Annotated in this window: 52 protein-coding genes, 1 tRNA gene, 1 pseudogene and 1 riboswitch (1 of these 55 cut by a window edge); of the genes and pseudogenes, 27 read left to right on the top strand and 27 right to left on the bottom strand. The window is 73.6% G+C overall.

The window, feature by feature from the left end; all coding sequences use genetic code 11:
• Positions 1 to 369, top strand: the 3' end of a protein-coding gene (locus OGL89_RS08560; RefSeq protein ID WP_263119516.1) for an NADP-dependent isocitrate dehydrogenase. It extends 849 nt beyond the left edge of the window; 369 of the gene's 1218 nt are visible here — the last part of the coding sequence; its start codon lies off the left edge, out of view; it ends in the stop codon at positions 367 to 369.
• A 54-nt stretch (positions 370 to 423) separates the two neighbouring features.
• On the opposite strand, the gene OGL89_RS08555 is transcribed toward OGL89_RS08560, so the two are convergent.
• Positions 424 to 801 (bottom strand): type II toxin-antitoxin system death-on-curing family toxin, encoded by a 378-nt coding sequence (locus OGL89_RS08555; protein ID WP_263119515.1) that lies wholly within the window; start codon positions 799 to 801, stop codon positions 424 to 426.
• On the bottom strand, positions 798 to 992 hold the full coding sequence (locus OGL89_RS08550) for a CopG family transcriptional regulator (RefSeq protein ID WP_263119514.1): 195 nt from the start codon (positions 990 to 992) through the stop codon (positions 798 to 800). Before OGL89_RS08550 ends, OGL89_RS08555 begins: the two co-directional genes overlap by 4 nt.
• 182 nt (positions 993 to 1174) lie before the next feature.
• On the opposite strand from OGL89_RS08550, the gene OGL89_RS08545 reads away from it, so the two are divergent.
• Positions 1175 to 2293 (top strand): ROK family transcriptional regulator, encoded by a 1119-nt coding sequence (locus tag OGL89_RS08545; RefSeq protein ID WP_263119513.1) that lies wholly within the window; start codon positions 1175 to 1177, stop codon positions 2291 to 2293.
• A 26-nt stretch (positions 2294 to 2319) separates the two neighbouring features.
• Positions 2320 to 3096 carry an ATP-binding cassette domain-containing protein gene (locus tag OGL89_RS08540; protein WP_263119512.1) on the top strand — a complete coding sequence of 259 codons (777 nt, stop codon included), beginning with the start codon at positions 2320 to 2322 and terminating at the stop codon, positions 3094 to 3096.
• Positions 3097 to 3100: 4 nt separating this feature from the next.
• Here the strand turns inward: OGL89_RS08540 and purU are convergent, their stop codons facing one another.
• Positions 3101 to 3970, bottom strand: a complete 870-nt coding sequence (gene purU / locus OGL89_RS08535) for a formyltetrahydrofolate deformylase (protein WP_263119511.1) — start codon at positions 3968 to 3970, stop codon at positions 3101 to 3103.
• A gap of 99 nt (positions 3971 to 4069) precedes the next feature.
• Between purU and OGL89_RS08530 the strand changes: the two genes are divergently transcribed.
• From OGL89_RS08530 to OGL89_RS08520, 3 genes are all read left to right on the top strand, one after another.
• The gene (locus tag OGL89_RS08530; RefSeq protein ID WP_263119510.1) at positions 4070 to 4579 is read left to right on the top strand and encodes a GNAT family N-acetyltransferase; all 510 of its coding nucleotides are present in this window, start codon (positions 4070 to 4072) and stop codon (positions 4577 to 4579) included.
• Positions 4580 to 4595: 16 nt separating this feature from the next.
• A riboswitch (ZMP/ZTP riboswitch) is annotated at positions 4596 to 4682 on the top strand.
• A gap of 65 nt (positions 4683 to 4747) precedes the next feature.
• The gene (gene glyA, locus OGL89_RS08525) at positions 4748 to 6037 is read left to right on the top strand and encodes a serine hydroxymethyltransferase (RefSeq protein WP_263119509.1); all 1290 of its coding nucleotides are present in this window, start codon (positions 4748 to 4750) and stop codon (positions 6035 to 6037) included.
• A gap of 1 nt (position 6038) precedes the next feature.
• Positions 6039 to 6917: a bifunctional methylenetetrahydrofolate dehydrogenase/methenyltetrahydrofolate cyclohydrolase gene (locus OGL89_RS08520; RefSeq protein WP_263119508.1), complete on the top strand. Its 879-nt coding sequence runs from the start codon at positions 6039 to 6041 to the stop codon at positions 6915 to 6917.
• A gap of 508 nt (positions 6918 to 7425) precedes the next feature.
• Here OGL89_RS08520 and OGL89_RS08515 read toward each other — a convergent pair.
• Complete coding sequence (locus OGL89_RS08515; protein WP_263119507.1) at positions 7426 to 8577, bottom strand: aminotransferase class I/II-fold pyridoxal phosphate-dependent enzyme; 1152 nt, start codon at positions 8575 to 8577, stop codon at positions 7426 to 7428.
• Positions 8578 to 8674: 97 nt separating this feature from the next.
• Between OGL89_RS08515 and OGL89_RS08510 the strand changes: the two genes are divergently transcribed.
• Positions 8675 to 9478, top strand: a complete 804-nt coding sequence (locus tag OGL89_RS08510; protein WP_263119506.1) for an exodeoxyribonuclease III — start codon at positions 8675 to 8677, stop codon at positions 9476 to 9478.
• Between the two features lie 12 nt (positions 9479 to 9490).
• Here the strand turns inward: OGL89_RS08510 and OGL89_RS08505 are convergent, their stop codons facing one another.
• Together OGL89_RS08505 and OGL89_RS08500 are read right to left on the bottom strand one after the other, a co-directional pair.
• Positions 9491 to 10726 (bottom strand): hypothetical protein, encoded by a 1236-nt coding sequence (locus tag OGL89_RS08505; protein WP_263119505.1) that lies wholly within the window; start codon positions 10724 to 10726, stop codon positions 9491 to 9493.
• Between the two features lie 107 nt (positions 10727 to 10833).
• On the bottom strand, positions 10834 to 12093 hold the full coding sequence (locus tag OGL89_RS08500; protein ID WP_263119504.1) for an MFS transporter: 1260 nt from the start codon (positions 12091 to 12093) through the stop codon (positions 10834 to 10836).
• A gap of 53 nt (positions 12094 to 12146) precedes the next feature.
• Here OGL89_RS08500 and OGL89_RS08495 point away from each other — a divergent pair, with 53 nt between their 5' ends.
• Together OGL89_RS08495 and OGL89_RS08490 are read left to right on the top strand one after the other, a co-directional pair.
• Positions 12147 to 12656, top strand: a complete 510-nt coding sequence (locus tag OGL89_RS08495) for a winged helix-turn-helix domain-containing protein (protein WP_263119503.1) — start codon at positions 12147 to 12149, stop codon at positions 12654 to 12656.
• Positions 12653 to 13420 (top strand): glycoside hydrolase family 16 protein, encoded by a 768-nt coding sequence (locus tag OGL89_RS08490; RefSeq protein WP_263119502.1) that lies wholly within the window; start codon positions 12653 to 12655, stop codon positions 13418 to 13420. The genes OGL89_RS08495 and OGL89_RS08490 overlap by 4 nt, the downstream gene beginning before the upstream one ends.
• Here the strand turns inward: OGL89_RS08490 and galK are convergent.
• Genes galK through OGL89_RS08475 form a run of 3 tightly spaced genes read right to left on the bottom strand, consistent with a single transcriptional unit; the run spans position 13417 to position 16669 of the window.
• On the bottom strand, positions 13417 to 14640 hold the full coding sequence (galK, locus tag OGL89_RS08485) for a galactokinase (RefSeq protein WP_263119501.1): 1224 nt from the start codon (positions 14638 to 14640) through the stop codon (positions 13417 to 13419). The two genes, OGL89_RS08490 and galK, sit on opposite strands and share 4 nt — an antisense overlap.
• On the bottom strand, positions 14637 to 15788 hold the full coding sequence (gene galT / locus OGL89_RS08480) for a galactose-1-phosphate uridylyltransferase (RefSeq protein WP_263119524.1): 1152 nt from the start codon (positions 15786 to 15788) through the stop codon (positions 14637 to 14639). Before galT ends, galK begins: the two co-directional genes overlap by 4 nt.
• Positions 15789 to 15844: 56 nt before the next feature.
• On the bottom strand, positions 15845 to 16669 hold the full coding sequence (locus OGL89_RS08475) for a DeoR/GlpR family DNA-binding transcription regulator (RefSeq protein WP_263119500.1): 825 nt from the start codon (positions 16667 to 16669) through the stop codon (positions 15845 to 15847).
• A 218-nt stretch (positions 16670 to 16887) separates the two neighbouring features.
• On the opposite strand from OGL89_RS08475, the gene OGL89_RS08470 reads away from it, so the two are divergent.
• Both OGL89_RS08470 and OGL89_RS08465 read left to right on the top strand, forming a co-directional pair.
• Complete coding sequence (locus OGL89_RS08470) at positions 16888 to 17055, top strand: AAA family ATPase (protein WP_263119499.1); 168 nt, start codon at positions 16888 to 16890, stop codon at positions 17053 to 17055.
• The gene (locus tag OGL89_RS08465) at positions 17052 to 17372 is read left to right on the top strand and encodes a hypothetical protein (RefSeq protein ID WP_263119497.1); all 321 of its coding nucleotides are present in this window, start codon (positions 17052 to 17054) and stop codon (positions 17370 to 17372) included. The genes OGL89_RS08470 and OGL89_RS08465 overlap by 4 nt, the downstream gene beginning before the upstream one ends.
• 41 nt (positions 17373 to 17413) lie before the next feature.
• Here OGL89_RS08465 and OGL89_RS08460 read toward each other — a convergent pair whose 3' ends face one another.
• From OGL89_RS08460 to OGL89_RS08450, 3 genes are all read right to left on the bottom strand, one after another.
• Positions 17414 to 18580, bottom strand: coding sequence for an Mrp/NBP35 family ATP-binding protein (locus OGL89_RS08460; protein ID WP_263119496.1), 1167 nt, complete (start codon positions 18578 to 18580; stop codon positions 17414 to 17416).
• A 72-nt stretch (positions 18581 to 18652) separates the two neighbouring features.
• Entirely contained in the window at positions 18653 to 19153 is a 501-nt protein-coding gene (locus tag OGL89_RS08455) for a DUF1003 domain-containing protein (RefSeq protein WP_263119495.1), read from the bottom strand.
• Complete coding sequence (locus OGL89_RS08450; protein WP_263119494.1) at positions 19146 to 20441, bottom strand: CBS domain-containing protein; 1296 nt, start codon at positions 20439 to 20441, stop codon at positions 19146 to 19148. Before OGL89_RS08450 ends, OGL89_RS08455 begins: the two co-directional genes overlap by 8 nt.
• A 126-nt stretch (positions 20442 to 20567) precedes the next feature.
• Here OGL89_RS08450 and OGL89_RS08445 point away from each other — a divergent pair, with 126 nt between their 5' ends.
• On the top strand, positions 20568 to 21359 hold the full coding sequence (locus OGL89_RS08445) for a general stress protein (protein ID WP_263119493.1): 792 nt from the start codon (positions 20568 to 20570) through the stop codon (positions 21357 to 21359).
• 59 nt (positions 21360 to 21418) lie between these two features.
• On the opposite strand, the gene OGL89_RS08440 is transcribed toward OGL89_RS08445, so the two are convergent.
• On the bottom strand, positions 21419 to 22936 hold the full coding sequence (locus OGL89_RS08440) for an aminopeptidase P family protein (protein ID WP_263119492.1): 1518 nt from the start codon (positions 22934 to 22936) through the stop codon (positions 21419 to 21421).
• Positions 22937 to 22972: 36 nt separating this feature from the next.
• Here OGL89_RS08440 and OGL89_RS08435 point away from each other — a divergent pair, with 36 nt between their 5' ends.
• The 3 genes from OGL89_RS08435 to OGL89_RS08425 are packed head-to-tail and all read left to right on the top strand — an operon-like array spanning position 22973 to position 25344.
• The gene (locus OGL89_RS08435; protein ID WP_263119491.1) at positions 22973 to 23815 is read left to right on the top strand and encodes a PHP domain-containing protein; all 843 of its coding nucleotides are present in this window, start codon (positions 22973 to 22975) and stop codon (positions 23813 to 23815) included.
• The gene (locus OGL89_RS08430; RefSeq protein ID WP_263119490.1) at positions 23812 to 24435 is read left to right on the top strand and encodes a MarC family protein; all 624 of its coding nucleotides are present in this window, start codon (positions 23812 to 23814) and stop codon (positions 24433 to 24435) included. Before OGL89_RS08435 ends, OGL89_RS08430 begins: the two co-directional genes overlap by 4 nt.
• Before the next feature lie 42 nt (positions 24436 to 24477).
• Entirely contained in the window at positions 24478 to 25344 is an 867-nt protein-coding gene (locus OGL89_RS08425) for an oxygenase MpaB family protein (RefSeq protein WP_263119489.1), read from the top strand.
• A 139-nt stretch (positions 25345 to 25483) separates the two neighbouring features.
• Here the strand turns inward: OGL89_RS08425 and OGL89_RS08420 are convergent, their stop codons facing one another.
• Entirely contained in the window at positions 25484 to 27097 is a 1614-nt protein-coding gene (locus OGL89_RS08420) for a DEAD/DEAH box helicase (RefSeq protein ID WP_263119522.1), read from the bottom strand.
• Positions 27098 to 27408: 311 nt separating this feature from the next.
• Positions 27409 to 28650 (bottom strand): MFS transporter, encoded by a 1242-nt coding sequence (locus OGL89_RS08415; protein WP_263119488.1) that lies wholly within the window; start codon positions 28648 to 28650, stop codon positions 27409 to 27411.
• 107 nt (positions 28651 to 28757) lie between these two features.
• Here OGL89_RS08415 and OGL89_RS08410 point away from each other — a divergent pair, with 107 nt between their 5' ends.
• Positions 28758 to 29474 (top strand): ferritin-like domain-containing protein, encoded by a 717-nt coding sequence (locus tag OGL89_RS08410; protein ID WP_263119487.1) that lies wholly within the window; start codon positions 28758 to 28760, stop codon positions 29472 to 29474.
• Between the two features lie 113 nt (positions 29475 to 29587).
• Here the strand turns inward: OGL89_RS08410 and OGL89_RS08405 are convergent, their stop codons facing one another.
• Together OGL89_RS08405 and OGL89_RS08400 are read right to left on the bottom strand one after the other, a co-directional pair.
• Complete coding sequence (locus OGL89_RS08405) at positions 29588 to 29812, bottom strand: DUF3107 domain-containing protein (RefSeq protein WP_263119486.1); 225 nt, start codon at positions 29810 to 29812, stop codon at positions 29588 to 29590.
• 108 nt (positions 29813 to 29920) lie between these two features.
• Positions 29921 to 30556 (bottom strand): TetR/AcrR family transcriptional regulator, encoded by a 636-nt coding sequence (locus OGL89_RS08400; protein ID WP_263119485.1) that lies wholly within the window; start codon positions 30554 to 30556, stop codon positions 29921 to 29923.
• A gap of 80 nt (positions 30557 to 30636) precedes the next feature.
• Here OGL89_RS08400 and OGL89_RS08395 point away from each other — a divergent pair, with 80 nt between their 5' ends.
• Both OGL89_RS08395 and OGL89_RS08390 read left to right on the top strand, forming a co-directional pair.
• The gene (locus OGL89_RS08395; RefSeq protein ID WP_263119521.1) at positions 30637 to 33861 is read left to right on the top strand and encodes an ATP-dependent DNA helicase; all 3225 of its coding nucleotides are present in this window, start codon (positions 30637 to 30639) and stop codon (positions 33859 to 33861) included.
• Positions 33858 to 37139, top strand: a complete 3282-nt coding sequence (locus OGL89_RS08390) for an ATP-dependent DNA helicase (protein WP_263119484.1) — start codon at positions 33858 to 33860, stop codon at positions 37137 to 37139. The genes OGL89_RS08395 and OGL89_RS08390 overlap by 4 nt, the downstream gene beginning before the upstream one ends.
• A 19-nt stretch (positions 37140 to 37158) precedes the next feature.
• On the opposite strand, the gene OGL89_RS08385 is transcribed toward OGL89_RS08390, so the two are convergent.
• Positions 37159 to 38106 carry a phosphotransferase gene (locus OGL89_RS08385; RefSeq protein ID WP_263119483.1) on the bottom strand — a complete coding sequence of 316 codons (948 nt, stop codon included), beginning with the start codon at positions 38104 to 38106 and terminating at the stop codon, positions 37159 to 37161.
• 169 nt (positions 38107 to 38275) lie between these two features.
• Here OGL89_RS08385 and nudC point away from each other — a divergent pair, with 169 nt between their 5' ends.
• Positions 38276 to 39328 (top strand): NAD(+) diphosphatase, encoded by a 1053-nt coding sequence (gene nudC, locus OGL89_RS08380; protein WP_263119482.1) that lies wholly within the window; start codon positions 38276 to 38278, stop codon positions 39326 to 39328.
• Positions 39329 to 39331: 3 nt separating this feature from the next.
• On the opposite strand, the gene OGL89_RS08375 is transcribed toward nudC, so the two are convergent.
• A complete protein-coding gene (locus OGL89_RS08375) occupies positions 39332 to 39556 on the bottom strand; it encodes a mycoredoxin (protein WP_263119520.1) in 225 nt (74 codons plus the stop codon).
• Between the two features lie 139 nt (positions 39557 to 39695).
• On the opposite strand from OGL89_RS08375, the gene OGL89_RS08370 reads away from it, so the two are divergent.
• From OGL89_RS08370 to OGL89_RS08360, 3 genes are all read left to right on the top strand, one after another.
• Positions 39696 to 41711, top strand: coding sequence for an ATP-dependent DNA helicase UvrD2 (locus OGL89_RS08370; protein WP_263119481.1), 2016 nt, complete (start codon positions 39696 to 39698; stop codon positions 41709 to 41711).
• Positions 41712 to 41817: 106 nt separating this feature from the next.
• Positions 41818 to 42021, top strand: a complete 204-nt coding sequence (locus OGL89_RS08365; protein WP_263119480.1) for a hypothetical protein — start codon at positions 41818 to 41820, stop codon at positions 42019 to 42021.
• A 137-nt stretch (positions 42022 to 42158) separates the two neighbouring features.
• Positions 42159 to 42497: a WhiB family transcriptional regulator gene (locus tag OGL89_RS08360; RefSeq protein ID WP_346770691.1), complete on the top strand. Its 339-nt coding sequence runs from the start codon at positions 42159 to 42161 to the stop codon at positions 42495 to 42497.
• A 9-nt stretch (positions 42498 to 42506) separates the two neighbouring features.
• Here OGL89_RS08360 and OGL89_RS08355 read toward each other — a convergent pair whose 3' ends face one another.
• Positions 42507 to 43499 carry a ThiF family adenylyltransferase gene (locus OGL89_RS08355; protein WP_263119479.1) on the bottom strand — a complete coding sequence of 331 codons (993 nt, stop codon included), beginning with the start codon at positions 43497 to 43499 and terminating at the stop codon, positions 42507 to 42509.
• A 69-nt stretch (positions 43500 to 43568) separates the two neighbouring features.
• Complete coding sequence (locus OGL89_RS08350) at positions 43569 to 43727, bottom strand: DUF5679 domain-containing protein (RefSeq protein WP_263119478.1); 159 nt, start codon at positions 43725 to 43727, stop codon at positions 43569 to 43571.
• A 219-nt stretch (positions 43728 to 43946) separates the two neighbouring features.
• On the opposite strand from OGL89_RS08350, the gene OGL89_RS08345 reads away from it, so the two are divergent.
• Entirely contained in the window at positions 43947 to 44471 is a 525-nt protein-coding gene (locus OGL89_RS08345) for a YgjP-like metallopeptidase domain-containing protein (RefSeq protein WP_263119518.1), read from the top strand.
• A 3-nt stretch (positions 44472 to 44474) separates the two neighbouring features.
• Here the strand turns inward: OGL89_RS08345 and OGL89_RS08340 are convergent, their stop codons facing one another.
• A complete protein-coding gene (locus tag OGL89_RS08340) occupies positions 44475 to 45863 on the bottom strand; it encodes a zinc-dependent metalloprotease (RefSeq protein ID WP_263119477.1) in 1389 nt (462 codons plus the stop codon).
• 216 nt (positions 45864 to 46079) lie between these two features.
• Between OGL89_RS08340 and OGL89_RS08335 the strand changes: the two genes are divergently transcribed.
• Positions 46080 to 47123: a PDZ domain-containing protein gene (locus tag OGL89_RS08335; protein WP_263119476.1), complete on the top strand. Its 1044-nt coding sequence runs from the start codon at positions 46080 to 46082 to the stop codon at positions 47121 to 47123.
• Positions 47124 to 47136: 13 nt separating this feature from the next.
• Here the strand turns inward: OGL89_RS08335 and OGL89_RS08330 are convergent, their stop codons facing one another.
• Entirely contained in the window at positions 47137 to 47703 is a 567-nt protein-coding gene (locus OGL89_RS08330) for a PPA1309 family protein (RefSeq protein WP_263119475.1), read from the bottom strand.
• 199 nt (positions 47704 to 47902) lie between these two features.
• Here OGL89_RS08330 and OGL89_RS08325 point away from each other — a divergent pair, with 199 nt between their 5' ends.
• Positions 47903 to 50842 carry a UPF0182 family protein gene (locus OGL89_RS08325; protein WP_263119474.1) on the top strand — a complete coding sequence of 980 codons (2940 nt, stop codon included), beginning with the start codon at positions 47903 to 47905 and terminating at the stop codon, positions 50840 to 50842.
• A gap of 115 nt (positions 50843 to 50957) precedes the next feature.
• Positions 50958 to 51031 (top strand) — tRNA-Met (locus OGL89_RS08320).
• A gap of 163 nt (positions 51032 to 51194) precedes the next feature.
• On the opposite strand, the gene gap is transcribed toward OGL89_RS08320, so the two are convergent.
• Together gap and OGL89_RS08310 are read right to left on the bottom strand one after the other, a co-directional pair.
• Entirely contained in the window at positions 51195 to 52199 is a 1005-nt protein-coding gene (gap, locus tag OGL89_RS08315; protein WP_263119473.1) for a type I glyceraldehyde-3-phosphate dehydrogenase, read from the bottom strand.
• 102 nt (positions 52200 to 52301) lie between these two features.
• The gene (locus OGL89_RS08310) at positions 52302 to 53258 is read right to left on the bottom strand and encodes a helix-turn-helix domain-containing protein (RefSeq protein ID WP_263119472.1); all 957 of its coding nucleotides are present in this window, start codon (positions 53256 to 53258) and stop codon (positions 52302 to 52304) included.
• A 35-nt stretch (positions 53259 to 53293) separates the two neighbouring features.
• On the opposite strand from OGL89_RS08310, the gene OGL89_RS08305 reads away from it, so the two are divergent.
• Positions 53294 to 54280 carry a Gfo/Idh/MocA family oxidoreductase gene (locus tag OGL89_RS08305; protein WP_263119471.1) on the top strand — a complete coding sequence of 329 codons (987 nt, stop codon included), beginning with the start codon at positions 53294 to 53296 and terminating at the stop codon, positions 54278 to 54280.
• A 21-nt stretch (positions 54281 to 54301) separates the two neighbouring features.
• On the opposite strand, the gene OGL89_RS08300 is transcribed toward OGL89_RS08305, so the two are convergent.
• Both OGL89_RS08300 and OGL89_RS08295 read right to left on the bottom strand, forming a co-directional pair.
• Positions 54302 to 54706: a Rid family hydrolase gene (locus tag OGL89_RS08300; protein WP_263119517.1), complete on the bottom strand. Its 405-nt coding sequence runs from the start codon at positions 54704 to 54706 to the stop codon at positions 54302 to 54304.
• A 60-nt stretch (positions 54707 to 54766) separates the two neighbouring features.
• Positions 54767 to 55930, bottom strand: a pseudogene (locus OGL89_RS08295) (glycoside hydrolase family 125 protein); the annotation flags it as partial.
• Positions 55931 to 55963 lie beyond the last annotated feature (33 nt).

Genomic DNA, 55963 nt, shown 5'->3' with positions numbered 1-55963 from the left:
GGCTTCGGCTCGCTCGGCCTGATGACCTCGGTCCTGATGACGCCGGACGGGCAGACCGTCGAGGCCGAGGCCGCCCACGGCACGGTGACCCGGCACTACCGCCAGCACCAGCAGGGCAAGCCGACCTCGACCAACCCGATCGCGTCGATCTTCGCCTGGACCGGTGGCCTCAAGCACCGCGGCAAGCTGGACTCCACCCCCGAGGTCATCACCTTCGCGGAGACCCTGGAGGACGTGGTGGTCAAGACCGTCGAGTCCGGGAAGATGACCAAGGACCTCGCGCTCCTGGTCGGCCCGGACCAGGCGTGGCTGACCACCGAGGACTTCCTCGCGGCGCTGGACGAGAACCTGGCGGCGCGCCTGGGCTGACCGGCCCGACCGTCATCGGAGGCCCATCCCGGCTCGGTCCGGGGTGGGCCTCCGTCATGCCGCTGCGGCGGCGAGTCGTCGAGCGACCTGTGGCACGTCGCGCAGGCTGCCGTCGGCGATCGACAGCACGAAGGCGACCGCCTCGTCGGTCGGCATCGACAAGCGCCGGCCGTTGAGCGCGTAGAACAACCGCGTGCTCACCCAGCCGAGGCGCTTGTTGCCGTCCACCAGCGGATGATTGGCCACGATGCTGACGAGCAGGGCCGCGGCCTTGTCGTCCAGAGTCGGGTACAGCGGGACGCCCTCCCAGGTGGTGCCGGGTTGGACCGCGGCGGCGATCAGGGCCCCCGGATCGCGCAGCACCGGATCGGCGCCCAGGAACGCCTTCGCGGCAGCCAGCAGGTCGTCGGGGCCGAGGTGGACCGTGTTCATGCCAGGCGGTCGAGGATCTCCGCGTCCTCGGCGACGATCTCGGCCAGCAGCGCGTCGCGGACGGAGGTCCGCTTGGCGGCGTAGTCGAGGACGGCGCGGCTGATGAGTTCGTTCTGCGAGATGTTCTCGGCGGCGGCCAGGCTCGTGACGGCGTGTTCGGCCTCGTCGGACAGACGCAGCGTGCGGGCCATGAGGATCCTTCCTCCGGTGGGTGGTACCACGATGGTACCAACCGCGCTGACGTCACGACCTGAACCCAATCGCGCGCTGGTGCGGACCCGCGCAGCGGCGGCGCTATCCTCCTGGGGTGGGCACTGAGAGGGTGACCCCGGGTTCGCAGTCTTCGCTCCGTGAAGCCAACCGCGCCCGGATCGTGAGTGCCGTCCAGCAGCGTGGTTCCCTCACGCAGGTCGAGCTGGCCGGTGTCACCGGGCTGTCACCCGCCACCGTGTCGAACATCGTCAAGGAGCTCACCTCCGCCGGTGTCCTGCACACCTCCTCCAGCATCCGCAGCGGCCGTCGCGCCCAGCAGGTGACCCTGGCGCGGAACCTCGGTCTGGTCGCCGGGGTGCACTTCGGCTCCCGGTCGTTGCGGGTCGCGATCGCCGACGCCGGGCAGCAGATCCTGGCCGAGCAGCGGATGCCGTTGCCGCCGGAGCACCGCGCGGACGCCGGATTGGAGCGGGCGGCCCTGCTGATCGCCGAACTGGTGGAGAGCCTGGACACCGGGCTGTCCGAACTGCTCGCGATCGGGGTCGGTGTCCCGGCACCGGTCGACCCGGCCACCGGGCGGATCGTGTCCGCCGGGGTGCTGCGCGGCTGGGACGGCGTCTCGGTCACCGAGGTGCTGGAGCGGCGGCTGGGCGCACCGGTGTTCGTGGACAACGACGCGAACCTGGGCGCGCTGGCCGAACTCCGGCAGGGCGCCGCAGCCGGCCGACGGCACGTGGTCTACCTGAAGGTGTCGCACGGGGTGGGCGCGGGGCTGATCGTCAGCGGGCAGCTGGTGCACGGCCGGGCGGGCGCGGCGGGCGAGTTCGGCCATATCACGGTGGACGAGAACGGCCCGATCTGCCGGTGCGGCAATCGCGGCTGCCTGGACGCGGTGATCGGCGCCCCGGCCCTGCTGCGGATGCTGGAGGCGAGCCACGGGCACCTCACGCTGCCGGACGTGATCGCCCGGGCGCAGGACGGCGACCCGGGCTGCCGGCGGGTGATCTCCGACGCCGGACGCCTGCTCGCGGTCGCCGCCGCCGACACCTGCAATCTGCTCGACCCGGAGGTCGTGGTGGTCGGCGGACGGCTGGCCGAGGCCGGGGCGATCCTGCTCGACACCTTCCGCTCGGTCCTGGTCCAACGCACCCTGCCCAGCACGGTCGGACCGGTCGAGGTGGTCGCGACCGCACTGGGCACCGAGGCCGAGGTGCGGGGCGCGCTCGCGCTGGCGATGGACCATGCGGGCGTGGCGGAGTCCCTGGTGGTGGCAGGATGACCACCCACAGCAGTGGAGGAGGACCGGTGCCCTCACGGACGAGCACACCAGCCCTGTCGGTTCGCGGCGTGTCCTACCGGTACGGCGCGGTGCGGGCGCTGGTGGACGTCGACCTGGACGTCCACCCGCACGAGGTGGTCGCCGTGGTCGGCGACATCGGCGCGGGCAAGTCGACCCTGGCCCGGGTGATGTCCGGCGCGTTGCTGCCGCACTCCGGCTGGATCGAGGTCGGCGGGGAGCGGGTCGCCCTGACCAACACCCGCGAGGCGCGCGAGCGGGGGATCGCCGCGGTGTTCCAGGTCCCGGCGCTGGCCGAGAACCTGGACGTGGTGCAGAACCTGTTCCTCGGTCAGGAGCTGCGTCGCGGCGGGCTGCTGGACGAGCGGCTGATGGAGAAGCGCGCCTGGGAGGTCCTGAACCAGCTGGCCGCCCGGGTGCCCTCGGTGCGTGCCCCGCTGAGCTCGCTGTCCGGCGGGCAGCGGCAGGCGGTGGCCGTGGCGCGCGCGCTGGTCGGGCAGCCCAAGGTGGTCGTGCTGGACGAGCCGCTGGCGTCGCTCGGCATCTCCCAGACCGCCGAGGTGCTGAACATGGTCGAGCGGCTGCGCGAAGCCGGGCTCGGCGTGGTGATGATCAGCCACTCGATGGTCGACGTGCAGGCGGTCGCCGACCGGATCGTGGTGCTCCGGCTCGGCCGGGTGAACGGCGACTTCGACGCCGAGCACGCCTCCTACGAGGACCTGATCGCCGCGATCACCGGGATCACCCCGGACGGCCGGGCGATCCGGCCGTCGCACGTGCTCTAGGGGTCTACCGGAAGACGATGGTGCGGTGCCCGTCGAGGAGCACCCGGTGCTCCGCGTGCCAGCGCACCGCCCGGGCCAGCGCCCGTCGCTCGACGTCCTGACCCAGCGCCACCAGGTCGTTCACGCCCCGGGTGTGGTCCACCCGCTCCACGTCCTGCTCGATGATCGGGCCCTCGTCCAGGTCTCCGGTCACGTAGTGCGCGGTGGCTCCGATCAGCTTCACGCCGCGCTCGTGCGCCTGCGCGTACGGCCGGGCGCCCTTGAACGACGGCAGGAACGAGTGGTGGATGTTGATCACCCGACCGGACAGGGTGCGGCACAGGTCGTCGGACAGGATCTGCATGTAGCGGGCCAGGACGACCAGCTCGACGTCCAGCTCCTCGACCAGCTCCAGCAGCCGGGCCTCGGCGGCGGCCTTGGTCTCCCGGTTCACCGGCACGTGGTGGAAGTCGATCCCGTAGAACGCGGCCAGATCGGCGAGCGCGGTGTGGTTGGACACCAGGCCGACGATGTCGATCGGCAGGCTCTCCGACCGCTGGCGGAACGCCAGGTCGTTCACGCAGTGCGCCGCGGTCGACCCCAGGATCAGCGTGCGCATCGGCCGGCCGGCGACGTCCAGGGTCCAGGTCATCCCGAACCGGTCCGCCAGCGGTTCCAACCCCGCGGACAACGCGTCCCGGGAGGCGGCGGCCGCGACCTCGACCCGCATGAAGAACAGCCCCGACAGCGGGTCGCCGAACTGCTGCGACTCGGTGATGTTCCCGCCGTGCTCGGCCAGCAGACCGGCGACCGCGGCGACGATGCCGGGCTGGTCGGGGCAGGACAGCGAGAGCACCCAGGAGGTGCCGGAGGCGGAGGCGGGCGAGGTCGACACGACGGCGAGAGTACCCGCGCCCGGTTCACAGGGAACCGGGTGTCCAGACTCAGGACCTCCGGGTGGTCGGAACCCGGGCCTGGCTGAGACGATGGGGACATGAGCGAGACCGAGCTGACCATCCGGCCCGTCGACGACGCCGAGGCGGGCGAACTGCTCACGCTGCGCCGGGCCGCATTCGTCACGGAGGCCCAGCAGTACAACGACGCCCACATCCCGCCGCTGACCCAGACCCTCAGCGAGCTGCGTGCCGACCTGGCCGCGGACGGTGTCGTCACCCTGGGCGCCTGGGCCGGTCACCGGATGGTCGGATCCATCCGGGTGGTGTTCGAGGGCAAGAAGGCCACCCTCGGCCGATTCGCGGTCGCCCCGGACCAGCAGGGTCACGGCATCGGGACCCAGCTGCTGCTGTCGATCCTGCCGCACATGCCCGCGGACGTGGAGGAGGTCTGGGTGTTCACCGGACGTGACTCCGTGCAGAACCTGGCCATGTACGAGAAGCACGGCTACACCCACGAGCACGACCAGACCGTCGGCGACCTGACCTACGCCTACCTGCGCCGGATCATGGGGGACCCCGACGTCGCGGACGAGCCGGTCGCGCACTGACCCGGGGTTGCTATGGTGTCCGCGTCGTAACTGGCGCACAGGTGGGGCACCACCGGGGAGCGACACAGCTGGAGACTTCGGGTCGGACGCCTGGGCCCGTCGGTCGGATCAACGCCGCCTGAGGCTGCGGTCTTCCGCGACCGAGCCCGCTGAGTGCCGAGGAGACGCATGAGCGCCGAGCACACCCCGCTGTTGGACCAGGGCCTGGACCAGGTCGACCCCGAGATCGCCGCCGTCCTGGACGGTGAGCTGACCCGTCAGCAGAGCACGCTGGAGATGATCGCCAGCGAGAACTTCGTCCCCCGCGCCGTGTTGCAGGCCCAGGGGTCGGTCCTGACCAACAAGTACGCCGAGGGCTACCCCGGTCGCCGGTACTACGGCGGATGCGAGCAGGTCGACATCGCCGAGACGCTGGCGATCACCCGGGCCAAGGAGCTGTTCGGCGCCGAGCACGCCAACGTCCAGCCGCACTCCGGCGCCACCGCCAACGCCGCGGTGCTGCACGCGCTCGCCAACGCCGGCGACCGGATCCTGGGCCTGGAGCTGTCGCACGGCGGACACCTGACGCACGGCATGAAGATCAACTTCTCCGGCAAGCTCTACGACGTCGCCGCGTACGGCGTGAACCCGGACACCCACCTGATCGAGCCGGAGGCGATCCGCGAGGCCGCGCTCAAGCACCGCCCGTCGGTGATCATCGGCGGCTGGTCGGCCTACCCCCGGCACCTCGACTTCGCCGCCATGCGGGAGATCGCGGACGAGGTCGGCGCCAAGCTCTGGGTCGACATGGCGCACTTCGCCGGTCTGGTCGCCGCCGGGCTGCACCCGTCCCCGGTGCCCTACGCCGACGTGGTGTCCTCCACCGTGCACAAGACGATCGGCGGCCCGCGCTCGGGCTTCATCCTGAGCAAGGAGGAGTACGCCAAGAAGATCGACTCCGCGGTGTTCCCCGGCCAGCAGGGCGGCCCGTTGATGCACGTGATCGCCGCCAAGGCCGTGTCGTTCAAGATCGCCGGCTCCGAGGACTTCCGGGATCGTCAGCAGCGCACCATCGACGGCGCGCGGATCATCGCCGACCGGCTGACCGCCCCCGCGGTGCGCGAGGCGGGCGTCTCCGTGCTGACCGGCGGCACCGACGTGCACCTGGTGCTGGTCGACCTGCGGAACTCGGACCTGGACGGCCAGCAGGCCGAGGACCTGCTGCACGCGGTCGGCATCACCGTGAACCGCAACGCGGTGCCGTTCGACCCGCGTCCGCCGCGGGTGACCTCCGGTCTGCGGATCGGCACCCCGGCGCTGGCCACCCGGGGGTTCGGCGACGCGGAGTTCACCGAGGTCGCGGACGTGATCGCCACCGCGCTGACCCAGGGGCAGTCGGCGGACGTCGAGGCGCTGCGGGCCAGGGTGACCAAGCTCGCGGACTCCTTCCCGCTGTACCCCGGCCTGAAGCAGTACTGAGATGACCGCACGGATTCTCGACGGCAAGGCGACCGCGGCCGCCATCAAGGCCGAGCTCGCCCAGCGGGTGACCGCCCTGGCGGCGCGCGGCGTCCGGCCCGGACTCGGCACGCTGCTGGTCGGCGAGGACCCCGGGTCGCTCTCCTACGTCGCGGGCAAGCACCGGGACTGCGCCGAGGTCGGCATCGCGTCGATCCGGGAGGACCTGCCCGCCGACGCCGGTCAGGAGGAGATCGAGGCGGCCGTGGCCCGGCTGAACGCGGACCCGGAGTGCACCGGGTTCATCGTCCAGCTGCCGCTGCCGCGCGGGATCGACACCAACCGGGTACTGGAGCTGGTCGACCCCGCCAAGGACGCGGACGGCCTGCACCCGACCAACCTGGGCCGACTGGTGCTGCGGGTCAACGAGGAGATCGACTCCCCGCTGCCCTGCACGCCGCGCGGCATCATCGAGCTGCTGACCCGGCACGGTGTCGACCTGGCGGGGGCAGACGTGGTCGTGATCGGCCGCGGGACCACCGTCGGTCGCTCGATCGGCCTGCTGCTGACCCGCCGGGCGGTGAACGCCACCGTGACGCTCACCCACACCGGCACCGCCGACCTGGGTGAGCACACCCGGCACGCGGACGTGATCATCGCCGCCGCCGGTGTGCCCGGCATCCTCACCGCGGACCTGGTGAAGCCGGGCGCCGTGGTGATCGACGTCGGGGTGTCCCGGGTGACCGACCCGGAGACCGGCATGAGCCGGATTGCCGGGGACATCGATCCCGAGGTCGCGGAGATCGCCGCCTGGCGCTCGCCCAACCCCGGCGGCGTGGGCCCGATGACCCGCGCCATGCTGCTGGCCAACGTGGTGGAGGCCGCCGAGCGCGCCCTCTGAACCGCACGCGACGACGCCCGCTCCCGGTGTGGGGGCGGGCGTCGTCGCGTGCAGGGGTGGGGCGTCCCTGCCGGCTTCGGTGCATCGGCCGCGATTGCGGCACCCCGCCCCATGGTGTCGGTGCGCGGGTACCGAACTCGCCGGCACCGGATCGGGCCACGTGCGGCGCCGGACCGGGCCACGCGGGGCATCGGACCGGGCCACGCGCGGTGCCGGACCGGGCCAGGTGTGGCCGAACTCGGCAGTTGTGCCCGAGTTCGGCAGTCTGGCGGTGCCCTGGAGGGGTGTATTGCCGACCTCGGGCCGCGCTGGGACGCCGGGGCCGGGGCCGGGCCGCCGACTGCACCGGATCGGGCGACGTGCGGCCGAACTCGGCAGTTGTGCCCGAGTTCGGCAGTCTGCCGGTGCCCTGGAGGGGTGTACTGCCGACCTCGGGTCGCGCTGGAACGCTCGGGCCAGGCCAGGCCAGGACCGGGGCCGGGGGCGGGGCCGGGGTGAGGGGGGACAGTCAGGCGATCGTGGCGGCGAGGTGGTCGACGATGGCGCGGAGGACGGGGCGCGGGGTCGCCAGCGTGACCCGGGCGAAGCCGGCGCCCGCCGCGCCGCAGGCCAGGCCGTCGGTGAGGGCGACGCCGGGGATCGCGCGGGCGGGGCGGTCGCCGAGTCCGACGTCGCGCAGGTCGAGCCAGCCGAGGTAGGTGCCCTCCGGGGGCGTGAAACCGACGGTGGGCAACCGGTCCGCGACCAGCTCCGCGAACAGCCGGCGGTTGCCGTCCAGGTAGTGCACCGCCTCGGCGAGCCAGTCCCGGCCGTCGGTGTAGGCGGCGGCCGCGGCGATCAGCCCGAGGGTGGACGCGCCCTTCTCGTACTCCTCGCCGATCGTCGCCCAGCGCTCGGCGTCGGCGTCGTTGCTCAGGACCAGTTGCGCCGCCTTCAGCCCGGGGATGTTCCAGGCCTTGCTCGCCGAGGTCGCGGTGAACGCGTGCCCCGCGGTGACTGGGCTGAGCGCGGCGTAGGGCAGGTGGGCACGGCCGGGGTAGACCAACGGGGCGTGGATCTCGTCGGCGAACACCCGGCCGCCGTGCGCGTCGACCACGGCGGCGATCCCGGAGAGCTCGTCGGCGTCCAGCACCCGGCCGGTGGGGTTGTGCGGGTTGCAGAGCAGCAGCAGCTCCCCGCCGTCGTCCAATGCCCGGCCGATGCCAGCCAGGTCGTGCGTCATCCGGCCGTCGACCTCGACCAGCGGGACCTCGATCACCCGTCGGCCGAGCGACCCGGGCAGGGTCAGGAACGGCATGTACGCCGGGGTCGGCAGGATCACCGCGGCGCCGGGGGAGGTGAACTGCTCGATCGCGGCCCGGAACGCGGTGAACACGTCGGGCAGCGGACGGACCCGGTCCACCGGCACCGTCCAGCCGTGGTGGGCCTCCGCGAACCCGGCGAAGGCGTGGGCCATCCGGTCGACGTCGGCGGGCGACTGGTAGCCGAGCCGGCCGGCGTCGACCGCGGCGTGCAGCGCGGCGCTCACGGCCGGTGCCGTGCCGAAGTCGGCCTCGGCCACGAACGCCCCGATCCGGTCCGGGAACTGGGACCACTTCAGACTGCCGGCGGCGCGGAGCTGGTCGGCGGTGCGGGCGTCGGCGTCGTCGGTGAAGGTCATCCCGGCATCAGATCACCGTGCGCGGGGTCGGTGCCAGCGGGGGTGTGAGCGGTCGCACCGCCGGCCGGTGCGGGACGTGTGGGTGCCGTGGGGTTGGATGGACAGCGTGTTGGTAGCGACTGCGAATGTGAACGGGATCCGGGCCGCGTACAAGCGGGGGATGGGCGACTGGGTGGCGGCGCGCCGCCCGGACGTCATGCTGCTGCAGGAGGTCCGGGCTCCGGACGAGATCCTCAGCGACTTCCTGTCGACCGAGGAGTGGGACCTCGCGCACGAGGCCTGTGAGATCAAGGGCCGGGCCGGCGTCGCGATCGCGTCCCGGCTGCCGATGAGCGCGATCCGGATCGGGCTGGGCACCGGGGTGCCCGTCGACACCGGCCGCTGGGTGGAGGCGGACCTGGAGCTGCCGGACGGCGGCAGCCTCACCGTGGTGTCCGCGTACATCCACTCCGGCCAGGCCGGCACCCCCAAGATGGACGAGAAGTTCGCGTTCCTGGACGTGGTCACCAAGCGGCTCGCCGAGCTGGCCGGTTCCGGGCAGGACGTGGTCGTCGCCGGGGACCTCAACATCGCCCACCGCGAGGTCGACCTGAAGAACTGGCGCACCAACCGGAAGAACGCCGGCTTCCTGCCCGAGGAGCGGGTCTACCTGGACCGCTGGTTCGACGAGCTCGGCTGGCACGACCTGGGCCGGGAGCACGGCGGCGAGGGCCCGGGCCCGTACACCTGGTGGACCTGGCGCGGGCAGGCCTTCGACAACGACGCGGGCTGGCGGATCGACTACCAGCTGGCCACCCCGGGCCTGGCGGAGAAGGTCCGCTCGGTGGAGATCGACAAGGCGCCGACCTACGACGAGCGGTGGAGCGATCACTCGCCGGTGCTGGTGGACTACGCGGTCTGAGCCCGCCGGCCGTCAGCCGTTCGCGGCCTCCCACTGGGCGGCCGGCGAGTCGGGCGCCCCGCCGTCCATCTCGACGATCTGCCCGGTGGCGTCCGCGCTGATCCACGCGTCGTCGTAGTCGTCGTCCGTGCTGAGCGAGAACTCGACCGGGGTGGTCACCCGGGAGGACACCGCGCGCCGGACGTAGACCACCGGATCCGGGTCGTCGATGCCGGTCAGGGCGGGGAGCTGGGCGACCAGGCCCTCGATCAGCGACCAGTCCACGGTGGTGACGTCGAACAGCTCGTCGGGGAGATCCGCCGCGTCGGACTGGATGAGCTCGGGGCCCTGGTGCTGGGCGGTGCCGTCGCGCCAGAGCCAGCTGTCCGTGGTCACGGCGTCCGGGCTGGTCAGACCGTCGGCGGTGGCGTAGGTCGGCATGAACTGCACCGCGGTGAACTGGGTGACCCCGGAGGCGGCGACCAGATCGTCGATCACCTGCTGGGTCTGGGCCGCCTGGAACAGCATCGGCTCGACCGTCGGGGAGTCGTCGGCGGCCGGGTCGGTCGGCGGCGTGGTGGTGGTGCCGTCGACCCCACCCGTGGCCTCCTCGACGGACTGGCCCTGGACCACGGCGAGCGCGACGTCCCGCACCGGCCAGATCCGGATGCCGGCACCGACCACGAACGCCAGGACCAGCACGATCGCGGGTATCCGGAGCAGCCCGTCCCGGTTGCGGCCACGGGCGGGCGGCATGGTCCACTCCGGTGCCGCGTCCATCGCCTGCAGGCGGCTGTCGGTGTCGGCCAGGCGCTGCCAGTGCGCGGGCGGCTGCTCCAGCAGGGTCAGCTCGGGGCGATCGGCGTCCGGCTGGGCCACCACGACGATCGCGCCGCGCTGCAGGCCGGCCAGGCGGCCGAGGTTCACCAGGGTGCGGGTGCTGGTCTGGTACGCAGCGCGGGTGCGCGGCTGGGCCAGCAGCCGGATCTCGCACACCGGGTTGTCGTTGATCGAGCTGCCGGTGGCGCGGACGTCCAGGATCTTGGCCAGGAACACCCGCCCGTCCCGGTCGGCGGCCTCGATGTCCGGCACGCGGGCGGCGCTGCTGCCGGCGAACACCTTCACCACGCTGACCACGATCAGCAGCAGGGTCATCGCCGTGCCGGTGACCGGCAGCCAGACCCAGTGCCCGTCGTCGATCTCGGTCACCGTGAGGACCACGGAGGTGGCGAACATGCCGATGACAGCGGCGAGCAACACGCGGAGCATGACCCTCATCATGCCTGGTCACAGCGCCCGTAGGCGACATGTCGCCCGTGGAGCTCGACCGGGTCGGCGCGTGGTCGGGTGACCGCGAGCCGATCCCCGTGCGGCGGTCAGACCTCCACCGGCTGTGCGGGACCGGGCAGTTCGCGCATCCGGACCAGCGGGGAGAACAGCACGGGGAGCGTGGACAGCGCAGCGCCGGCCGCCGCCACCCAGAGCGTGGGCAGCGCGCCGTACACGTGCCCGAGCCAGCCGCCGACCAGTCCGCCGAGCGGCATCGCGCCCCAGACGATGAACCGCACCGACGCGTTCATCCGGCCGAGCAGGGTGGGCGGGCACAGTCGCTGCCGAAAGCTGACCTGCGCCACGTTGTAGACCACCACCGAGAACGAGAGGAAGAACCCGCCGACGATCAAGGTCAGCTGCGGCGGCACCGGCAGCGTCGCCGCCAGCGGGGTCAGCGCGGTGCCGGGGACGAAGGCCACCGCGGACAGCGGGATGATCCGGCCCTCGCCCACCCAGCGGGCCAGTCGGTCGGAGACCGCCGCGCCGAGCAGACCGCCCACCGCGCCCGCGGACAGCACGGTGCCGTAGGCGGCCTCGTCGAGCCCGAGTTCCCGGAGCGCGAAGATCACCACCACCGCGCTCGACACCGCCGAGAACAGATTGGCGATCCCGGTGCAGGCCACGATCCGGCGCAGCAACGGCTGCCGGACCACGAAGGACAGCCCCTCGGCGATCTCCGTCCGCAACGGCCGCCGGGTGTGCGCGGGCGGCAGTTCCTCCCGGGCGCGGATCCGTCCGACCGCGACGGCGGACAGCAGGTACGTCACCGCGTTGACTGCGATCACCACCGGTGCGCTGACCAGCCGGAGCAGCACGCCGCCGAGGGCCGGGCCGACCACCATCGCGACCGACTGGGTGGCCTGCAGCTTGGCGTTGCCCTCACCGATGTGGTCCAGCCCGACCAGTCCGGGCACGTACGACTGGTGCGACACGTCGAAGAACACCGACGCTGCACTGATCACCAGGGCCCCGACGTAGAGCAACGGCATCGACCCGTGTCCGGTGAGCGCCAGCACGACGACCACCGCCAAGGTGGCCGCGCGCACCAGATCGGCCAGGATCAGCACCCGGCGTTTGCGCATCCGGTCCACCCAGGCGCCGACCGGCAGGCCGATCACCAGGAACGCGGCGGTCTCGGCAGCGGTGAGCAGCCCCATCTGCGCCTCGGTCGCCGCCAGGTGCCGCACCGCCAGGATCGGGAGCGCGAGTCCGGTGAGCTGCGCGCCGAGCTGCCCGAGCGCGTCGCCCACCCACAACCGGCGGAAGTCGGCATGGTGGATCAACGAACGGCGGGGAGCGGTCATGGCACGAGGGTCCCGCGAGTGATTGGGAAAAGTCAATCAGTACGATGGACCACATGACCGAGCTCGCACCCGATCCGGATGCCGATGCCCGTGCGCTCGCCTCCACGCTGCGGCTGCGGATCCTGCGGCTGTGCCTGGACGAGTCGCACACCAACCGGGAGATCGCCGAGCGGCTGGGTAAGAACCCGGCCACCGTCCTGCACCACGTGCGGACCCTGGTCGATCGCGGGTTCCTGGCCGCCGAACCGGTCCGCCGGGGTGCCCGGGGGTCCCGGGAGGTGCCCTACCGGGCGACCGGTCGCTCCTGGCGGATGCCCCCGTTCCCGGGGAAGCAGCAGGTCATGGTGAACGCGTTCCTGGAGGAACTGGCCGAGGCCCCGGAGCAGTCGGTGGAGATGACCCGGCTCGGCGTGCGGCTGTCCCCCGATGAACACGCCGAACTGGTCGGGAGGATCACCGATTTCTTCGCCGAACTGGCCGAGCGCGAGCCCACCCCCGGTGGGGACCCGTACTCGATCCTGTTCGCGATGCACCTGGACGCGGGGCGGATGGAGCGGCCGTGAGCAGGCTGCCCGACGCTCCCGAACGGGATCCCGATCTGGACGACGATTTCGCGACAGGTCCAGATCCGCGCCGTTGGGTGCCGCACTACCTGCCGCATTGGACCACCCCTGACCGGTCGGCCGCCCGCACCCGGATCGTCGAGGGCGGACTGGCCCTGCGTATCGAGGCTGACCAGCCCGATTGGAGACCTGAGGACTCCCCGCTGCGGGTCTCCCACCTGCAGACCGGTACATGGTCCGGGTCGCTCGGCTCCACCCGCGGCATGCACCGGCATCGCCCGGACGGCCTGGTCGTCCGCAGTCCGTCCCCGGAACGACTGATGTTCGCGCCCAGGAGGGGCCGAGTGGACGTGACCGCGTCAGCGAGCCGAGACCAGGGCTGCATGCTGGCGATCTGGCTGGTCGGAGTCGAGCGCGACAGTCCCCACGATTCCGGTGAGCTGTGCGTGGCCGAGATCGACGCCGCCGCGATCGGCGCGAGCACCACCGTCCGCACCGGCCTCAAGGCGCATCACGACCCTCGGCTGGTCACCGACATGACCGAGGTCGAGGTGCCGTTGGACGTGAGTCGGCCTCATACCTGGACCGTGCTCTGGGGTGCGGGCCGCACCGTGATCGGTTGCGAGGGGGAGGTGGTGCGGGAGATCGACCAGGCGCCGGACTACCCGCTGCTGCTGATGCTGGACCTGTTCGACGTCGGACCCGCGGGCGGGCGATACCCGAAGTCCGCCGTCCTGCACCGGGTGCGGGGGTGGGCGGACTAGGCAGCCGGACCCTCCGGCGTCGCCACCAGGAACGCCGGAGCCCGTACGCCCGCGTCGTCGAACGCCGCCGCCACCGCCTCGGCGACCCGCTCGACCTCGTCCGCCCGGACCAGCGCGATCGCCGAGCCGCCGAATCCGCCGCCGGTCATCCGGGCGCCGAGCGCGCCGGCCGATCGGGCCGCGTCCACCGCGAGGTCCAGCTCGCGGCAGGACACCTGGTAGTCGTCGCGCAGCGAGAGGTGCGAGGCGTCCATCGCGGCGCCCACCTCGTCCACCCGACCGTCGTCCAGCAGCTCGACGAACTCCTGCACCCGGCCGATCTCGGTCACCACGTGCCGGACCCGACGGACCAGCACCTCGGCGACCGCGGAACCGTCCCCCTCCGGACCGGTGAGCCGGGCCAGGTCGGCCAGGGCGTCACCGAGACCGTCGAGCCCGATCTCCCGCAGGGTCCCGACCCCGAGCAGTTCGGCGGCGCGCTCGCACTCGGCGCGGCGAGCGGCGTATTCGCCCCCGGCGTGCGAGTGCTCGGCCTTGGTGTCGATCACCAGCAGCGCCAGGTCGTGACCGGTCAGGTCGAAGGGCACCTGGCGGACCGAGTCGTCCAGGCAGTCCAGCTCCAGGGCGTGCCCGGCCTGCCCGCGCAGGGACACCGCCTGGTCCATGCCGCCGGTGTTGGCGCCCGCGATCTCGTTCTCGGCCCGGACGCAGATGCCGGTCAGCGTGGTGCGGCCCTCGTCGGTCCCCGCCAGCCCGAGGCCGAACAGGTCCTCCAGGGCCACGGCGACCGCGCACTCCAGCGCCGCCGAGGACGACAGCCCGGAGCCGTAGGGCACGCAGGAGTCGACGGCGATGTCGAAGCCCCGGACCGGATGACCGGCCTGGCGCAGCGCCCAGGCGACCCCGGCGACGTAGGACGGCCAGCCCTCGACGGTGCCGGGAGCCACGGCGGCCAGGTCGACCTCGCGGACCCCCTCCTCCTGCGCCGAGATCAGCCGGATCCGGTCGGAGTCCACCGGGGTGACGGCGACGTAGGTCCGGTGCGGCAGCGCGAACGGCAGGCACAGGCCGCCGTTGTAGTCGGTGTGCTCGCCGATCAGGTTGACCCGGCCCGGCGCGGACCACGCGCCGGCGGGCTCGGCGCCGAACCGCTCGGCGAACAGCGCGCGGGCCCGGGTGTCGCCGTCGGTGCGCGACCAGGCGTCGATCCAGGTGGTCATCGGGCCAGCTCCTTCAGTCGGGTGGCGATCCGCTCGGGGGTGGTGTCGCTGATCCAGGCGGCCATGCCGGACTCGACGCCGGCCAGGTACTTGAGCTTGCCGGGGGCGCGCAGGACGGAGAACAGCTGCAGGTGCAGCCGGGAGAGCTCGCGACCGGCGCGGACCGGGGCCTGGTGCCAACCGGAGATGTACGGCAGCGGGATCGGCGTGCCGTCCGGCTGCTCGAAGAACAGGTCGAGGCGGCGCAGCAGCTCCAGGTAGGTGGTGGAGAGGTCGGCGCGCTCGGCGTCGGTCAGTGCGGGCAGGTCCGGCACGTCGCGACGGGGCGCCAGGTGCACCTCCACCGGCCAGCGAGCGGCGAACGGCACGTAGGCGACCCAGTGCTCGGACTCCAGCACGACCCGGTCCCCGGCGCGCAGCTCCGCGTCCAGGACATCCCGGCCGAGCAGTCGACCGGTGCGCTCGTGGTGCTCGCGGGCCTGGGTCAGCATGGCCTCGGTGCGCGGGGTCAGGTACGGGAAGGCGTAGATCTGACCGTGCGGGTGGTGCAGGGTGACCCCGATCTCCTTGCCGCGGTTCTCGAACGCGAAGACCTGCTCGATGCCGGGCAGCTCGCCCAGCGCCGCGGTGCGGTCCGCCCAGGCCTCGACGATGGTGCGCATCCGGGCCGGGGACACCGTACGCAGCGAGGCGGTCGGGTCGGAGCTGAAGCAGATCACCTCGCAGCGGCCGGCGGCCGGGCGGGTCGGCCACAGCTCCTCGCCGTCGCGCAACGTGACCTCGTCCGGGACACCGGGGACCGCCATCAGGGACGGGAAGCGGTTCTCGAACACCACGACGTCGTAGTCGGTGTCCGGGACCTCGCCGTCCTGGTAGACCGCACCCGGTCGAGCCGGTGCCAGCGGGTTCGCGTCCGCCGGGGGCAGGAACGTGCGGTTCATCCGGTGCGCGGCCATCGGGATCCAGTCCCCGGTCAGCGGGTCGCGGCGCAGCTCCGGTCCGGTGACCGGGCGGGCGACACCGTCCTCGCCGACCACCGGGGCGAACCGGTCCGGCAGCGGTCGCGGGTCGTCCAGCCGGCGGACCCGCTCGCCGCTGACGTAGGCGGCCGAGTCGTCGAAGTAGAACAGGTCCCGCCCGTCCGCCATCGACGTCCGGGTCCGGCGCACGCCGGGGGTGAGCAGGGTGCTGTCGACGGTCACGGTCAGTGCTCCTTGGTCGGTGCCGGGGTGGTGCCGGGCTCGTGGGGGGTGCGCAACAGGCACCCGGCCTCGGACAGCGCGATCCGGGCCTCGGCTGGAAGGGCGTCGTCGCTGATCACTGTGTCGACCGCCTCCAGCGCGGCGATGTGCGCCAGTCCGACCACACCCCACTTGGAGTGGTCGGCCAGCACCGTGACGGCAGCTGCTGCGTGCAGCAGCGCACGGTCGGTGGCGGCCTCGGCCAGGTTCGGCGTCATCAGTCCGCTCGCGTCCAGCCCGTGCACCCCGAGGAACAGCCGGTCGACCCGCAGCGTGGCCAGTGCGGCGTCCGCCACCGGCCCGACCAGGCCGTCCGAGGGGGTGCGCGAGCCGCCGGTGAGGATCACGTCCAGCGGGGCGACCCCCGGCGCCGCCCGGTGCAGGGTCTCGGCGACCGGCAGGGAGTTGGTCACCACGGTGAGGGGCCGCAGCTCGGTGCCGGCGGCGATCCGCTGGGCCAGCAGGTGCGTCGTGGTGCCCGCGGACAGCGCGATCGCCTGACCGGGCGCGATCTCCTGCGCGGCCAGGTCGGCGATCGACTCCTTCTCCGCCGCGGCCCAGGTCGTCTTCGCCTCGAAGCCGGGCTCGTCGGTGGGCCGGGCCAGGGTGTCCGGGGCGACCGCGCCACCGTGCACCCGGCGGACCAGTCCGGCCCGATCGAGTTCGGTGATGTCGCGTCGGACGGTCATCTCCGACACGTCCAGCAGCTCCACCAGGTCCGCGACCCGCACCGCACCCCGGCCACGCACCTCGGCGACGATCCGATCCTGTCTCTGACTGGCCAGCACGATTGACAGTATCCACCACAACCGAACAGAAACCAACACGGCGCCACCGGCGCCCGGCGAGTCCGGTGCCACGGCGCCACCGGCGCCCGGCGAGTCCGGCGCCACGGCACCACCGGCGCCCCGCGAGTTCGGTACCCCGGTGTCGAGTTCGGTACCTGGGGTACCGAAGTGGGCGCGGATGTACCGACCTCGTGGGCGGTGGTGGCTAGCCTCGTCCCATGCCCCATCTGCTCGTCCTGCGCGGCCCGTCGGGCTCGGGCAAGAGCACGATCGCGCGAACGCTGCGGACCGAGCTCGGTCGACGCACGACGCTGGTCGAACAGGATCAGATCCGGCGCACGCTGCTCTGGGAAGGGGACGAGCCGGTGGGCTGGCGCCGCAGATGATCGACCTGATCGCGCGCGCCTCACTGGGGGAGGGCCGGCACACCGTGGTCGAGGGCATCCTCGCCGCCGAGCGATACGGGGACATGCTCCGGGCGTTGATCGCGGACCACGACGCGACTGTGGTCTACCTCGATGTGCCGTTCGCCGAGACGCTGGCGCGGCACGCCGACCGACCGCAGGCCTCCGACTTCACACCGGAGCAGATGGCGGAGTGGTGGCTGCCGGACGATCGGCTGGGTGTCCCGGGCGAGGTGGTCCACCGACCGCCGACCAGCGTCCCGCGCATCGTCGAGGACCTGCGCGGTCGGTTCGGCTGATCCCCGCCGGCCATGTCGGGCCGACGACCGGGCTGCTGTCCCTAGTGCCGGATCGGCGTCAGCCCCAGCGACTTGCCCGCCAGCCCCCGCGCCCGGGACGCCAGGCTCCGTGCCACCCCGCGCAGCGCGACCGCCGCGGGGGAGTCCGGGTCGGACAGCACGACCGGGGTGCCGCCGTCGCCGGCCTCGCGCAGCTGGATGTCCAGCGGCACCTGGCCGAGCAGCGGCACGTCGCCGCCGGAGAGCCTGGACAGGTTCTCCGAGACCCGCCGGCCGCCGCCGGAGCCGAACAGCTCCAGGCGCGTGCCGTCCGGCTGCTCCAGCCAGGCCATGTTCTCCACGACGCCGACCAGCTGCTGGCGGGTCTGCGCGGCGATCGACCCCGCACGCTCGGCGACCTCGGCGGCCGCGGTCTGCGGGGTGGTGACCACGATCAGCTCGGAGCCGGGCAGCAGCTGGGCCACCGAGATCGCGATGTCGCCGGTCCCGGGCGGCAGGTCGAGCAGCAGGACGTCCAGGTCGCCCCAGAACACGTCGGAGAGGAACTGCTGGAGTGCGCGGTGCAGCATCGGCCCGCGCCACACCACCGGCTGGCCCGGCGGGACGAACATGCCGATCGAGATGACCTTGACCTCGTGCGAGATCGGCGGGAGCAGCATCTCGTCCACCCGGGTGGGCGGCTGGGTGACGCCGAGCATCCGGGGCAGGCTGAAGCCGTAGATGTCCGCGTCGATCACGCCGACCCGCAGCCCGTCGGCGGCCATCGCGGCGGCGAGGTTCGCGGTGACCGAGGACTTGCCGACCCCGCCCTTGCCGGAGGCGATCGCGTAGATCTTGGTCAGCGAGGTGGGCTGGGTGAACGGGATCACCGGCTCGGGGCCGCCGCGCAGTCGTTCGGTGAGCTGGGCGCGCTGCTCGGGGCTCATCACGCCCATCGCCATCCGGACCTCGTGCACGCCGTCCAGCGCCTGGACCGCACCGGTGACGTCCTGGGTGATGGTGTCGCGCAGCGGGCAGCCCGCCGTGGTGAGGTCGATGCCGACCGTGACGATCGCGCCGGCGTCGTCGCTGGTGTCCACGTCGACCGAGCGGACCATCCCCAGCTCGGTGATCGGCCGCCGGATCTCCGGGTCGATCACGTGCTCGAGCGCGGCACGGACGGCGGCGGCGACCGCCTCGGGGTCGCGGTGGTCCAGGGCGGCTGTCATGCCGTCCATCGTAGGTCGGCTCCCGGTCGGCCCGGCCAGGGCCGAAGACCCGCCGGTGACGTGAGGTGCGCCTCAGCGGTGGTCGGAGTGCGGGCCGGAGTCCTCGCGGTCCTCGGCCAGCTCCTCCAGCAGGTTCCGGATCTCGGACCGGACGAAGTCACGGGTCGCGACCTCGGACAGCGCGATGCGCAGCGCCGCCATCTCCCGGGCCAGGAACTCGGTGTCGGCCAGGTTCCGCTCGGCGCGTTGCCGGTCCTGCTCGGCGGTCACGCGGTCCCGGTCGGTCTGCCGGTTCTGCGCGAGCAGGATCAGCGGCGCGGAGTAGGAGGCCTGCAACGACAGCATCAGGGTCAGTGCGGTGAAGCCGTTGGCCGCGCTGTCGAACCGCAGGGTCTCCGGGCCCCAGGCGTTCCAGGACAGCCAGAGGATGCAGAAGATCGTCAGATAGAACAGGAACAGCGGGGTGCCCATGAACCGGGCGATGCCCTCGGAGATCTTGCCGAAGGCGTCCTCCTGCAACCGGGGGAGGAAGGTCCGCCGCGCGGCCTTCGGGGTATCGAGACGCTCAGGCACGGGTGCCTCCCTCCACAGTCGCCGGTGCCTCGGGCTGCACCTCCTCGTCGGTCTCCCGCCAGTCCTCGGGCAGCAGATGGTCGAGCACGTCGTCCACGCTGACCGCGCCGATCAGGCGACGTTCCTCGTCGATCACCGGGATGGCCAGCAGGTCGTAGGTGGCCAGCCGCCGGGTGACCGCGAGCAGCGGGGTCTCCGGCGGCACCGGGTCGATGTCGGTGTCGACGATCGATCCCAGCGGCTCGTGCGGGGGTTCGCGCAGCATCCGCTGCAGGTGCACCACGCCGATGAACCGCCCGGTCGGGGTCTCCACCGGTTGCCGGACCACGAACACCATCGACGCCAGCGCCGGGGTGAGGTCGCGGCGGCGCACGTGGGCCAGCGCGGTGGCGATCGGGGTCTCCGGGCCGAGGATCACCGGCTCGGTCGTCATCAGACCACCGGCGGTGTTGTCCTCGTAGGCCAGCAGACGGCGGACGTCACGGGCCTCCTCGGGCTCCATCAGCCCGAGCAGTTCGGCCTGCTCGTCGTCCGGGAGCTCGCCGAGCAGGTCGGCGGCGTCGTCCGGCTGCATCGCCTCGAGCACGTCCGCGGCGCGGGTGCGCTCCAGGCCGGACAGGATCGCGACCTGGTCGTCCTCGGGCAGCTCCTCCAGGACGTCGGCCAGCCGCTCGTTGTCCAGCGCGGTGGCGACCTCCAGCCGGCGGGTGGTGCCCATGTCGTGCATGACGTCGGCCAGGTCGGCGGGCTTCAGCTCGTCGTACTGGGCCAGCAGCAGGGCGGCGCCCTGGTTCTCCGTCATGCGGGCCAGGCCGGCGACGTCGTCGATGTCGATCAGCTCGGGTTCGCCGCGCCGGCGCAGCAGCCCGCCACGGCCGGGACGGTGCCGCCGGACGAACAGCTTGGTGATCAGGAAGTCTCCGTTGCGCTGCCGCTCGATCGCCACGTCCTCGACGGTGGCGGTGCCCGAGCCGTCGGTCAGCGGCACGGTGCGGTCGAAGAGCTCGCCGACCACCAGGGTCTCGAACGGACGCTGCTCGAACCGGCGCATGTTCACCAGACCGGTGGAGATGACCTGACCGGGATCGATCGCGGTCACCCGGGTCAGCGGGACGAACACCCGGCGTTTGCCGGGCACCTCCACGACCAGTCCGACCGCGCGCGGGGCGCCCTTGGGTCGGAGGAGGACGACGACATCGCGCACCCGGCCGACCTGATCACCGATCGGGTCGAAGACGGGGGTCCCCGCCAGGCGCGCGACGAAGACTCGGGTTCCGGCGCCGCTCACGCGGTGAGCGTATCGGTCGGAGCGCTTCGCCGCCGACCTGGACGAAGTCTGGACGCCCGCCATGAGTTCCCTGCTGGCCACCCGTGTTCTCTGGCACCGGTGCTCGGGGTGCGCGAGGATGTGGTCATGTCCTTCACCGGTGGTCCTCGCGTTCCCCCGACACCGACTCTGCCCCAGGGAGAGACGGTCGCGTCCTACGGCACGTATCTGGAGGCGCAGCGCGCGGTCGATCACCTCTCCGACCGCCAGTTCCCGGTCCAGCACGTCACGATCGTCGGCACCGATCTGAAGATGGTCGAGCGGGTGACCGGGCGACTGACCTACCCGCGGGTGGCCCTGTCGGGCTTCCTGTCCGGCGTGTGGTTCGGCATCTTCATCGGCCTGCTGTTCATGCTGACCTCCAACTCGCTCGGCATCCTGCTGGTCGCGATGGTGGTCGGCGGTGGTTTCGGCCTGCTGTTCGGCGTGGTCAGCTACGCGATCACCGGCGGCAAGCGGGACTTCACCTCGCAGAGCCAGATCGTGGCCAGCCAGTACGCGGTGCTGTGTGCCACGGAGAAGGCGCACGAGGCCCGCACCCTGCTGCGTGAGGTCGGCGCGGTCCGCACCGGCCAGCCGGCTGCCCCGGCCGCCCCGTTCGGCGCTCCGCCGTCGAACCCGGCAGCTGCGCACCCGCAGGCCCCGGTCGCGCCCACCGGCCCCACACCGCCCCGTCCGGCCGAGCCTCGGTACGGGCAGTACGCGGCACCGGCGGAGTCGGCCGCACCGGCCCAGCCTGCGGCCCCGGCCCAGCCCGCCGCCCCGGCCGATCGCCCGGCACCGCAGTACGGCCAGTACGCGGCCCCCGCCGAGCAGCAGCCTCCGGCCCCGACCGCGCCGCCGCAGGATCCGGACGCCCCGGAGCAGCAGCAGCGCTGACAGCCACGAAGGCCCCGTCCCGATCACCCGGGACGGGGCCTTCGTCGTGTGCGGCGGGGTCAGCCCAGCAGATCGGCCATCCAGCGCTCGATCTCCTCCGGCGTCCTCGGCAGCGCGGCCGAGAGGTTCTCGTTGCCGTTGGCGGTGATCAGCACGTCGTCCTCGATCCGGACGCCGATCCCGCGCAGCTGCTCGGGCACCCGCAGGTCGTCGGCCTGGAAGTACAGACCGGGCTCGATCGTGAACACCATGCCGGGCTCGATCACCGCGTCCAGGTACATCTCCCGGCGGGCCTGCGCGCAGTCGTGCACGTCCAGACCGAGGTGGTGGCTGGTGCCGTGCACCATCCAGCGCCGGTGCTGCTGGCCCTCGGGGCTCAGCGACTCCGCGGCGGTGACCGGCAGCATGCCCCACTCCTCGAGCCGGGCCGCGATCACCTCCATCGCGGCGGCGTGCACGTCCCGGAACCGGTTGCCCGGCACCGCCACGGCGAAGGCGGCGTCCGCCGCGTCCAGCACCGCCTGGTAGACCCGGCGCTGGTCCGCGGTGAAGGTGCCGGTGACCGGCAGGGTGCGGGTGATGTCGGCCGTGTACAGCGAGTCGACCTCGACCCCGGCGTCGACCAGCACCAGCTCGCCCTCGCGGACCTGACCGTCGTTGTCCGTCCAGTGCAGCGTGGTGGCGTGCGACCCGGCGGCGGCGATCGTCTCGTAGCCGACGTCGTTGCCCTCCTCGCGGGCCTTCGCCAGGAAGGTGCCCTCGATCACGCGCTCTCCCCGGCGGTGCGCGACCGCCTCCGGCAGCCGGCGGACCATCTGCTCGAAGCCCTCGGCGGTGGCGGCGACCGCGGCGCGCAGCTCGCCGACCTCGTGTGCGTCCTTGATCAGCCGCAGCTCGGACAGCGCCTCGGCCAGCCGGGCGTCCAGCTCGGCCTGCGGGGTCTCGCGGATCTCCTCGACCACCGCCTCCACGGCGTCGTCCACCTCCGGGACGACCAGCACCTGCACGCCGTCGGCGCCGACGTCCTTGGCCAGCGCGTCCCGCAGCTCGTTCGCGTGTGCGGTGGCCAGGCCGGTCACCGCGGCCATGTCCTCCAGGGTCGGGCGGGCACCGACCCAGAACTCGCCGTACCGCGCGTCGGCGAAGAACTCCTCGGTGTCCCGGGACGCCAGGGGCCGCATGTACAGCACCGCGCGGTGGCCGCTGCGGGTGCCGTCGGGCAGCTCGTCACCCTCGCCGTCGGCGGCGGGGTGCAGGACCAGCACCGCGTCCGGCTCCTGCTCCGAGCCCAGCCCGGTCAGATGCGCGAAGGCGGAGTGCGGGCGGAACCGGTAGTCGGTGTCGTTGGACCGGACCTTGAACGCGCCGGCCGGGATCACCAGGCGCTGACCCGGGAACTCGGCGGAGAGCGTCGCCCGGCGGACGGCGGTGAAGTCGGCGGCCGCACCGCGCGCGGCGGTGCTCGCCGGGCGGTCGGCCCAGCCGGAGGTCACCCAGTCGATGAAGGCGGCGGACTGCGGGCGCTGACTGCGGTTGGAGCCGCGGTCGGCGAGGGACTGCTCGGACGTGTCGCTCATGGGGCCAGTCTGACACCGGCTCACTAGGCTGCGGCGGTGCGCATCGACCTCCACACCCATTCGACCGTGTCGGACGGCACCGAGCCGCCCGCCCGGGTCCTGGCCGCGGCGGCGGAGGCCGGGCTGGACGTCGTCGCCCTGACCGACCACGACACCACCGCCGGCTGGGCCGAGGCCGCCGACGCGGTGCCGGTCACCGGGGTCGCCCTGGTCCGGGGCACCGAGGTCTCCGCCCTGGTCGGTGGGGTGAGCGTGCACCTGCTCAGCTATCTGCAGGACCCGGAGCACCCGGCGCTGGCGACCCTGATCGCGCGCACCCGGGAGGCCCGTCAGCACCGGGGACGCGAGATCGTCGAGCGGCTGGCGGTGGACTACCCGATCACCTGGGCGGACGTCGCCGCCGTGCAGCAGCCGGGGACCGTGGTCGGTCGTCCGCACATCGCGGACGCGCTGGTCGTGCTCGGCGTCGTGCCGGACCGGTCCGCGGCGTTCGACGGTCTGCTGGCCGGGCGCAGCCGCTACTACGTGCCGTACTACGCGCCGGAGGCGGTCGACGTGGTGCAGGCGATCCGGGCGGCGGGCGGAGTGCCGGTGTTCGCGCATCCGGGCGCGGACGGACGCGGCCGGGTGGTGCCGGACCGGGTGATCGAGGACCTGGTCGAGGCCGGACTGGCCGGGCTGGAGGTGGACCACCGGGACCACGACGCCGCCCAGCGCGCCCGGCTCGGGGAGCTGGCACGACGGCTCGGGGTCCTGGCCACCGGGTCCAGCGACTACCACGGTGCGGGAAAACCGAACCGGTTGGGGGAGAATCTGACCGCCCCGGAGGTGCTGGGGCGGATCGAGTCGGAGGGACGGACACCGGTGGTGCGAGCATGAGCGCGGTTCTCGACTGGCGCTTGTTCAGTGAAGTCTTCATCACCCTGTTCGTGATCATGGACCCGCCCGGGACCGTGCCGATCTTCCTGGCGCTGACCGGCACCATGACCAAGCAGCAGCGGGCCAAGGCCGCCCGGCAGGCGATCCTGGTCGCGTTCGGCGTGATCCTGGTGTTCGCGGTCTTCGGCCAGGGGCTGCTGTCCTACATGCACATCTCGCTGCCCGCGCTGCAGGCCTCCGGTGGTCTGCTGCTGCTCCTGGTGGCGATGGAACTGCTCACCGGCAAGTCCGAGGACCCGCAGCCCTCCGGCAACAGCAAGGTCAATGTGGCCCTGGTGCCGCTCGGCACCCCGCTGCTGGCCGGACCCGGTGCCATCGTCGCGACCATGGTGTTCGTCCAGCAGAGCGACGGCACCGCCGCCGACTGGGTCTCGATCGGCCTGGGCATCGTGGCGGTGCACCTGTGCCTGTTCCTGGCCATGCGGTTCGCCGGCGTGATCAACCGCGTGCTCGGCGACTCCGGCACCACGCTGGTCACCCGGATCGCCGGTCTGCTGCTCGCGGCGATCGCGGTGCAGTTGGTCGCGGACGCGGTGCGGGCGTTCATCGCGGCGGGCTAGCTTCCGGGTGCCGATCCGGCCGGTCCGCGTGAGCATCGACCGGTGACCTCGCTGCGCACCCGCCTGTCCACCGCCCTGCTCGACCGTGTCGCCGGCCCGCACGGGAACCGGATCCGCGACCGGATCCACGGCACCCCGGGCGACCGCTGGTTCGCCCCCGACGCCCCGATCCGTCAGGTGCACGGCGACGCGTCGATGTTCATCGGCGGTCTGAACGCGCTGCTGCTGCAGTCCTGGCACCCGCGGGCGATGGCCGCGGTGGCGGCGCACTCCGGCTACCGCGGTGACCCCTGGGGACGGTTGCAGCGGACCAGCGCGTTCCTGGCGGTGACCGCCTTCGGCACCGCGGAGCACGCCGGACAGGCGACCCGTGCGGTCCGGGAGATCCATGCGGGGATCAGCGGGTTCTCCGAGGAGGGGGAGCCCTACGCCGCCTCCGACCCGCACCTGCTGCGCTGGGTGCACGTGGCGGAGGTGCACGCCTTCCTGACCGCCCACCAGCGGTTCGGGGCACGGCCGCTGTCCGCCCGGGACTGCGATCGGTACGTGGCGGAGGCGGCCCGCACGGCACGCGAGCTCGGAGTGCTCGACCCCCCGGAGACGGTGCGGGAGCTGCGGGCGGAGCTGGACGGGTTCCGGCCCGAGCTGCGGGGGAGTGCGGCGGCGCGGGACGCGGCCCGGTTCCTGCTGCACGAGCCACCGCTGCCGCTGCCGGCACGGCTGCCCTACCGGGGCCTGGTGCTCGCGGCGATCGGGCTGCTGCCCCGGGCCTGCCGGGAGCCCCTGGGCCTGCCGGATCGCCCGTGGCTCGACCGCTGGCTCGCGCCCGTCGTCGGCGCCGTCCTCACCCGCGTCGTGCGCTGGGCGCTCGCCGCCCAGCCACCGTTGCCCACGCCGTCCGCGGGCTGAGGCCCGCCCGTCCTCGCGGGGTCTGCCGCCGCCGGCTGCTCGGAGCGCCCGGAGGGTCGCCGCGGACCGTCTCACACGCACGGAGGGCGTCCCGTCGGACCGACGGGACGCCCTCCGTGGGGTCGTGCGGGTCGAGCGGTCAGCTCTCGGTGCTGGGCGCGGCCGTGCCGGAGCCCGAACCGCCGCGACGGCGACGACGGCGACGACGCGGTGCGTCACCGCCCTCGGTCACGGCGTCACCGGCCGGGGCCGGGGACTCGGACCGCGGTGCCTCGGCGGACTCGGACCGCGGTGCCTCGGCCGAATCGGACCGCGGCGCCTCGGAGCGGCGGTTCCGCTGCCGCGCCGGACGGTCGCCGGAGCGCTCGCCACGGCCGCCCTCGGAGCGCCCGCCCTCGGAACGTCCGCGCCCGCCCTCGGAGCGTCCGCTGGTGTGCCGCTTGCCGGTCTCGCCCAGGTCCTCGAGCACCTCGGCCTCGAGCCCGGCGCGGGTGCGCTGGGAGCGGGGCAGGCGGCCGGTGGTGCCCGCCGGGATGTCCAGGTCGGTGTAGAGGTTCTCCGACGAGGAGTAGGTCTCGGCCGGGTCCGGGATGCCCAGGCCGAGCGCCTTGTCGATCAGGGACCAGCGCGGCACGTCGTCCCAGTCGACGAAGGTGACCGCGGTGCCCTTGTGCCCGGCGCGGCCGGTGCGGCCGGTGCGGTGCAGGTAGGTCTTCTCGTCCTCGGGGCACTGGTAGTTCACCACGTGGGTCACGTCGTCCACGTCGATGCCGCGGGCGGCGACGTCGGTGGCGACCAGCACGTCGACCTTGCCGTTGCGGAACGCGCGCAGCGCCTGCTCGCGGGCACCCTGGCCGAGGTCGCCGTGCAGGGCTCCGGCGGCGAAGCCACGGTCGACCAGCTCGTCGGCGACCTTGGCGGCGGTGCGCTTGGTCCGGGCGAAGACGATCGTCAGGCCGCGGTCCTTGGCCTGCAGGATGCGGGCGAGCATCTCGACCTTGTCCAGCGCGTGCGCCCGGTAGATGACCTGCTTGATGTTCTTGACCGTGGCGCCCTCGTCGTCGGGCTGGTTGGCCCGGATGTGGGTCGGCTGGGTCATGTAGCGGCGGGCCATCGCGACGACCGCGCCCGGCATGGTGGCCGAGAACAGCATGGTGTGCCGGGAGGCCGGGGTGCGGGCCAGCAGCTTCTCCACGTCGGGCAGGAAGCCGAGGTCGAGCATCTCGTCCGCCTCGTCCAGCACGACGCAGCGCACCGCGGTGAGGTCGAGGTGGCCCTGGTTCATCAGGTCGATCATCCGGCCCGGGGTGCCGACGACCACCTCGACGCCGCGGTTCAGCATCTCGATCTGCGGCTCGTAGGCGCGGCCGCCGTAGAGCAGGGCGACCCGGACGCTGCGCCGCTTGGAGGCGGTCTGCAGGTCACCGGCCACCTGGACGGCGAGCTCACGGGTCGGGACGATCACCAGCGCCTGCGGCTTGCCCTGGTTCGGGAAGGTGTCCCAGCCGTCCTCGGCGGGGGCGATCACCCGGTGCAGCAGCGGCACGCCGAAGCCGAGGGTCTTGCCGGTACCGGTCTTGGCCTGGCCGATGATGTCGTGCCCGGCCAGCGCGACCGGCAGGGTCATCGCCTGGATCGGGAACGGGGTGGTGATCCCGGCGTCGGCCAGGGCAGCGACGATCTCCGGACGGACGTCGAAGTCCGCGAAGGTCACGTCGGCGGCCTGCACCGAGGCGGCGGTCGGGGCGTCGATCGTCTCGGCCGCGATGTCCTCGGGCAGAGGTTCGTTCGTGGTGGTGTCTGTGGTCACGGAGGACTCTTCACTCGTGCAGGTGGCGGGCCGCACATCGCGCGGGGGCTGGCCCCGGGCAGCGACGGGCATCGCCACGGTCTGGTCCGGCAGCCGATCGTGCAGGTGTGCCGCCGGCGGTCCCGCGCGAGTGACACACGGAACGGCTCGGCGCGCCGTCGTCGAGACGACCGGGCAACCGCTAACGGCGGTCATCCTACGGCACGGCCGTGGATCGGTCCCGGCGACGTGCGCGGACGCCGGGACCGATCCGGTCAGACGGCGGCGCGGGACCCGCGCTGGCGGACCACTGCCAGCACCAGGGCCAGTGCGGTCGCGGCCACCGTGACCCCGAAGGCCGCGGTGTGCCCGGAGGAGTCCGCCAGCGACCCGGCCACCCCGGCGCCGCAGGCGTACCCGATGCTGGTGGCCCCTGCGAGCAGGGTCATCGCCAGGGCGCTGCGGGCGGGCGGCACCGAGTGCTCGGCCTGGGAGTAGACCGAGATCATGAACGGGGCGATCGCGAAGCCGAGCACCGCCACCGCACCGATCAGCGGTCCGAGCGAGTCGACCAGGAGCAGCGGCCAGGAGAGCGCGATCAGCGCGACGCCCGCCGCCAGCATCCGGCGGCGCTGCGGCACCCGGGCCGGGATGAACGCGGTGGCCACCCCGGCGAGCGCGGAGCTCACCCCGAGCATGGCGTGCACCAGGCCGGTGACCCCGGCCTTGCCCACCGAGTCCGCCAGAGCGTTGGTGCCGGTCTGCGTCGCGCCGAACAGCACGCCGACCGACCACTGGGCGAGGATCAGCACGAGCAGCCCGGCGGTGAGGAACCGGCCGTCCACCGGGCGGTGGTCCGTGCCGGTCGTCCGGGCGGGGATGGTGTTGGCCGCGTGCACCGCCGGGCCGGTGAGCCGGGCGGTGGGGTGCAGGGCGAAGGCGGTGCCGAAGACCGCCAGCAGCGCGGCCGCCGTGATCAGCGCTCCGGCGGGGGAGACCAGGACCGCCGCGATGCCGACCAGGGCGGGGCCGAGCGCGAAGGACGCCTCGTCGGCGGCCCCCTCGTAGGAGAACGCCGCGTCCACCAGTCGGCGCTGGTCGCTGCCGGACCGGGCCGCGAGCGGACGCCAGCGCACCCGGGCCAGGGGGCCGACCTGCGGCAGCACGGCGCCGAGGGCGGCGGACATCGCGATCATGGCGGGGTTCGGGGCACCGTGGTGGGCGAGCAGCACCAGGCCGATCAGCCCGGCGGTCCCGGCGAGCGACTGGACCAGGACCACGATCCGCTGGCCGTGGCGGTCGCAGAGCATCCCGGCGATCGGTGCTCCGATCGCGTTGGCGACGGCGAGTGCTCCGGCGGCGACGCCGCCGACCTCGTTGGAGCCGGTGGCCCGGAACACCAGCATCAGGGTGCCGACCTGGGCCATCGCCATCGGCAGCCGGCCCAGGAACGCGACCAGGACGTAGAGCGGACCGGTCAGCGCGAACAGGCGTGAGTATGCGGAGAGCGCATGCACGGAGGACCTCTCAGGGGGTACGTCGGACGGACGCGCCTCCCCACCACCAGGTCGCGGACTTCCCCTGTGCTGTGGGCCAGCATAGCCGGGCGGGCTACGATCGACGGATGACTTCTGCCGCCACCGAGGGCCGTCCCGAGGCCGCCGCCGACCGTGCGGACCACGCCGACACCGTCGAGCTGCTCGGCCTCGTCGCCCATCTGCAGCACGTCGCCTTCGGCCGGCTCGCGGACGACGCGCGCGAGGCGCCGACCACTGCGCAGCAGCTCGAGCTCAGCCGACTGGCGGCTGCGGCGGTCGACCGGCGCGACCGGGTGCTGGCCCGGGTCGGTGAGCTGGGCGGGGACCCGGAGCTCAGCCTCGGCGCGTACACCCGGCTGCTGGAGGACTTCGACCACCGCACCCAGCCGAGCACCTGGTGGGAGCGTCTGCTGCGGTCCTACGTGGCCGAGGGCGTCTCCGACGACTTCTGCCGGATCGCCGCGGGCGCGGTGGACGAGGTGACCCGTGAGCTGCTGCTCGAGGTGCTGGACGACGCCGCGCACGCCGAGCTGGCGGTCGCGGAGCTGGAGACCGCGGGGGCGCAGGACGAGGTGCTGGTCTCCCGGCTCGCGCTGTGGGGTCGTCGGCTGGTCGGCGAGGCGCTGGGCGTGGTGCAGCAGGCGATGGCCGCGCACCCGAGCCTGGTCCGCCTGGTCGGACGCCGGGACGGCGCACCCGCCGCGGCGCCCGCCGACGAGGCCCCGGCCGCGGACCCGAAGCTGTTCGGCGAGCTCACCGCCGAGCACACCCGCCGGATGAGCCGGCTCGGCCTCACCGCCTGAGGTCCGCACGACGGCCCGCACCCCAGGAGCGTCGGCACGACCGCCCGCACCCGGGAGCCGCAGCACGAAGGCCCGCACCCCGGAGAGGGGAGCGGGCCTTCGTCGTCACCGGGTCAGAGGGCGCCGAAGCCCACCGTGCCCTTGGCCTCCGTGCCGATCTCCACGTAGCCGATGGCGGCCGAGGGGACGATCACCCGGCGACCGCGCGCGTCGGTCAGCTCCAGGGTCGACTTGCCACCCAGGGCGGCCTCGACGGCGGCGGCGACCTCGTCCGCGCTCTGCGCCGACTCGATCACCAGCTCGCGGGGCAGGTTCTGCACACCGATCGTGATGTCCACGCTTCGTCGTCTCCTCGCATCAGAGCTGAGTGCACCCGGCGGGTGCCTGCTGCGGTCATCCTAGGTCGGACGCCGGCCGGACGTGCCTGCGTTCGCCCTCGGCCGATGTCAGGCCGGGCCGGCGTCCGGATCCGGCAGGAAGTCGCGCACCCCGCCCCAGGCCAGCCGGGTCACCAGCGCGGCGGTCTGCCGGGCGTCCGGCGCGTGCGGGTCGCGCAGCCGCCGGGTGGCGGCCTGCTGGGCCATCGCGGCCAGACACGGCGCCAGCACGGCCACCGGCGACGGGGCCAGACCGGGCACCCCGGCGAGCACCTGCTCCAGACGGCCGGTCACCAGATCGGTGGCGCGCTCGACCCTGGCCCGGACATCGGGGTCGTGCATCACGTCGGACTCGAACAGCAGGGCCGCGGCCTCGCCGGTGCGGTCCACGAACTGCAGGTACGCCGCGACCACGCCGGTGATCGCGTTCCGGGCGTCCGGCACCTCGGCGATCGCGGCGTCCACCGCGGACAGCAGGTCCGCGCCCCGGGCGTCGACGACGGTCAGGTACAGGTCGAGCTTGGACGGGAAGTGCCGGTAGAGCACCGGCTTGCTCACCTCGGCCCGCTCGGCGATGTCGTCCATCGACACGTGATGGAAGCCCTCGGCGGTGAACAGCTCCTGGGCGACGCGCAGCACCTGGGCGCGTCGCAGGTCACGCGGCATGCGGGCCGGTCGTCCCTGGCCGGTGGGAGGGGTCGCCATCGGGCGATGATAGCCAGCCCGCCGACCGGGTGGAGCGGCGGTCCGATGTCGGTCCCATGTGGTGGGATCGGGGGGTGCAGATGCTCTCCGCTCCGCGACTGGTGCGCCCCGCGCTGGCCGACGTGGCCCCGCCGGTGGCGCTCGGCGGCGACCAGCGGGCGGCGGTGGACCTGCTGCTGTCCGGTGCGGAGTCCGCGGTGCTGGTGACCGGTGCGGCGGGTGCGGGCAAGACCGGACTCGTGGTCGAGGCGGTGGCGGAGGCGTTGGCCGCGGACAGGGGCTGGACCGCCGGTCTGCGCCCCGACGACGTGCTGGTGCTGGCCGCCTCCCGCCGGGCCGCCGCGGAGCTGCGCGACCGGATCGGGTCCCGGGTGCGGCGGACCAGCGGGCAGGCGATGGTCCGGACCGCGGCATCGGCGGCCTTCTCGGTGCTGCGCCAGCGCGCGGTGCTGGTCGGCGACCCGCCGCCGGTGCTGATCTCCGGGCCGGAGCAGGACCTCGCGCTGGCCGAGCTGCTGGCCGGGCACCTGGCGGGGGAGGGCGTCGACCTGGTCTGGCCCGAGGGCGTCCCGGCGGAGACGATCGGGCTGCGGTCGTTCCGCGGTGAACTGCGCGACCTGGTGATGCGTGCCGCCGAACGCGGTCTGGATCCGGTGGACCTGGCGCGGCTGGGGCGCACCCACGACCGGCCGGCCTGGGTCGCTGCCGCCGTGCTGTACCAGGAGTACCTGGACGTGACCGGGCTGCGCGGCACCACCCCGGACGTCGGGGCGCGCCTCGACCCCGCCGTGGTGGTCGAGGAGGCGGCCGACGCGCTGCGGCACTGGGAGGAGGACCTGCCCGGCCGTCCCCGCCCGCGCTGGCGGCTGGTGGTGGTCGACGACTACCAGGAGTCCACCGAGGCCACCGCCCGGCTGCTGCGGGTGCTCGCCGACGACGGGGCGCGGCTGCTGCTGGTCGCGGACCCGGACGCGGCGGTGCAGACCTTCCGCGGCGCCACCCCGGGGCTGGTCGGGCGCGCGGACGCCATCGGCGACGGGCCCGGCGAGTTCGGTGCCGCCCGGCTGGTGCTGGACCGGGTCCGCCGGCACGGCGGTGCGCTGCGGGCGGTCACCGCCCGGGTGGCGGAGCGGATCGCGGTGGTCGGCGGCGCGCAGCACCGGCGGGCGGCCTCGCAGACCCCCGCCGCGCCGGATCGCACCGTGCGGGCCGCCGTGCTGCCCAGTGCGGCCCAGGAGGCGGCGTATCTGGCGCACGCCCTGCGCAGCGCGCACCTGGAACGGGGCGTGCCGTGGGAGCAGATGGCCGTGATCGCGCGCTCCGGCGGCCAGGTCACCGCCCTGCGCCGCGCGCTGGGCTCGGCCGCGGTGCCGGTCGCCGTGGTCGGGTCGGACGTGCCGTTGAAGGACGAGCCCGCGGTCCGCCCGCTGCTGGACGCGCTCCGGGTGGTGCTGGGCGAGGAGCTCGGCGGCCGGGAGCTGGACGCGGAGCAGGCCGCGCGGCTGTGCTGCTCCCCGCTGGGCGGGCTGGACGCGGTCGGTCTGCGCCGGGTGCGCCGGGCGCTGCGGGCGGAGGAGATCGCCGGGGCGACGGAGGATCGCCGGGGCCGGACCTCCGACGAACTGCTGGTCGAGGCGCTCGGGGACCCGCTCCGGGTCGCCACCCTGCCCGCCGTGTCCCGTCGGCCGATGGAACGGCTGGCCACCGTGCTGGCCCGGGGGAGGGAGGCCGCCCGTGCGCCCGGAGCCGACCCGCAGACCGTGCTCTGGGCGCTGTGGGACACCGCCGCGCTCGCCGACCCGTGGCGCCGGACGGCGCTCGCGGGCGGGCCGGGCGGGGCACGCGCGGACCGGGACCTGGACGCGGTGCTCGCGCTGTTCCGGGCCGCGGAGACCTACGTCGACCGGATGCCGCAGGCCCGGCCTGCCGCGTTCCTGGACTGGGTGGAGTCGCAAGAGCTGCCCGCCGACACCATCGCCGCCCGGGCCCGCCGGGACGCGGTGAGCGTGCTGACCCCCGCCGGGGCGGCCGGCCGGGAGTGGGAGCTGGTCGCGGTCGCCGGGGTGCAGGAGGGGGTCTGGCCGGACCTGCGGCTGCGGGACTCGCTGCTCGGCTCGCAGACCCTGGTCGACGTGGTGGCCGGCCGGTCCGACGACCACGGGGCGGACCACGGTGCTGCCGCCCGGGCCGCGGTGCTGGCCGACGAGCTGCGCTCGTTCTACGTCGCGGTCTCCCGGCCACGAGGGCTGCTGCTGGTCACCGCGGTGGCCGACTCCGAGGAGCAGCCCTCGCCCTTCCTGGACCTGGTCGAGGCCCAGGAGGAGGACGAGGACCCGCGCAAGGTCGGCGCCCCCGCCCCGCTGGACCTGCGCGGACTGGTGGGGTCGTTGCGCGCCCGGCTGGAGCACACCGCCCGGCTCGGTGCCGCCGATCCGGCCGCCGCCCGGGTGCTGGCCCGGCTCGCGGACGCGGGGGTGCCCGGTGCCGACCCGGCGCAGTGGCACGGACTGGCCCCGGTCTCCACCGACGATCCGTTGTGGCCCGAGGGCGAGCGGGTGCCGGTGTCGCCGTCCCGGATCGAGACCGCCGGGACCTGCGCGCTGCGCTGGGCGCTGGAGGCCGCCGGGGGCACGGCGCCGAACTCCTCCCGGCAGACCCTGGGCACCCTGGTGCACGCCATCGCGCAGCGGCTCCCGCAGGGCAGCCGCGCCGAGCTCGCCGGGGAGCTGGACCGGCGCTGGCCGGAGCTCGGGCTGGGCGAGGGCTGGCCCGCGACCCTGGAACGCCGACGGGCCGAGGGGATGATCGAGCGGCTGGCCGGGTACTTCGCCCAGGCCGGTGACCCGCTGGCGGTGGAGGCGAGCTTCGAGCTGCCGCTGGACCGCGCGCTGGTCCGTGGCAGCATCGACCGGGTGGAGTCCGCGGGTGGGGAGGGCGCGGTCCGGGTGGTCGACCTGAAGACCGGGCGCACCCTGCCCAGCGCCGAGGACACCGCGACCAACCCGCAGCTCGGCGCCTATCAGCTGGCCGTGGACGCCGGCCGGGTGGACGGGCTGCCGGAGGGCGCGCACGCGGTCGGGGCCCAGCTGGTGTTCGTCTCCGACGTGCAGAAGAAGGCCGCCGTCCGCCCGCAGGACGGCCTCGGCCCCGAACCGGAGACCTCCTGGGCGCGCAGCCACATCGAGGAGGTGGCCGAGCGGATGGCCGCGTCGACCTTCCACGCCACGGTCAACGGGATGTGCGACCGGTGCCCGGTGCGCCGGTCCTGCCCGGTCCGCGACGAGGGCGGGCAGGTGGTGCAGTGAGCACGCTGTCCGCCCGGGACATCGCCGGGCTCCTGCGCCGCGATCCGCCGACCGACGAGCAGGTGGCGGTGATCGAGTCGCCGCTGCGCCCGGCCCTGGTGGTCGCCGGCGCCGGGTCGGGGAAGACGGAGACGATGTCCGCCCGGGTGGTCTGGCTGATCGCCAACGGGATGGTGGCGCCGGAGCAGGTGCTCGGCCTGACCTTCACCCGCAAGGCCGCCGGGGAGCTCGCCGAACGGGTGCGCCGCCGGTTGCGGCACCTGGCCCGCGCCGCGTCGTCGGAGGGGCTGGTGCTGCCCGGCCTGTCCGCCGCCGAGGACACCGCGCTGGCCACGATCGCCCGGCCGACCGTCTCCACCTACAACGCCTACGCCGCGTCCCTGGTCGGCGACCACGGTCTGCGTCTGGGCGTCGAGCCCGCCGCGCGGCTGCTCGGCGAGGCCGCCCAGTGGCAGCTGGCGAGCCAGGTCGTCGAGTCCTGGACCGCCGACCTGGACACCCGGGCGGCCGTCTCCACCGTGGTGGACGCCGTGCTGTCGCTGTCCGGCGCGCTGGACGAGCACCTGCTGGAGCCGGAGGCCGCCCGGCGCGGCATCGAGCAGATCGTCGAGGCGATCGAGGCAACCCCGCCCGGCACCCCGCCCCGCGCGCCGTACGCCGACATCCGGACCCTGGTCGGTGCCCTGGGCGAGCGCGCCCGGGTGCTGGACCTGGTCGCCGAGTACCGCCGGCGGAAGCGGGCCTCGGACGCCCTGGACTTCGGCGACCAGGTGGCGATCGCGGCCCGCCTGGCCCGGGACGTGCCGGAGGTCGGGGCGACCGAGCGCGGCCGGTTCCGGGTGGTGCTGCTGGACGAGTACCAGGACACCTCCTACGCGCAGCTGGTCCTGCTGTCCTCGCTGTTCGGCGGCGGGCACCCGGTGACCGCGGTCGGCGACCCGCACCAGTCGATCTACGGCTGGCGGGGCGCCAGCGCGGGCGGCCTGGAGCGGTTCCCGGAGACCTTCCCGATCGTGACGGAGGACGGGGACCGGCGGCGGGCCGACCTGCACCAGCTGTCCACGTCCTGGCGCAACGACGTCGCGGTGCTGGCCGCCGCGAACCTGGTGGCCGCACCCCTGCGCCGGGCGGAGAACGCCAGGATCGACCTGCCCGAGCTCGGCGCACGCCCCGGTGCCGGTCCCGGGCACGTGGCGGCCCGGATGCTGCCCACGGTCGAGGACGAGGCGCGGGCGGTCACGGAGTTCGTCGCCGGGCGCTGGCGGCCCGCGGGCCCGGACGGCTCCGGCCGGGTCGGCGCCGCGGTGCTCTGCCGCAAGCGTGCCCAGTTCCCGGTGCTGCACGCCGCCCTGCGGGACGCGGGCCTGCCGGTCGAGGTGGTCGGACTCGGCGGACTGCTGGCCACGCCCGAGGTGGTCGACGTGGTCGCCCTGCTGCAGGCCGCGCACGACCCGTCCCGCGGTGACGCCCTGATGCGGCTGCTCACCGGTGCCCGGCTCCGGGTCGGCGCGGCGGACCTGCACGCGCTGGCCGACTGGTCGGTGCAGGTCGCCGAGGGCCTGGACCGCCGCGCCGCCGCCGGTGACGTCCCCGCCGCCGCCGACGTGGCGGACGAGCGCAGCATCGTGGACGCGGTGGACCAGCTGCCGCCGCCGGGCTGGCGGAGCGCCCGGGGCCGGTCGCTCAGCGAGGTCGGACGCGGCCGGCTCGCCGAACTGGCCGGGGTGCTGCGCGCGCTGCGCGGGCAGACCTACCTCTCCCTGCCGGAGCTGGTCGTGCAGGCGGAACGGCTGTGGGGCCTGGACCTGGAGGTCGCCGCGCGTCCCGGGCTCAGTCCCGGCCGGGCCCGCGCACACCTGGACGCGTTCCGCGATGTCGCCGTGCAGTACGCCGAGTCCACCGACGACCCCACCCTCGGCGGCTTCCTGGCCTGGCTGGAGTCCGCGGACGCCCACGAACAGGGCCTGGACATGCCGGTCACCGAGCCGGATCCGGACGCGGTGCAGCTGATGACCGTGCACGCGGCCAAGGGCCTGGAGTGGGACGTGGTCGCCGTGGCCGGTCTGGTCGACGGCGGACTGCCCGCCACCCGCACCCAGGGCACCGAAGGCCCGGTCGACTCGGGCTGGCTCACCGGCCTGGGAGAGCTGCCCTACCCGTTGCGCGGCGACCGGCACGACCTGCCCGAGTTCGCGTACGCGGGCGCCGCCGACCCCAAGGACCTGGCCGAACGCCGCAAGCGGTTCCGCCGGGACGCCGGGGACCACCAGGTCGCCGAGGAACGTCGCCTGGCCTACGTCGCCTTCACCCGCGCCCGGGCCGCACTGTTGCTCACCGGCGCGTGGTGGGCCGACGCCAGCCGTCCCCGGCCGCCCTCCCTGTTCCTCACCGAGGTGGTCGAGGCCGGACTGGCCGAGGTCGAGGACTGGTCGGAGCTGCCCGACCCCGACCAGCCCAACCCCCGCGAGTCCGCCGAGACCGCGGTGCTCTGGCCCGCCGACCCCTTCGGCACCGGCACCCGGCGCGACCTGGTCCGCACCGCCGCCGCCGCCGTGCTCGCCGCCCGCGCCGCCGGACCCGACGACACCCCGACCCCCTGGGACCGCACCGTCCGCCTGCTGCTCGCCGAACGCGAGGACGACTCGCGGCCCGGCGCCGACGTCGAACTGCCCGCCCACCTGTCCGCGTCCGCCGTGGTCAGACTCGCGGGCGATCCCGCCGAGTTCGCGCGCGCCCTGCGCCGACCCGTGCCGCAACGGCCGTCCCCGCAGGCCCGTCGCGGCACCCGGTTCCACGCCTGGGTGGAGGGCTTCTTCGGCGAGTCCACGCTGGTCGACATCGACGACCTGCCCGGGGCCGACGACGACTCGGTGCCGGTCGACGCCGACGAGCTGACCCTGCGCGAGCACTTCCTGGCCACCGAGTGGGCCGACCTGCGCCCGGTGGCGGTCGAGGCCGATGTCGAGACCGTGATCGGCGGCTACGTGCTGCGCTCCCGGATCGACGCCGTGTTCGCCGACCCGGCCCGCCCCGGCGAGGACGCCGTGGTGGTCGTGGACTGGAAGACCGGCGCACCGCCGACCGATCCGGAGTCCGCCGCGGTCCGTGAACTGCAGCTCGCCGTGTACCGCCTGGCCTGGTCGCGGTGGACCGGCACCCCGTTGGACCGGGTGAGCGCGGCGTTCTGCTACGTCGGCACCGGGCGTACCGTGCGACCCGAGCGACTGCTCGGCGCGGAGGACATCGAGCGCATGCTGCTCGGGGTCACGCAGGGGTGAAGCGGGGCCGGCGGAGTCGTCAGTCGACGTCGACCGCGGGGGTCCCGCCGGTCTCCGGCAGTTCGCGGGTCTGCTCGTCCAGCTCGTCCAGCATGGACACCGCGTCCGCGATCACCTCGTCGTCGCCGGACCGCACGCCGTAGAGCAGCCAGCGCACCAGGGCGAGCTCCCCGGCCAGCAGGGCGCGGTCGGCCAGGAACGGGTCGGTGAGCTCGGTGCGACGCAGCTGGTAGGCCTCCATCACGGAGTCCACGGCGTCCTGCGGGGCGGCGACCAGCAGCCAGGCCAGGTCGTCGGCGGGGTCGGCGACCTTGGCCTCGCCCCAGCTGAGGACGCCGGTGATCTCGCCGTCGGCGGCCAGCACGTGGTCGGCGGACAGGTCGCCGTGCACGACGGTGGGGCTGAACTTCCAGAGCGCGATGTCCTCCAGGCGCTCCTCCCAACGCCGCAGCAGGGTGGCGGGCACCCGGCCGGTGCGGGCGGCCTCGTCGACCTCGGACTGGCGGCGCTGGCGGTAGGTGGCGGCGTCGTAGACCGGCAGCCCGGCCTCCTCGACCAGGGTGGGCGGCAGCTCGTGCAGCGCGCCGATCGCCCGGCCGAGCGCGGCGGCGGTGCCGGGCCCGGGCTGCAACCGGTCCAGGGCGACCGGGCGGCCCTTGAGCTGGCGGTACATCACCGCACGGCCGCCCTCCTCGAGCGGGGCGGTGCCGACGGTGCGCGGCACGTCGAAGGGCAGCTTCTCGTCGTCGACCGCCTGGGCGAGTGCGGCGAGCAGCACCAGTTCGGCCTCCAGCGCCGCTCCGGCGGCGGTGGTGCGCGGAGCGCGGACCACCCAGCGGGTGTTGCCGGCGTCGGTCACCACCGCGGTGTCGTCGTCGCCCCCGGAATCGGTGGCGCGCACCGCCCGGGCGTCGAAGCCGGGCACGGCGACGGTCGCGAGGGCGGCGAGGGCAAGGGGTGAACGCACCCCCACAGGGTAGGCGGGACACGCGGGTGCGGGGCTCGGTACGTCCGGGCGTGTCCCGTTCCGGCGTGTCGGCGATCCCCGGGCGTGACCGCGGGGCCGGAGGCGATCCCGATCCGGCCGGGGGCCGACCGGCTCTGCGACCGCCGGTCCGGACGCGTACGGTGACGAGGTGCTCGACTCCGAACTCCCGCTGTCGCGCACGGTGACCGACCGTGCCGCCGACCTCCGCCGCGACCCCGCCCTGCTGGACCGTCTGATCGAGCTGCCGGAGAGCCGGGTGCTCCTGGTCAGCGCCGGCCGGGTGGTGGCGCGCACCGACGGCCGACGGCCGTCCGTGGTCTGGTTCGCACCCGCCGAGGCGGCCCTCCGCGCCCCGACCGGCTCGCTGGCCGAGCGCTGGGCGTTCCTCGGCTACGACGACGCGGACCGGATCCCCGGGGTCGCGGCCACCGAGTCGTCGGAGCGCACGCCGCCCGCCTACCTGGCGCACCACGTGCCGGAGCCGGAGGCCGCCGCCCTGCCCGCCGGGACCCGCTGGGTGCCGCTGCGCGAGATCGGCGCCGAGCTGTCCGCCCGGGACGCCGGCCTGGCGACCGCGGCGGTGGCGCTCTACGAGTGGCACGTCCGGCACCCGCGCTGCCCGCGGTGCGGGGCGGTGACCTACACCGTGCAGTCCGGCTGGGTGCGGCGCTGTGTCGCGGACGGCAGCGAGCACTACCCGCGGACCGACCCCGCGGTGATCATGGCGGTGGTCGACGACCAGGACCGGCTGCTGCTGGCCAACTCGGCGGCCTGGCCCGCCAAGCGGTTCTCCACGCTGGCCGGGTTCGTGGAGCCGGGGGAGTCGGTGGAGCATGCGATCCGGCGCGAGGTACGCGAGGAGTCGGCCGTGGTGGTCGGCGACGTCGAGTACCAGGGCAGCCAGCCCTGGCCGTTCCCGGCGTCGCTGATGCTGGGCTTCCGGGCCCACGCGCTCAGCACGGAGATCACCGTCGACGGCGAGGAATTGGCAGCGGCGCAGTGGTTCACCCGGTCCGAGCTGCACCGCGCGGTGGCGGTGGGCGACGTGGTGCTGCCGCCGTCGACGTCGATCGCCCGGGCGTTGATCGAGGACTGGTTCGGCGGGGAGCTCCCGCCGGGGCCGCAGCCGGACGCGTGGCGCGACTCGGTGGTCGCGACCGCGGCGGGCCCCGCCGGTCACGCGGACGACGGCGGGGCCTGAGCCTCAGACGGACAGGGTCTGCTTGACCTGCACCAGCGAGGGGTTGGTCAGCGCCGAACCGTCCGGGAAGAGCACGGTCGGCACGGTCTGGTTGCCACCGTTCACCCGCTCGACGAAGGCGGCCGCGTCCGGCAACTGCTCGATGTCGACCTCGGTGTAGCCGATGCCCGCGCTGTCCAGCTGGGTCTTCAGCCGACGGCAGTAGCCGCACCAGGTCGTGGTGAACATCGTGACCGAGCCCTGGGCGGGCAGCTCCTGGGTCAGTTGAGTCACGGGGGTTTCCTTTCCTCGGGGTCCTGCGCGGGGAACACCGCCCACGGTGCCGGGCATTCCCGACCTGTCGGCGACAGGTGCGAGGATGCCAGCGATGTCCCCCGACGACCTGCTCGACGCCCTCGATCCCGACCAGCGCGCGGTGGCCGGCGCCCTCACCGGGCCGGTCTGCGTGCTCGCGGGCGCGGGCACCGGCAAGACCCGCGCGATCACGCACCGGATCGCCTACGGCGTGCGCACCGGCGTCTACGCCCCGACCAGCGTGCTGGCGGTGACGTTCACCGCCCGGGCCGCGGGGGAGATGCGCAGCCGGTTGCGCGACCTGGGCGTCGGCGGGGTGCAGGCCCGTACCTTCCACTCGGCCGCCCTGCGCCAGCTCCGCTACTTCTGGCCGCGGGTGGTCGGCGGGCCGGTGCCGGAGCTGCTGGCACAGAAGGCCCCGGTGGTCGCGGACGCCGCCCACCGGCTCGGGCTGTCCGTGGACCGGGTCGCGGTGCGCGACCTGGCGTCGGAGATCGAGTGGGCCAAGGTCAGCCGGATCACGGCCGAGGACTACGAGACCGCCGCGGCCGCCGCCGGCCGGCCGGCCCCCGCCGGGCACGACCACCAGGTGATCGCCCGGCTGATCACCGCGTACGAGGACGCCAAGGACGCCCGCGGCGGGATGGACATGGAGGACATCCTCTGGCTGCTGGCCGGGATGCTGGTGGACAACGGCGCCGTCGCCGAGGAGGTCCGCTCGCAGTACCGCCGGTTCGTGGTCGACGAGTACCAGGACATCTCCCCGCTGCAGAAGTTCCTGCTCGACCAGTGGCTCGGTGGCCGGGACGAGCTCTGCGTGGTGGGCGACCCGGCGCAGACCATCTACTCCTTCGCGGGGGCGACGCCGCACTACCTGACCCGGTTCACCGCGGACCACCCGAAGGCCCAGGTGGTGAAGCTGGTCCGGGACTACCGCTCCACGCCCCAGGTGGTGGGTCTGGCCAACGAGGTGCTGCGCCGCGCTCCCCGGGGCACGGGCTGGGAGCCGCTGGAACTGGTCGCGCAGCGCCCCTCCGCCGGGCCGGTGCGGTTCGCGGTCTACGACGACGACGAGGCCGAGGCCGCCGGGGTCGCGACCCGGATCGGCCGGCTGATCGCGGCGGGGACCCGGCCCAGCCAGATCGCGGTGCTGTACCGGATCAACTCGCAGTCCGAGGCCTACGAGCAGGCACTGGCCGCGGTCGGGATCGGCTACGTGCTGCGCGGCGGCGAGCGGTTCTTCGCCCGGCGCGAGGTCCGGGACGCCATCACCACGCTGCGCGGCGCCGCGGTGGCCGCCGATCCCGACGACTCGATGCCGCAGGCCGCCCGGGACGCGATGCGGGCGGTGGGCTGGTCGGAGGAGCCGCCCGCCGCACGGGGCGCCTCGCGCGAGCGCTGGGACTCGTTGTCCGCCCTGGTCGCGCTCGCCGACGAGCTGGCCGCGTCCGCCGAGCGCGCGGGCACCCGGGCCACGGTCGCCGACCTGGTGGCCGACCTGGACGACCGTGCCGCGGTGCAGCACGCGCCGACGGTGGAAGGCGTCACCCTGGCCTCGCTGCACGCGGCGAAGGGCCTGGAGTGGGACGCGGTCTTCCTGACCGGTCTGAGTGAGGGGCTGGTGCCGTGGGCGTCGGCGGACACCACCGCAGACCTCGCGGAGGAGCGTCGCCTGCTCTACGTCGGCGTCACCCGGGCCCGGGAGCACCTGGAGCTGTCCTACGCGCGCTCGCGCACACCGGGCGGCCGGGGCAACCGCCGCCGGTCCCGGTTCCTGGACGGGCTGTGGCCGAGCGACGGACGCGGGAGGTTCGGCCGTCGCGACACCGAGTCGGTGCCCCGGACCACCGGCACCCCCGACCCGGCGCTGCTGTCCGCGCTGAAGTCCTGGCGCCAGGAGCTGGCCCGCCGGACCTCCAAGCCGGACTTCACCGTGCTGGGCGACGCGACGCTGGCCTCGATCGCCGAGCTGCGACCGGCCTCGGTGCCCGATCTGGCGCGGATCCACGGCATCGGACCGGCCAAGATCGACCGCTACGGCACCGAGCTGCTGGACCTGGTCGCGAGCCATCGAGAAGTTTCTGGTTAATTCGGTTGTGCCCCTCGGGAGGGCCGCTCTACTGTGACTCCTGCCCGATGAGACAGGCCGTGCTGTGGATCGACAGACCGGTCGGATACGAGAGGAGGTGGACCCTGTGAAGACGCTCGACATGATCGGTTCCGATGCCATCGCATTGCCGATCCAGGTGTCCACCTTCGGTTGGGTCCAGGGGAGTGGTGTGTCCGCAGTGCGGATGAACACCCGTGGCGGCTTCGCCACCCTCGGCTACACCGGCCGCCTGCGTGGCAGCGGTGACGCCCACACCCCCGGCTCCGTCGACCCAGGGACGCTCAGCTAGAGCGCCAGCCCTGCAGGCCACGGAGTCCCCCGGATTCCGTGGCCTTTCTCTTTGTCCCGACCTGATGTCAGGGGCGAGGTGGGAAGCGGCGGGACCCGCCCGCCCCATCAGCACTCGCATCACCTCAGGAGGACATCGTGCGGCTCACCTCGCTGCTCGACACGATCGGACTCGGCGGTTCCGGTCCCTGGCCCCCCGTCACGTCCGGCACCGACGACTTCGACGACCTGGTCGCGGGACTCATCCCGTGCCGTTCCCACGACCCCGAGCTCTGGTTCGCCGAGCGCACCTCCGAGGTCGAGCAGGCCAAGGCCCTGTGCCGGGACTGCCCCCTGATCCAGGGATGCCTGGCCGGCGCCCTGGAGCGGGAGGAGCCCTGGGGGGTCTGGGGCGGAGAGGTCTTCGTCGCGGGACAGGTCGTGGCGGTCAAGCGTGGCCGTGGCCGGCCCCGCAAGGACGCCACCCCGGCGGCCTGACATGCCGGTTCAGTCCGCGACCTTCCCGTCCGACGTCGGCAGGGCGGCGCATCCGCACTCCGGGTGCGCCGCCCAGACCCGCAACCTCGGCTCGACCGACGGCATCGGCACCTCGTACTGACGGCCCGCGGTCATCGGCCGACCGCCGTCCACCACGCGGAGCACCTCCGCGGCGGCCAGGCCCCCGGCCACCGCCGCCAGCACCACCGGCTCCGCCGCGACCCGATCGCCGGAGCACAGCAGCCCCAGCACCCGCGGCCACTGGGGGTCGCGGTCCGCCCGGGCCAGCTCCACGCAGCGCTGGCAGCTCGGTCCGCCCGGCACGGACAGCGGTCCGATCAGCGCATCCGCCTCCCGGAGCACCACCGGCAGCCAGGGCAGTCCGGCGGACATCAGTCGCAGGCCCTGCTCCGGGTCCGCCGCGTCGGCGGAGACCGTGACCACCACGGTGGGCGCGTTTCCCCAGCGGTCGGTCGACCCGGTCCGGACCCCCGGTGCGACGGTGCGCAGCAGCTGCGCGGCCGCGGTCTGCCGACGGTGCCCGACGTCCGCGGGCGACAACCCGGTGCCGACGTCGGCGTCCAGCACCCGGCGACGGTCGTCCAGCAGCACGGTGCCGACCCCGGCGCCGGCCAGCGTGGTCGCGATCAGGATCCCGGTCCGGCCCAGTCCGCCGACCGTGACGGTGGCGGCGGCACGTCGTTCCCGCACCTCGCGCAGGTCACCGTCGCCGACCAGGGCCGTGGCCAGCACGTCCGGCACCAGCCGGTCCGGCATCGGGGTGGTGCGCAGCACGGGCGCCCGCAGCAGACCGAGCCGGTCGAGCTCGATCAGGACGGGTTCCGGCAGCGCCGGTCGCAACGGGCGTTCCGTGCCCCGCAGCACCGCGCGGCACTGCGTCGCGGTCAGGCCGTGCAGCCGGACCGACCACCTCGGGTCGGTCCCGATCTGGACCTCGTCGTCGCCGGTGCGCAGCACCCGTAGTCCGCGCCGTAGTCGCATCGCGCCACCTCCTGGCAGCACGGTGGCACGGCCGGGCGGGCCCGGACCGGTTGTCCACAGAGGGAAAAGTCAGGCCTTGCCCAGGATCCGGTTCAGCTTGGTGCCGCACTCCGGGCAGACGCCCTTGGCCATCCGGCGGCCGGAGTCCGAGATCACGACGTCGCCGGTGGTCTCCCGCTTCTCCTTGCACTTCACGCAGTAGAACTCGCCGGTATAGGTGTCGGACATCGGATCTCCTCGGGCCATCGCGGACGCAGGGGGCCCAGTATTCACGTCCGGGCGTCCCCGGGGCGACCCCCTCGGGCGCCGAATTCCCACGGCGTGACCTGCGCACCCGCTACGGTGCTGTCCGTGCGCCAGCACCGGGAGGGGACCGGCGGGCCGGAGATCACCGGTGCCGCTGCGGCGTCGAGCGCGCCGGACGCCGCCGAGCTGCTGCCCGGCCCGGTGGAGGTGCGCCGCTCACGGCGCCGGTCCCGGACGGTGACCGCGTTCCGGGAGAACGGCCGCACCGTGGTCGCGATCCCGGCACGGTTCACCCGCGCCCAGGAGCGGGAGTGGGTCGGCCGGATGGTCGAGCGGCTGGCCCGGCAGGAACAGCGCCGACGGCCCTCCGACGACGGACTGGCCCAGCGCGCCGTCGAGCTCTCCGACCGCTACCTGGGTGGCCGCGCCGTCCCGTCGTCGGTGCGCTGGTCGTCCAACCAGGGCCAGCGCTGGGGATCGTGCAGCCTGGGGGACGGCAGCATCCGGATCTCCGACCGGCTGCGCGGCATGCCCGCCTGGGTCACCGACTACGTGCTGCTGCACGAGCTGAACCACCTGCTGCACGCCGGGCACGGCCCGGAGTTCTGGGCCGAGCTGGAGACCTACCCGCGCACCGAACGGGCGCGCGGGTTCCTGGACGGCTGGTCCTACGCGGACCGCGAGGGCGGCCGGCCGCAGTCCACCGACGAGGAGGGCGACGACTAGGCGTCAGCCCTGGTCCTCCTCCTCGCCCAGGATCTCGGCCAGCGCCCGGTCCAGGTCGGCGTGCTCGTCCTGGGCGGCCTGCCGCCGGCCCTGGTAGCCCGACGGGTCGTCCAGGTCCTCGGCGGTCGGCAGCAGATCCGGGTGGTCCCAGACGGCGTCCCGGCCCTCGGGCCCGGACTCCCGGGCGATCAGTGCCCACAGCGCGGCGGCGTCCCGCGACCGGCGGGGTCGCAGCTCGAGGCCGACCAGGGTGGCGAAGGTCTGCTCCGCGGGTCCGCCGGCGGCGCGACGACGACGGATCATCTCCCGCAGCTGCATGGTGTGCGGCAGGTGCGGGAGCGTGGCGGCCGCGGTCACCTCGTCCACCCAGCCCTCGACCAGCGCCAGCGCGGTCTCCAGGCGCTCGAGCACCGCCTGCTGCTCCGGGGTGTTCTGCGGAGCGAACACCCCGGAGGACAGCGCGCCCTGCAGCGCCTGCGGGTCGGTCGGGTCGATCTGGCGGACCGACTCCTCCAGGCTCTCCAGGTCGATCGAGATCCCGCGGGCGTAGGCGTCCACCGCCGACAGCAGGTGTCCGCGCAGCCAGCCGACGTGGGTGAACAGCCGGGCGTGCGCCGCCTCCCGGGCGGCCAGGAACAGCCGGACCTCCTCCAGCGGGACCTCCAGCCCCTCGGCGAAGTCCCCGACGTTGCCCGGCACCAGCGCGGTGGCGGGGGAGTGCACCAGCGGCAGACCGACGTCGGTCAGTCCGAACACCTCCCGGGCCAGCGATCCCGCGGCCTGTCCGACCTGCATGCCGAACACCAGGGACCCGAGCTGGCGCATCATCGTCGCCGGGTCGGCCTGCATCCCGGCGAAGGCGGGCGGCAGGTCCATCGACTCGGGCAGCTGGCTGGACAGCGTCTCGGCGAGGGCCTGGGACATCGACGTCGCGACCGGCTCGGTCAGCAGGCGCCAGGTCGGCAGGGTCTGCTCCACCCATTCCGAACGGGACAGCGCCTGGGCCGGGCCGCCCGCCGGGGGCAGATCGGTGGCGGCGTCGAGCCAGAGCTCCGCGACGGACAACGCCTCGGTGGCCTCGCGGGCCTGCTGCGGGCTGAGCACCGGGTCGCCGCCGGTGACCGCGATCTGCCGGGCGGCGTCGTGCGCGACGTCCCAGTTCACCGGGCCGTCACCGCTGGACGCGAGCATCCGCTGCACCTGGCCGATCATCTGCTGCAGGGCCGCGGGGTCGTCGGGCAGGCCGGAGGCCGCGACCATCTGCGCCGGGTCGAGACCCTGCTCGCGCATCTGGCGCAGGGCCTCGTCGGCCTCGGGTCCGAACATCTGCCGCAGCATCTGCTCCCAGGCGGAACCCTCCGGCCGGCCGGAGGTGGGTGAGACGTCGTCCATCGGAGCTCCCGGTGTTCGTGGTCGCACCACGGTAACGACCGATCCCTGTGCGGACCCTGGGCGGACGGCCCCGGTTCGCTCAGGGCGCAGCGTGCGGGCCGCGTGCGGGCTGCGCAGGGAAGTCCCAGCCGGGTGCGGCATGATCGTCCGGTGTCCGACCCGCAACAGCCCCGGCCCGCAGACGTCTTCGGCCCGGAGGAACCCGTCAGTCCGCCGGTGACCCGACGTGCCGCCCTGCTCACCTTCGGGATGCTCGGCTCGGCGGCGCTGCTGCTCGGCATGCTGCTGCTGCCGGTGCCCTACGTGGTGAACGGCCCCGGCCCCACCCTGAACACCCTCGGCGAGTACGACGGCGAGCCGCTGATCAGCATCTCCGGCGCCGAGACCTACGACTCCACCGGCGAGCTCCGGCTGACCACGGTGTCCAGCACCGGTGGCCCGGGCTACCCGGCGACGCTGGTCGGCGTGGTCGCGGGCTGGCTCAGCGGGTCCAGCCAGGTGCTGCCGGTCGAGTACGTGTACCCGCAGGGCGCCACCCAGGAGCAGATCGCCGAGCAGAACCAGGCGCAGATGACGACCTCGCAGGAGAACGCCACCGTCGCCGCGCTGGAGGAGCTCGGGTACGAGGTGCCGACGACCATGACCATCGCGGGCACGGTCGAGGGCGGCCCGGCGGAGGACGCCGTGCGGGAGGACGACGTGCTGGTGTCTGTCGACGGCGTCGCGATGACGTCCTACGCGCAGCTGATCGACCTGCTGGACGACACGGACGCGGGCACCACCCTCACCCTGGGACTGGAGCGGGACGGTCAGCCGGTCGACGTGCCGGTGACCACCACCGCCAAGGACGGCGGCGGCAGCCAGCTCGGTGTCTACATCGACCCGGCCTTCGACCTGCCGGTGGACGTGTCGATCAGGATCGAGGACATCGGCGGCTCCAGCGCGGGCACCATGTTCGCGCTCGGGATCATCGACCGGCTCACCCCGGAGGACGAGGCGAACGGTGTGCACATCGCCGGGACCGGCACGATGGACCTGAACGGGGACGTCGGCCCGATCGGCGGGATCCGGCAGAAGATGGCCGGCTCGGTGCGGGACGGCGCGAGCTGGTTCCTGGCCCCCGCTGACAACTGCGACGAGGTGGTCGGGAACATCCCCGACGGGCTGAGCGTGGTGAAGATCGACAGCCTGCACGGCGCCCGTGAGGCGGTCGAGGCGATCGGCTCCGGGGACACCGCGGACCTGCCGACCTGCGGCTGAGGCCGCCCCGGGCTCAGGCCAGCGTCGCCCGCAACGCCTCGATCAGACCGGGCACCGCGTCCGGTCCCTGGCCCACGGCCTGATCCGCGTCCATCGACCGCTGCCGGATCGCGCACCAGGCCGACCCGTCCCGCAGCACGCCCACCGCCAGGCGCACGTCCTGGCGGTCCGGGTGGGCCATCAGCGCGTCCAACGCCTGCTGCGGGTCCTCGGGCAGCGAGTCCTCGGCCTCCGGCGGGAGCACGACCCGCTCGACGGTGACCGCGGCACCGTCGACGGTGGACGGCCAGGCGATCGCACCGAGCAGGCCCTCCAGGTCGTCCGAGGCGGGCAGCCCCTCCTGCTCCACCGAGGTCAGGTGCCCCGGCTCGGCGGCCGCGGCGGCCAGCACCTCCGGCGGCAGCTGCTGGGCGAGCGCGGGCTCGGCGTCCAGGGCGCTCGCGGTGCGGACCAGGGCGAAGACCCGGACCGGGCCGTCCCAGCCGCCGGTCGCCACATGGCGTTCGATCTCCACCACCGCCTGGGCGAGCGGGGTGGCGGTGGGGTCGGTCGCAGCGGTCGTCTCAGTCACGGGCAGCATCCTCGCACCGCTGGACGGGACCTGTGGGAACCTGTGGATCACCTGGCACGTTGACCCGCACAGGGCGTGATGCGCCTGACCCGTTCGCCGACGACGAGGAACCACCGTGGCCTTCGCCAACCCGTCCGCTTCTCGACCGCAGGGGCCACGTCCCCCACGGCCAGCCGGAGGTGGCGCGCGCCGCCGCCGCAACCCGCTGGTGATCACCGCGCTGGTGCTGCTGGTGATCGTGTTCGCCGTGGTGCTCATGGCCCAGTTCTGGACCGAGGTGATGTGGTTCGACCAGCTCGGCTTCGCGACCGTGCTGTGGACCGAGTGGGGGACCCGGACGGCGCTGTTCGCCGCCGGTTTCCTGGTGATGGCCGCGGCCGTCTTCATCTCGGTCACGGTCGCGTACCGCAGTCGGCCGATCTACGCGCCGTCCAACCGCGAGCAGGTCAGCCTGGACTCCTACCGGGAGGCCATCGAGCCGCTGCGCAAGGTCGTCGTGATCGTCGGCCCGGCGGTGCTCGGCCTGTTCGCCGGTGTGGCCGCCTCCCAGCAGTGGAGCACCGTCCAGCTCTGGCTGAACGCCACCCCGGTCGGCACCGATGACCCGCAGTACGGCATCGACCTGGGCTTCTACCTGTTCCAGCTGCCCGGCATCCGGTTCGTGGTCTCGTTCATCATGGCGACCGTCGTGCTGGCCGGGATCGCCGGTCTGGTCACCCAGTACCTGTACGGGGGCCTGCGGATCGGCCCGTCCGACGGCACTCCGCGCACCACCAAGGCCGCCCGGGTGCAGCTGTCGATCACCGGCGCCGTGCTCATGCTGGTCATCGCAGGGAACTACTGGCTGGACCAGTACTCGGTGCTCACCAGCCAGGGCGACCGGTTCGAGGGGGCGTCCTACACCGACGTCAACGCGGTCATCCCGTCCAAGCAGATCCTGGCCGCGATCGCGGTGCTCGTCGCGCTGATGTTCGTCTTCACCGCGATCCGCGGCAGCTGGCGGGTCCCCGCCCTCGGCATCGGCGTGATGGTGGTCGGCGCGGTCGCGATCGGCGGGATCTACCCGGCCGTCGTGCAGCGGTTCCAGGTGAACCCGAACCAGCAGGAGTCCGAGGCGCCGTTCATCCAGCGCAACATCGACGCCACCCTGGCCGCGTACAACCTGGAGGACGTGGACGTCCAGTCCTACAACGCCGAGACCGACGCCACCCCGGGCGCGCTCCGCGAGGACGCCGACACCACCGCATCGATCCGCCTGCTCGACCCGCAGGAGGTCTCGCCGTCGTTCCGGCAGCTGGAGCAGATCCGCGGCTTCTACTCCTTCGCCGACACCCTGTCGGTCGACCGGTACGAGATCGAGGGCGAGAGCCGGGACACCGTGATCGCGGTCCGCGAGATCGACCTGGACGGTCTGGACGCCAACCGGCGGAACTGGAACTCCGACGCGACGATCTACACCCACGGTTACGGCGTGGTCGCCGCCTACGGCAACACCACCACCTCCACCGGCGCCCCCGACTTCTGGGAGTCCGGTATCCCGTCCAGCGGTGAGCTGGGCGAGTACGAGCCGCGGATCTACTTCGGCCAGAACTCGCCGGACTACTCCATCGTCGGCGCCCCCGAGGGCACGGACAGCTGGGAGTTCGACTACCCGAGCGACGAGGCGGCCAACGGCGCGGTCAGCACGACGTTCCCCACCGACGAGGTCTCGGCCGGCCCGGAGATCACCAACCTCTGGACCAAGCTGCTCTACTCGATCAAGTTCGGCTCCGAGCAGATCCTGTTCTCCGACCGGGTGACCAGCGAGTCCCAGATCCTCTACGACCGGGACCCGGTCGAGCGGGTGCAGAAGGTCGCCCCGTACCTGACCCTCGACGGCCGGGTGTACCCCGCGGTCGTCGACGGCCGGGTGGTGTGGATGGTCGACGGGTACACCACCTCCGACCAGTACCCCTACGCCGCGCGGCAGTCCCTGGAGGACGCCACCACCGACGCCCTGACCGAGAACTCCAGCACGGTGCAGGCCCTGGAGCCGCGCACGGTCAACTACATCCGGAACTCGGTCAAGGCCACCGTGGACGCCTACGACGGCACCGTCACGCTGTACGCCTGGGACACCGAGGACCCGGTCCTGCAGACCTGGGCCAAGGTCTTCGACAACACCCTGACCCCGGCCTCCGAGATCAGCTCCGACCTGATGAGCCACATCCGGTACCCGGAGGACCTGTTCAAGGTGCAGCGCACCCTGCTCGGGCAGTACCACGTGACCGACCCGAACACCTTCTTCACCGGGTCGGACTTCTGGCGCACCCCGAACGACCCGACCGCCGGGGAGTCCGCGGGCGTCGCCCAGCCGCCGTACTACCTGACCCTGCAGATGCCCGGTCAGGACGCGGCCAGCTTCTCCCTGATGAGCACCTACATCCCGTCCGGCGGAAGCGCCCGGGACGTGCTCACCGGGTACGTGGCGGTCGACGCCGAGGCAGGATCGGAGGCGGGCAATCCCGCCGACACCTACGGCCAGATCCGCTTGCTCGAGCTGCCACGCGACTCGACGATCCCCGGCCCGAACCAGATGAACAACAACTTCAGCTCGACCCCCGCGGTCTCCAACGAGCTGAACATCCTGGAACGCGGCGGGTCCTCGGTGATCCGCGGCAACCTGCTCACCCTCCCGGTCGGCGGCGGGCTGCTCTACGTCCAGCCGGTGTACGTCCAGGCGTCCAGCGGCACCCAGGTCCCGCTGCTGCAGCGCGTCCTGGTCGCCTTCGGTGACGAGATCGGCTTCGCCAGCACCCTGGACGAGGCGCTGGACCAGGTGTTCGGCGGCGACTCCGGGACCGAGGCCGGCGACGCCGGGAACGAGATCGTCGAACCCGATGCCGGCGACGACACCGGCGACGGGTCGGCCGGCGAGACTCCCGACCCGGACGCCACGGCGACCCCGGACCCGGACGCCACCAGCACCCCGAGCGGCGACGCGACCACCCGTCGCACCGACGCGCTGAACCGGGCCGAGCAGGCGCTCACCGAGGGGCAGGAGGCGCTGGCCAACGGCGACTTCGCTGCCTACGGCGACGCGCAGGAGCGGCTGCAGCAGGCGCTGGAGGACGCGATCGCGGCGGACACCGAGTCCTCCGGGGGCTGACCCAGCACCGACGACGCCCGGTCCCTGTGAGGGCCGGGCGTCGTCGTGTGTGAGCCAGCGCACGCCGTGCGGATTTGGCCGTTCGGTCGGACTCGCGTAGTGTTCTATTCACCGACGCGGGGTGGAGCAGCTCGGTAGCTCGCTGGGCTCATAACCCAGAGGTCGCAGGTTCAAATCCTGCCCCCGCTACACAGTGCCGATGCAGATCGGTGACGAAGGCCCGGACCAGGTGGTCCGGGCCTTTGCCGTTCGCCGCGCCCGTGAGCTCCACGCGGCTGCACGTGGTCACCTGCGCTGCGCCGCAGACCGAGCAGAGCGGGCGTCGTCATCGGCGGACGAGTGGTCGCGCCGTTCAGCCCTGCGACCGCCCGATCAGCTCCAGCGTGTCCACCACCCGGTTCGAGAATCCCCACTCGTTGTCGTACCAGGCCACGACCTTCACGTGCCGGCCGTCAACCCGGGTCAGCAGCGAGTCGAACACCGACGACGCGGGGTTCCCGGTGATGTCCGAGGAGACCAGGAAGTCCTCCGAGTACTCCAGCACCCCGGCGAGCGGCCCGTCGGCGGCGGCGCGGTAGGCGGCGAGCACGTCGTCGCGGGTGACGTCGCGGGTGACGGTGGCGTTGAGCTCGACCAGGGAGCCGACCGGGACCGGGACGCGGATGGAGTCGCCGGACAGGCGGCCGTCGAGCTGGGGGAGGACCAGGCCGATGGCCTTGGCGGCGCCGGTGGTGGTCGGGGCGATGTTGAGAGCGGCGGCGCGGGCGCGGCGCGGGTCGCGGTGCGGGCCGTCCTGGAGGTTCTGCTCCTGGGTGTAGGCGTGGACGGTGGTCATGAAGGCGTGCTCGATCCCGGCCAGCTGGTCGAGCACCTGGGCGAGCGGGGCCAGGGCGTTGGTCGTGCACGAGGCGTTGGAGATCAGGGTGTGCACGGCGGGGTCGTAGGCGTCGGTGTTGACGCCGTAGGCGAGGGTGACGTCCGCGCCGTCGGAGGGCGCGCCGACCAGGACGGTGCGGGCCCCGGCGTCCAGGTGGGCGCGGGCGGCCGCAGCGCCGGCGAACCGTCCGGTGGACTCCAGGACGATGTCGATGTCGAGGGCCGCCCACGGCAGCTGTGCCGGTTCGCGCTCGGCCAGGACCGTGATGCGGCGCCCGTCGACGACCAGGGTGTCGCCGTCGACCTCGACCGCGCGGCCGAGGCGACCGGCGGTGGAGTCGAAGGCGAGCAGTCGGGCCAGGGCGTCGGGGGCCGTGAGGTCGTTGACGGCGACGACCTCCAGCGCGCTGTCGCGCTCGAGGAGGGCGCGCAGGACGTTGCGGCCGATGCGTCCGAAACCGTTGATGGCGATGCGGGTCATGGTCGTCTCCCGGTGGTGGCGGTTGAATGTTCCACCAGAGTCGTCGGCCGCGAACCGGCTCGACAGTGGCCGGAGCGCCACGGTCCGTGAGGATCCGGCCAGCTACTCGCCGCGGGAGAACGTGCGGCGGTACTCGCTCGGCGTGGTGCGCAGGACGCGGTGGAAGTGCCGCCGCAGGTTCGCGCCGGAGCCGAGCCCGACGTCGGCGGCGATCTGCTCGACCGACCGTTCGGAGCGTTCGAGGAGTTCGCGGGCGACGTCGATCCGGGCGCGCAGCACCCATTCCATCGGGGTGTAGCCGGAGTCCTCGACGAATCGCCGGGAGAACGTCCGGGGCGAGACCGCGGCGTGCCGGGCCAGGGCGTCCAGGGTCAGCGGGTCGTCCAGGTGATGCATGGCCCACTCCCGGGTGGCGGCGAAGCGCTCGCCGAGCTGCTCGGGGATCTGGCGGGGGACGTACTGGGCCTGGCCGCCGCTGCGGTACGGGGCGGCGACCAGGCGGCGGGCGGCGTGGTTGGCCGGGGCGATGCCGAGGTCCCGGCGGATGATGTGCAGGCACAGGTCGAGCCCGGAGGCGGCGCCCGCTGAGGTCAGGAGCCGGCCCTCGTCGACGAACAGGACGTTCTCGTCCACGGTGATCCGGGGGTGCCGCGCGGCGAACACCCGGGTGTAGTGCCAGTGCGTGGTGGCGCGGAGGCCGTCGAGCAGGCCGGTGGCGGCCAGGGCGAAGGCTCCGGTGGAGATCGCGGCCAGGTCCGCGCCGCGGTGGTGCGCCGCGACCAGGGCGGCGACGACGGCGGGTGGCGGGTCCTCGCGGTCCGGGGTGCGGTAGCCGGGGACGAAGACGATGTCCGCCCACTCCAGCGCGTCCAGGCCATGGGCGACGTGGTACGACAGGCCGTCGCCGCCGCGCACCAGCCCGGGGGCGGGGCCGCAGACCCGGACCTCGTAGGGCATGCTCGGGCGCCGGGTGAACACCTGGGCCGGGATGCCGACGTCCATCGGCTTGGCGCCCTCCAGGACGAGGACGGCGACGCGTCTCAGTCGGGTGTCGGCCACCCGGCCAGGGTAGGACGCCGGGGGATACTGCCCCCATGAGACTCGGGATCGTCGGTGCGGGCGCCATGGTGGCGGAGTTCCTGGAGCACGCCGCTCCGCGGATCGAGGGGCTGGAGGTCGTCGGCCTGCTGGCCCGGCCGCGGTCGTTGGAGAACGCCCGCGAGCTGGCCGCCCGGACCGGGGTCGGCCTGGTCACCGACAGCGTCGACGAGTTGTTCGGCTCCGGGATCGACACCGTCTACGTCGCGGTGCCGAACGTCGCGCACGTGGTCTACGCCCGCGATGCGCTGGAGCGTGGGCTGCACGTCATCGTGGAGAAGCCGATGACCAGCACCGTCGCGGAGGCGGAGGAGCTGGCGGCGCTCGCGGCCGAGCGGGGACTGTTCCTGTTCGAGGCGATCACCACCGTGCACCTGGGCACCTACGGCAAGGTCCGGGAGTGGCTGCCGCGGGTCGGGGACGTGAAGCTGGTGCAGAGCCAGTACAGCCAGTACTCCCGGCGGTACGACGCCTTCCGCTCCGGGGAGGTGCTACCCGCCTTCGACCCGGCGCAGTCCGGGGGCGCGCTGATGGACCTGGGGCTGTACAACCTGCACTTCGTGCTCGGGCTGTTCGGCGAGCCGGAGTCGGCGGTCTACACGCCGAACGTCGAGCGCGGGATCGACACCAGCGGGGTGCTGGTGCTGCGCTACCCGACGTTCGTGGCCACCTGCACGGCGGCCAAGGACTCCGCGGGTCCGCAGGGCGGGCTGATCCAGGGCACGGCCGGACGGATCACCACCGCGCTGTCGCCGAACCTGGTGGGCGAGGTCCGGCTGGAGCTGAACGACGGCACCGTCGAGACCTTCGACGACGGGGGCGCGGCGGACCGGTTGGCGATCGAGTTCCGGGCGTTCGGCTCGGTGATCGCCGACGACGACCGGCTGACCGGAGCGGCGTGGCTGGCGGACAGCCTGGCGGTCAGCCGGGTGCAGACCGCGGCGCGGCTGGCGGCGGGGATCCGGTTCCCGGCGGACGGCTGACCGGATCCCGCCGGACCGGGGTCAGCCGGTGATCGCGAACGCGTCGATCTCCACCAGCATCTCCTCGCGCGGCAGCTCCACCATCACGGTGGTCCGGCTCGGCAGCACCCCGCTCGGGCAGTGCTCCTGGACGAAGGCACCGTAGGCGTCGTTCATCGCGGCGAAGTCGTCCCGGGTGGTCAGGTAGACACGGAGCATCACCACGTCGTCGAAGCTGGCGCCGGAGGCCTCGACGATGGCGCGGACGTTCTCCAGGGTGCGGGTGGTCTGCGCGGCGACGTCGCCGGGGTGGAGGTACTCGCCGGTGGTGGGGTCGACCGGACCCTGGCCGGAGACCTGGACGAACGGGCCGGTGCGGACGCCCTGGTGGAAGGTGTGCGCGGGGGCCGGGGCGTGCGGGGTGGACACGGCGGTCTTGGTGCTCATCGGGGTCTCTCCAGTGTGGTGCGGTCGGGCGTCGTCGGCGACGGTGAGGGCGAGTTCGCAGAACATCGAGTCCGCCCAGGAGAACCAGGGGCGGGAGAACACGGTCGGGTCGGACGGGTCGAAGCTCTCATGCACCCGGCCGGTGCCGCCATCGGTGTCGGCGATCAGTCGCAGCAGGCGCACGCGGTCGGCGGGGGTGGCGGTGAGACCCTCAACGGCGAGCGCGATCGGCCAGATCCGGCCGGGACGGGTGTGCGGGCTGCCGATCCCGGCGGCGTGGCTGCCGGAGAAGTAGTAGGGGTTGGCGGGGCTGAGCACGAACCGGCGGGTGGTGCGCCAGATGTCGTGGTCGACGACGTCCGGGGCGATCAGCGGCAGGGAGAGCAGGGACGGGGTGTTGGCGTCGTCCATGCACAGGGCGTGGCCGAGGCCGTCGACCTCGTAGGCGTAGATCGGGTGTCCGCCGTCGGTGCTCGGCACGGTGCCGTGGGCGTGCACGGCGTCGACCAGTTCCCGGGACAGGGCACGGGCGTCGGCGGCCAGGTCGGTGTCGGCGTAGACGTCCCGGGCGAGGTCGGCGACGGCGAGCAGGGCCTGCGCGGCGAACAGGTTGGCCGGGACGTTGTAGCCGTAGGTGCAGGCGTCGTCCGAGGGGCGGAAGCCGGACCAGGTCATGCCGGTGACGGCGACCGGCGTGCCGCGGCCGTCCCGGGCCAGGGTCTCGGTGGGCTTGGCGCCCGCGCGGGCGAACCGGTAGGCCGAGTCGTCGTGGTGCTGCTCGACCCGGAGCTGGTGGACGACGGTGGCCAGCACGCGGTGGGTGCGGTGGTCCAGGTGGTCGGTGCGGCCGGTCTCCCGCCAGAGCCGGTGCGCGAGGGTGACCGGGTAGGCGAGGGAGTCGACCTCGTACTTCTGCTCCCAGACGTGCGGGTCGTCGCAGACGTCGTCGGGGTCGTAGTGCGCGCCGGTCGGGCCGTCGTTGAACGCGTTGGCGTAGGGGTCGTGGTCGAGGCAGGCCATCTGGCGCCGCACCACGGCGGCGACCAGGTCGGCGAGCGGCGGGCAGTCGGCGACGAACCGCAGGTACGGGGTGAGCTGGGTGGTGGAGTCGCGCAGCCACATCGCCGGGATGTCGCCGGTGATCACGAAGGCGGTGCCGTCGTCGGCCGTCGTCAGGGTGTCGGTGAGGGTGCGGCGGAGGGCGGCGAGCACCAGGTCCGCGATCCGGGGGCCGGAGACGGCGCGGACCCGGGCGGT

The sequence above is a fragment of the Cellulomonas sp. RIT-PI-Y genome, from assembly GCF_025642745.1.
GTDB lineage: Bacteria > Actinomycetota > Actinomycetes > Actinomycetales > Cellulomonadaceae > Cellulomonas.
Note: the sequence above shows the minus strand (reverse complement) of the source record. Positions and strands in the feature narration are given on the sequence as shown.

What these genes read in the sequence shown, in the direction of transcription:
- OGL89_RS08555 (WP_263119515.1), bottom strand. Translation starts at nt 801, where the DNA reads ATGAACACGGTCCACCTCGGCCCCGACGACCTGCTGGCTGCCGCGAAG.
- OGL89_RS08550 (WP_263119514.1), bottom strand. Translation starts at nt 992, where the DNA reads ATGGCCCGCACGCTGCGTCTGTCCGACGAGGCCGAACACGCCGTCACG.
- OGL89_RS08530 (WP_263119510.1), top strand. Translation starts at nt 4,070, where the DNA reads ATGAGCGAGACCGAGCTGACCATCCGGCCCGTCGACGACGCCGAGGCG.
- glyA (WP_263119509.1), top strand. Translation starts at nt 4,748, where the DNA reads ATGAGCGCCGAGCACACCCCGCTGTTGGACCAGGGCCTGGACCAGGTC.
- OGL89_RS08520 (WP_263119508.1), top strand. Translation starts at nt 6,039, where the DNA reads ATGACCGCACGGATTCTCGACGGCAAGGCGACCGCGGCCGCCATCAAG.
- OGL89_RS08515 (WP_263119507.1), bottom strand. Translation starts at nt 8,577, where the DNA reads ATGACCTTCACCGACGACGCCGACGCCCGCACCGCCGACCAGCTCCGC.
- OGL89_RS08510 (WP_263119506.1), top strand. Translation starts at nt 8,675, where the DNA reads ATGGACAGCGTGTTGGTAGCGACTGCGAATGTGAACGGGATCCGGGCC.
- OGL89_RS08505 (WP_263119505.1), bottom strand. Translation starts at nt 10,726, where the DNA reads ATGCTCCGCGTGTTGCTCGCCGCTGTCATCGGCATGTTCGCCACCTCC.
- OGL89_RS08500 (WP_263119504.1), bottom strand. Translation starts at nt 12,093, where the DNA reads ATGACCGCTCCCCGCCGTTCGTTGATCCACCATGCCGACTTCCGCCGG.
- OGL89_RS08495 (WP_263119503.1), top strand. Translation starts at nt 12,147, where the DNA reads ATGACCGAGCTCGCACCCGATCCGGATGCCGATGCCCGTGCGCTCGCC.
- galK (WP_263119501.1), bottom strand. Translation starts at nt 14,640, where the DNA reads ATGACCACCTGGATCGACGCCTGGTCGCGCACCGACGGCGACACCCGG.
- galT (WP_263119524.1), bottom strand. Translation starts at nt 15,788, where the DNA reads ATGGCGGACGGGCGGGACCTGTTCTACTTCGACGACTCGGCCGCCTAC.
- OGL89_RS08470 (WP_263119499.1), top strand. Translation starts at nt 16,888, where the DNA reads ATGCCCCATCTGCTCGTCCTGCGCGGCCCGTCGGGCTCGGGCAAGAGC.
- OGL89_RS08465 (WP_263119497.1), top strand. Translation starts at nt 17,052, where the DNA reads ATGATCGACCTGATCGCGCGCGCCTCACTGGGGGAGGGCCGGCACACC.
- OGL89_RS08460 (WP_263119496.1), bottom strand. Translation starts at nt 18,580, where the DNA reads ATGACAGCCGCCCTGGACCACCGCGACCCCGAGGCGGTCGCCGCCGCC.
- OGL89_RS08445 (WP_263119493.1), top strand. Translation starts at nt 20,568, where the DNA reads ATGTCCTTCACCGGTGGTCCTCGCGTTCCCCCGACACCGACTCTGCCC.
- OGL89_RS08440 (WP_263119492.1), bottom strand. Translation starts at nt 22,936, where the DNA reads ATGAGCGACACGTCCGAGCAGTCCCTCGCCGACCGCGGCTCCAACCGC.
- OGL89_RS08430 (WP_263119490.1), top strand. Translation starts at nt 23,812, where the DNA reads ATGAGCGCGGTTCTCGACTGGCGCTTGTTCAGTGAAGTCTTCATCACC.
- OGL89_RS08410 (WP_263119487.1), top strand. Translation starts at nt 28,758, where the DNA reads ATGACTTCTGCCGCCACCGAGGGCCGTCCCGAGGCCGCCGCCGACCGT.
- OGL89_RS08400 (WP_263119485.1), bottom strand. Translation starts at nt 30,556, where the DNA reads ATGGCGACCCCTCCCACCGGCCAGGGACGACCGGCCCGCATGCCGCGT.
- OGL89_RS08395 (WP_263119521.1), top strand. Translation starts at nt 30,637, where the DNA reads ATGCTCTCCGCTCCGCGACTGGTGCGCCCCGCGCTGGCCGACGTGGCC.
- OGL89_RS08375 (WP_263119520.1), bottom strand. Translation starts at nt 39,556, where the DNA reads ATGTTCACCACGACCTGGTGCGGCTACTGCCGTCGGCTGAAGACCCAG.
- OGL89_RS08370 (WP_263119481.1), top strand. Translation starts at nt 39,696, where the DNA reads ATGTCCCCCGACGACCTGCTCGACGCCCTCGATCCCGACCAGCGCGCG.
- OGL89_RS08355 (WP_263119479.1), bottom strand. Translation starts at nt 43,499, where the DNA reads ATGCGACTACGGCGCGGACTACGGGTGCTGCGCACCGGCGACGACGAG.
- OGL89_RS08350 (WP_263119478.1), bottom strand. Translation starts at nt 43,727, where the DNA reads ATGTCCGACACCTATACCGGCGAGTTCTACTGCGTGAAGTGCAAGGAG.
- OGL89_RS08340 (WP_263119477.1), bottom strand. Translation starts at nt 45,863, where the DNA reads ATGGACGACGTCTCACCCACCTCCGGCCGGCCGGAGGGTTCCGCCTGG.
- OGL89_RS08330 (WP_263119475.1), bottom strand. Translation starts at nt 47,703, where the DNA reads ATGCTGCCCGTGACTGAGACGACCGCTGCGACCGACCCCACCGCCACC.
- gap (WP_263119473.1), bottom strand. Translation starts at nt 52,199, where the DNA reads ATGACCCGCATCGCCATCAACGGTTTCGGACGCATCGGCCGCAACGTC.
- OGL89_RS08305 (WP_263119471.1), top strand. Translation starts at nt 53,294, where the DNA reads ATGAGACTCGGGATCGTCGGTGCGGGCGCCATGGTGGCGGAGTTCCTG.
- OGL89_RS08300 (WP_263119517.1), bottom strand. Translation starts at nt 54,706, where the DNA reads ATGAGCACCAAGACCGCCGTGTCCACCCCGCACGCCCCGGCCCCCGCG.